General features: G+C 44.8%; 51 protein-coding genes (2 of these 51 running past the window's edge). 27 read left to right on the top strand and 24 right to left on the bottom strand.

All coding sequences use genetic code 11. The features are described from left to right. The 7 genes from CW735_RS19255 to CW735_RS19220 all read left to right on the top strand — a co-directional run. Positions 1 to 1,022, top strand: partial view of a DUF927 domain-containing protein gene (locus tag CW735_RS19255; protein WP_071981043.1) — the 3' portion only. It extends 718 nt beyond the left edge of the window; 1,022 of the gene's 1,740 nt are visible here — the last part of the coding sequence; its start codon lies beyond the left edge, outside the window; the stop codon is at positions 1,020 to 1,022. 316 nt (positions 1,023 to 1,338) lie between these two features. After that, positions 1,339 to 1,671 (top strand): HVO_A0114 family putative DNA-binding protein, encoded by a 333-nt coding sequence (locus CW735_RS19245; RefSeq protein WP_100973121.1) that lies wholly within the window; start codon positions 1,339 to 1,341, stop codon positions 1,669 to 1,671. A gap of 10 nt (positions 1,672 to 1,681) precedes the next feature. Next, the gene (locus CW735_RS19240; protein WP_100973120.1) at positions 1,682 to 4,822 is read left to right on the top strand and encodes a DUF3427 domain-containing protein; all 3,141 of its coding nucleotides are present in this window, start codon (positions 1,682 to 1,684) and stop codon (positions 4,820 to 4,822) included. A 5-nt stretch (positions 4,823 to 4,827) separates the two neighbouring features. After that, positions 4,828 to 6,819, top strand: coding sequence for a DUF2357 domain-containing protein (locus tag CW735_RS19235; protein ID WP_232368329.1), 1,992 nt, complete (start codon positions 4,828 to 4,830; stop codon positions 6,817 to 6,819). A 57-nt stretch (positions 6,820 to 6,876) separates the two neighbouring features. Then, positions 6,877 to 7,515: a type II toxin-antitoxin system toxin DNA ADP-ribosyl transferase DarT gene (gene darT / locus CW735_RS19230; RefSeq protein ID WP_100973119.1), complete on the top strand. Its 639-nt coding sequence runs from the start codon at positions 6,877 to 6,879 to the stop codon at positions 7,513 to 7,515. 13 nt (positions 7,516 to 7,528) lie between these two features. After that, positions 7,529 to 8,569: a type II toxin-antitoxin system antitoxin DNA ADP-ribosyl glycohydrolase DarG gene (gene darG, locus CW735_RS19225; protein ID WP_100973118.1), complete on the top strand. Its 1,041-nt coding sequence runs from the start codon at positions 7,529 to 7,531 to the stop codon at positions 8,567 to 8,569. Positions 8,570 to 8,790: 221 nt separating this feature from the next. After that, positions 8,791 to 9,003, top strand: a complete 213-nt coding sequence (locus CW735_RS19220) for a hypothetical protein (RefSeq protein WP_198520985.1) — start codon at positions 8,791 to 8,793, stop codon at positions 9,001 to 9,003. Between the two features lie 285 nt (positions 9,004 to 9,288). Here the strand turns inward: CW735_RS19220 and CW735_RS19215 are convergent, their stop codons facing one another. The 4 genes from CW735_RS19215 to CW735_RS19200 all read right to left on the bottom strand — a co-directional run bounded on the left by CW735_RS19215 (position 9,289) and on the right by CW735_RS19200 (position 13,587). Further along, complete coding sequence (locus CW735_RS19215; protein ID WP_100973117.1) at positions 9,289 to 9,978, bottom strand: hypothetical protein; 690 nt, start codon at positions 9,976 to 9,978, stop codon at positions 9,289 to 9,291. A gap of 469 nt (positions 9,979 to 10,447) precedes the next feature. Next, positions 10,448 to 12,856, bottom strand: coding sequence for a TOTE conflict system archaeo-eukaryotic primase domain-containing protein (locus tag CW735_RS19210; protein ID WP_100973116.1), 2,409 nt, complete (start codon positions 12,854 to 12,856; stop codon positions 10,448 to 10,450). Positions 12,857 to 12,881: 25 nt separating this feature from the next. Then, positions 12,882 to 13,253, bottom strand: coding sequence for a helix-turn-helix domain-containing protein (locus CW735_RS19205; RefSeq protein ID WP_000354815.1), 372 nt, complete (start codon positions 13,251 to 13,253; stop codon positions 12,882 to 12,884). A gap of 31 nt (positions 13,254 to 13,284) precedes the next feature. Further along, positions 13,285 to 13,587: a type II toxin-antitoxin system HigB family toxin gene (locus tag CW735_RS19200; RefSeq protein ID WP_001926661.1), complete on the bottom strand. Its 303-nt coding sequence runs from the start codon at positions 13,585 to 13,587 to the stop codon at positions 13,285 to 13,287. A 49-nt stretch (positions 13,588 to 13,636) separates the two neighbouring features. Here CW735_RS19200 and CW735_RS19195 point away from each other — a divergent pair, with 49 nt between their 5' ends. From CW735_RS19195 to CW735_RS19185, 3 genes are all read left to right on the top strand, one after another. Next, positions 13,637 to 13,825: a hypothetical protein gene (locus tag CW735_RS19195; protein ID WP_100973115.1), complete on the top strand. Its 189-nt coding sequence runs from the start codon at positions 13,637 to 13,639 to the stop codon at positions 13,823 to 13,825. An 86-nt stretch (positions 13,826 to 13,911) separates the two neighbouring features. Next, positions 13,912 to 14,232 carry a helix-turn-helix domain-containing protein gene (locus tag CW735_RS19190; protein WP_100973114.1) on the top strand — a complete coding sequence of 107 codons (321 nt, stop codon included), beginning with the start codon at positions 13,912 to 13,914 and terminating at the stop codon, positions 14,230 to 14,232. Then, on the top strand, positions 14,225 to 15,454 hold the full coding sequence (locus tag CW735_RS19185; RefSeq protein ID WP_100973113.1) for a type II toxin-antitoxin system HipA family toxin: 1,230 nt from the start codon (positions 14,225 to 14,227) through the stop codon (positions 15,452 to 15,454). The genes CW735_RS19190 and CW735_RS19185 overlap by 8 nt, the downstream gene beginning before the upstream one ends. A gap of 286 nt (positions 15,455 to 15,740) precedes the next feature. Here the strand turns inward: CW735_RS19185 and CW735_RS19180 are convergent, their stop codons facing one another. The 3 genes from CW735_RS19180 to CW735_RS19170 all read right to left on the bottom strand — a co-directional run bounded on the left by CW735_RS19180 (position 15,741) and on the right by CW735_RS19170 (position 18,461). Continuing rightward, positions 15,741 to 16,016 carry a hypothetical protein gene (locus CW735_RS19180; protein ID WP_232368328.1) on the bottom strand — a complete coding sequence of 92 codons (276 nt, stop codon included), beginning with the start codon at positions 16,014 to 16,016 and terminating at the stop codon, positions 15,741 to 15,743. Positions 16,017 to 16,073: 57 nt separating this feature from the next. Further along, positions 16,074 to 17,282 (bottom strand): tyrosine-type recombinase/integrase, encoded by a 1,209-nt coding sequence (locus CW735_RS19175; RefSeq protein WP_100973112.1) that lies wholly within the window; start codon positions 17,280 to 17,282, stop codon positions 16,074 to 16,076. 315 nt (positions 17,283 to 17,597) lie between these two features. After that, the gene (locus tag CW735_RS19170) at positions 17,598 to 18,461 is read right to left on the bottom strand and encodes a YicC/YloC family endoribonuclease (RefSeq protein ID WP_100973111.1); all 864 of its coding nucleotides are present in this window, start codon (positions 18,459 to 18,461) and stop codon (positions 17,598 to 17,600) included. 281 nt (positions 18,462 to 18,742) lie between these two features. On the opposite strand from CW735_RS19170, the gene rph reads away from it, so the two are divergent. From rph to tusA, 3 genes are read left to right on the top strand one after another with little or no spacing between them, the layout of a single operon-like run. After that, positions 18,743 to 19,456 carry a ribonuclease PH gene (gene rph / locus CW735_RS19165; protein ID WP_071981038.1) on the top strand — a complete coding sequence of 238 codons (714 nt, stop codon included), beginning with the start codon at positions 18,743 to 18,745 and terminating at the stop codon, positions 19,454 to 19,456. Positions 19,457 to 19,465: 9 nt separating this feature from the next. Continuing rightward, on the top strand, positions 19,466 to 20,107 hold the full coding sequence (gene pyrE, locus CW735_RS19160; protein WP_071981037.1) for an orotate phosphoribosyltransferase: 642 nt from the start codon (positions 19,466 to 19,468) through the stop codon (positions 20,105 to 20,107). Beyond that, positions 20,097 to 20,357 carry a sulfurtransferase TusA gene (gene tusA, locus CW735_RS19155; RefSeq protein ID WP_071981036.1) on the top strand — a complete coding sequence of 87 codons (261 nt, stop codon included), beginning with the start codon at positions 20,097 to 20,099 and terminating at the stop codon, positions 20,355 to 20,357. Before pyrE ends, tusA begins: the two co-directional genes overlap by 11 nt. Positions 20,358 to 20,395: 38 nt before the next feature. Here the strand turns inward: tusA and CW735_RS19150 are convergent, their stop codons facing one another. From CW735_RS19150 to CW735_RS19130, 5 genes are all read right to left on the bottom strand, one after another. Beyond that, positions 20,396 to 20,857 (bottom strand): hypothetical protein, encoded by a 462-nt coding sequence (locus CW735_RS19150; RefSeq protein ID WP_071981035.1) that lies wholly within the window; start codon positions 20,855 to 20,857, stop codon positions 20,396 to 20,398. 142 nt (positions 20,858 to 20,999) lie between these two features. Beyond that, complete coding sequence (locus tag CW735_RS19145) at positions 21,000 to 21,596, bottom strand: YqaA family protein (protein ID WP_100973110.1); 597 nt, start codon at positions 21,594 to 21,596, stop codon at positions 21,000 to 21,002. A 14-nt stretch (positions 21,597 to 21,610) separates the two neighbouring features. After that, the gene (locus tag CW735_RS19140) at positions 21,611 to 22,903 is read right to left on the bottom strand and encodes a metal-dependent hydrolase family protein (protein ID WP_071981033.1); all 1,293 of its coding nucleotides are present in this window, start codon (positions 22,901 to 22,903) and stop codon (positions 21,611 to 21,613) included. Positions 22,904 to 23,140: 237 nt separating this feature from the next. Continuing rightward, entirely contained in the window at positions 23,141 to 23,728 is a 588-nt protein-coding gene (locus CW735_RS19135) for a DUF1285 domain-containing protein (RefSeq protein ID WP_100973109.1), read from the bottom strand. Then, positions 23,715 to 24,575, bottom strand: a complete 861-nt coding sequence (locus CW735_RS19130; protein WP_071981031.1) for a DUF3014 domain-containing protein — start codon at positions 24,573 to 24,575, stop codon at positions 23,715 to 23,717. Before CW735_RS19130 ends, CW735_RS19135 begins: the two co-directional genes overlap by 14 nt. Positions 24,576 to 24,845: 270 nt before the next feature. On the opposite strand from CW735_RS19130, the gene CW735_RS19125 reads away from it, so the two are divergent. Then, entirely contained in the window at positions 24,846 to 26,090 is a 1,245-nt protein-coding gene (locus tag CW735_RS19125; RefSeq protein WP_100973108.1) for a sterol desaturase family protein, read from the top strand. A 181-nt stretch (positions 26,091 to 26,271) separates the two neighbouring features. Beyond that, positions 26,272 to 26,580: a DUF6482 family protein gene (locus tag CW735_RS19120; RefSeq protein WP_100973107.1), complete on the top strand. Its 309-nt coding sequence runs from the start codon at positions 26,272 to 26,274 to the stop codon at positions 26,578 to 26,580. 63 nt (positions 26,581 to 26,643) lie between these two features. Here the strand turns inward: CW735_RS19120 and CW735_RS19115 are convergent, their stop codons facing one another. From CW735_RS19115 to CW735_RS19100, 4 genes are all read right to left on the bottom strand, one after another. Continuing rightward, positions 26,644 to 27,969 carry an ABC1 kinase family protein gene (locus CW735_RS19115; RefSeq protein WP_100973106.1) on the bottom strand — a complete coding sequence of 442 codons (1,326 nt, stop codon included), beginning with the start codon at positions 27,967 to 27,969 and terminating at the stop codon, positions 26,644 to 26,646. 301 nt (positions 27,970 to 28,270) lie between these two features. Next, positions 28,271 to 28,651 (bottom strand): hypothetical protein, encoded by a 381-nt coding sequence (locus CW735_RS19110; RefSeq protein WP_100973105.1) that lies wholly within the window; start codon positions 28,649 to 28,651, stop codon positions 28,271 to 28,273. 204 nt (positions 28,652 to 28,855) lie between these two features. Beyond that, positions 28,856 to 29,401 (bottom strand): DUF6702 family protein, encoded by a 546-nt coding sequence (locus CW735_RS19105; protein ID WP_442857494.1) that lies wholly within the window; start codon positions 29,399 to 29,401, stop codon positions 28,856 to 28,858. After that, entirely contained in the window at positions 29,394 to 31,874 is a 2,481-nt protein-coding gene (locus CW735_RS19100; RefSeq protein ID WP_083595346.1) for a M1 family metallopeptidase, read from the bottom strand. The genes CW735_RS19105 and CW735_RS19100 overlap by 8 nt, the downstream gene beginning before the upstream one ends. Before the next feature lie 193 nt (positions 31,875 to 32,067). Here CW735_RS19100 and proB point away from each other — a divergent pair, with 193 nt between their 5' ends. Genes proB through CW735_RS19080 form a run of 4 tightly spaced genes read left to right on the top strand, consistent with a single transcriptional unit; the run spans position 32,068 to position 35,512 of the window. Then, positions 32,068 to 33,186, top strand: coding sequence for a glutamate 5-kinase (gene proB / locus CW735_RS19095; RefSeq protein WP_071981025.1), 1,119 nt, complete (start codon positions 32,068 to 32,070; stop codon positions 33,184 to 33,186). Between the two features lie 29 nt (positions 33,187 to 33,215). Next, complete coding sequence (locus tag CW735_RS19090; protein ID WP_071981024.1) at positions 33,216 to 33,653, top strand: acyl-CoA thioesterase; 438 nt, start codon at positions 33,216 to 33,218, stop codon at positions 33,651 to 33,653. Then, positions 33,650 to 34,588: a D-2-hydroxyacid dehydrogenase gene (locus tag CW735_RS19085; protein WP_071981023.1), complete on the top strand. Its 939-nt coding sequence runs from the start codon at positions 33,650 to 33,652 to the stop codon at positions 34,586 to 34,588. The genes CW735_RS19090 and CW735_RS19085 overlap by 4 nt, the downstream gene beginning before the upstream one ends. Before the next feature lie 21 nt (positions 34,589 to 34,609). Next, positions 34,610 to 35,512 carry a DMT family transporter gene (locus tag CW735_RS19080; RefSeq protein WP_071981022.1) on the top strand — a complete coding sequence of 301 codons (903 nt, stop codon included), beginning with the start codon at positions 34,610 to 34,612 and terminating at the stop codon, positions 35,510 to 35,512. Positions 35,513 to 35,566: 54 nt separating this feature from the next. Here the strand turns inward: CW735_RS19080 and CW735_RS19075 are convergent, their stop codons facing one another. After that, positions 35,567 to 35,839, bottom strand: coding sequence for a hypothetical protein (locus CW735_RS19075; protein ID WP_071981021.1), 273 nt, complete (start codon positions 35,837 to 35,839; stop codon positions 35,567 to 35,569). A 243-nt stretch (positions 35,840 to 36,082) separates the two neighbouring features. On the opposite strand from CW735_RS19075, the gene CW735_RS19070 reads away from it, so the two are divergent. Both CW735_RS19070 and CW735_RS19065 read left to right on the top strand, forming a co-directional pair. Beyond that, positions 36,083 to 36,589 carry an RNA polymerase sigma factor gene (locus CW735_RS19070; RefSeq protein WP_071981020.1) on the top strand — a complete coding sequence of 169 codons (507 nt, stop codon included), beginning with the start codon at positions 36,083 to 36,085 and terminating at the stop codon, positions 36,587 to 36,589. After that, on the top strand, positions 36,582 to 37,202 hold the full coding sequence (locus CW735_RS19065; protein WP_071981019.1) for a hypothetical protein: 621 nt from the start codon (positions 36,582 to 36,584) through the stop codon (positions 37,200 to 37,202). Before CW735_RS19070 ends, CW735_RS19065 begins: the two co-directional genes overlap by 8 nt. A gap of 17 nt (positions 37,203 to 37,219) precedes the next feature. Here the strand turns inward: CW735_RS19065 and CW735_RS19060 are convergent, their stop codons facing one another. Further along, entirely contained in the window at positions 37,220 to 41,014 is a 3,795-nt protein-coding gene (locus tag CW735_RS19060; RefSeq protein ID WP_232230527.1) for a translocation/assembly module TamB domain-containing protein, read from the bottom strand. Beyond that, positions 41,011 to 42,768, bottom strand: a complete 1,758-nt coding sequence (locus CW735_RS19055; protein WP_083595415.1) for an autotransporter assembly complex protein TamA — start codon at positions 42,766 to 42,768, stop codon at positions 41,011 to 41,013. Before CW735_RS19055 ends, CW735_RS19060 begins: the two co-directional genes overlap by 4 nt. Before the next feature lie 531 nt (positions 42,769 to 43,299). On the opposite strand from CW735_RS19055, the gene CW735_RS19050 reads away from it, so the two are divergent. Both CW735_RS19050 and CW735_RS19045 read left to right on the top strand, forming a co-directional pair. Next, on the top strand, positions 43,300 to 45,246 hold the full coding sequence (locus tag CW735_RS19050; protein WP_083595345.1) for an alpha/beta hydrolase family protein: 1,947 nt from the start codon (positions 43,300 to 43,302) through the stop codon (positions 45,244 to 45,246). Positions 45,247 to 45,544: 298 nt separating this feature from the next. Continuing rightward, complete coding sequence (locus CW735_RS19045) at positions 45,545 to 46,792, top strand: multidrug effflux MFS transporter (protein WP_071981018.1); 1,248 nt, start codon at positions 45,545 to 45,547, stop codon at positions 46,790 to 46,792. 351 nt (positions 46,793 to 47,143) lie between these two features. On the opposite strand, the gene CW735_RS19040 is transcribed toward CW735_RS19045, so the two are convergent. Then, complete coding sequence (locus CW735_RS19040; protein ID WP_015068459.1) at positions 47,144 to 47,350, bottom strand: hypothetical protein; 207 nt, start codon at positions 47,348 to 47,350, stop codon at positions 47,144 to 47,146. Between CW735_RS19040 and CW735_RS19685 the strand changes: the two genes are divergently transcribed. Next, positions 47,351 to 47,698, top strand: a complete 348-nt coding sequence (locus CW735_RS19685) for a hypothetical protein (protein WP_157812726.1) — start codon at positions 47,351 to 47,353, stop codon at positions 47,696 to 47,698. A gap of 26 nt (positions 47,699 to 47,724) precedes the next feature. On the opposite strand, the gene ilvC is transcribed toward CW735_RS19685, so the two are convergent. Further along, positions 47,725 to 49,203: a ketol-acid reductoisomerase gene (gene ilvC / locus CW735_RS19030; protein WP_100973324.1), complete on the bottom strand. Its 1,479-nt coding sequence runs from the start codon at positions 49,201 to 49,203 to the stop codon at positions 47,725 to 47,727. A gap of 155 nt (positions 49,204 to 49,358) precedes the next feature. Between ilvC and ilvY the strand changes: the two genes are divergently transcribed. Beyond that, a complete protein-coding gene (ilvY, locus tag CW735_RS19025; protein ID WP_071981017.1) occupies positions 49,359 to 50,222 on the top strand; it encodes an HTH-type transcriptional activator IlvY in 864 nt (287 codons plus the stop codon). Here ilvY and CW735_RS19020 read toward each other — a convergent pair whose 3' ends face one another. Together CW735_RS19020 and CW735_RS19015 are read right to left on the bottom strand one after the other, a co-directional pair. Continuing rightward, complete coding sequence (locus tag CW735_RS19020; protein WP_071981016.1) at positions 50,223 to 51,737, bottom strand: YifB family Mg chelatase-like AAA ATPase; 1,515 nt, start codon at positions 51,735 to 51,737, stop codon at positions 50,223 to 50,225. It lies immediately after the preceding gene. Between the two features lie 196 nt (positions 51,738 to 51,933). Further along, entirely contained in the window at positions 51,934 to 52,551 is a 618-nt protein-coding gene (locus tag CW735_RS19015) for a trimeric intracellular cation channel family protein (RefSeq protein ID WP_071981015.1), read from the bottom strand. Positions 52,552 to 53,126: 575 nt separating this feature from the next. On the opposite strand from CW735_RS19015, the gene ilvD reads away from it, so the two are divergent. Next, complete coding sequence (ilvD, locus tag CW735_RS19010; protein WP_071981014.1) at positions 53,127 to 54,977, top strand: dihydroxy-acid dehydratase; 1,851 nt, start codon at positions 53,127 to 53,129, stop codon at positions 54,975 to 54,977. Beyond that, on the top strand, positions 54,974 to 56,512 hold the full coding sequence (gene ilvA / locus CW735_RS19005) for a threonine ammonia-lyase, biosynthetic (RefSeq protein WP_071981013.1): 1,539 nt from the start codon (positions 54,974 to 54,976) through the stop codon (positions 56,510 to 56,512). Before ilvD ends, ilvA begins: the two co-directional genes overlap by 4 nt. A gap of 123 nt (positions 56,513 to 56,635) precedes the next feature. Here the strand turns inward: ilvA and plsB are convergent, their stop codons facing one another. After that, positions 56,636 to 57,671, bottom strand: partial view of a glycerol-3-phosphate 1-O-acyltransferase PlsB gene (gene plsB, locus CW735_RS19000; RefSeq protein ID WP_071981012.1) — the 3' end only. It continues 1,421 nt past the right edge of the window; the window shows 1,036 of its 2,457 coding nt (coding positions 1,422-2,457); the start codon falls outside the window, past its right edge; it ends in the stop codon at positions 56,636 to 56,638.

Here is a 57,671-nt window from a genome sequence, read left to right as displayed (position 1 = left end):
TGTGGGGCGAACCTAATCAACTGCGCCATAGTTGGCGTGCCACGGCCAACGGTTTAGAAGGCACAGCATTAGCGCATAACGATGCCTTGCTGGCGCTCGATGAAATGGGCGAAGTTGACCCAAAAGAGGCAGGTGATGTCGCTTACATGCTTGCCAATGGCCAAGGTAAAACCCGTGCAGGCAAATACGGTGAAATGCGCTTACCCGCCCGTTGGCGCTTGGTGTTTTTATCCACTGGCGAAGTGACGCTCGAAAGCCACCTCGCCAGTATCGGCAAGCGTGTAAAAGCAGGGCAGCAAGTGCGCGTGATTGATCTCAGTGCCGATGCTGGAGCGCAAATGGGCGTGTTTAACCAGAGTCATGGTATGAACGCTGCCGATTTAGCCGATCATCTAAAACAGCAAAGTCGCCAACATTACGGCTGCTTGGCCTTGGACTGGTTACGGTATTTAACGCAGCACGGCGCACAGGTGCGACCCGTTTTCCAAAACGTACGCCAACGCTTTTTAACCAGCTTACCACCCGAGGCTGACGGCCAAGTGCGCCGGGTCACCGAAAAGTTTGCCTTACTGGCCAGCGCTGGGTTGTTAGCCATTCAAGCCAAAGTACTCGATTGGCCAACCCAAAGTGTCGAGGCAGCCTGTTTAAGCCAGCTTAACCAATGGATACTTGCCCGCGGTGGCGTGGCCGCCAATGAAGACCAACAAGCCATTCGCCAAGTACGCAGTTTTATTGAGCAGCATGGCGAAAGCCGCTTTACGCCTAAGCAAACCGGTTACAGCAGCCAAGTACGCCAACGCGCGGGTTGGATAGACACCAGCGGCCCACAAACCCTCTACCTGTTTTACCCAACCGGCTGGCGTGAAGCCACCGAAGGCCTAAGCCCAGATCGCGCCGCTAAAGCACTAATGGCCGCAGGCTACTTAGTCCCCGATGGTAATCGGCCACAGCGCAAAGTCAGCCTGCCCGACAACACCCGCCCACGTATGTACTGCGTGAAAGGCAGTATTTTGGATGACTAAAAAGGTGATGAGCCCTATGTGAGCTTGTCGCCTTGCAGTGTACCGCCAGTCAACCTAAAGGCTTGGCTGGTTTTAAAGTCTAAAGCAGACAAGACCGCTAGTGTACTGGTTGTGTAATTCACGCGTATGGAGATTGCTATTGTCCTAAACGGAGAATATTCTTGCGATATTATCAGTAGTTGATAAGATGCTAGGCTTATGTATAGGCATACAGTCTTTTGATTGTTTAAATGTTGTTTTACGCATTCGCTGGCAGTGGCCTTTTGTGAGTGAAGAAGGCAAGTAGAGAGTGCAGGCAAACAATCCGAGTAAAGTAATGAAAAACGCAAAACAATCGCGCTGTGTAATCGGGATTAAAGGCCAAACACCCGACCCCGATTTCCCCGTTGATATCTGGTTCGACTCATTGAAGTCAGTGGCCAATGTGCTATCGAAAGAAAACCAGCAGTTGTTAAAAGTAATCGCCGAGCAACAGCCGCAATCGGTAACTGAGCTGGCCATGCTGTCAGGCCGAGCGGTCAGTAATGTGTCGAGAACATTAAAAACATTAGGTAAGTACAACTTGATTGAAATGACAAAATCACAAAATGGATTGGCGGTAAAACTGCGATATCAATCGATGTTGTTATTGATCCAGCCATTAGAATAAAAGGAATATCATGCAACAAGTCGGAATTTATGAGCAGCTTATAACGCAGCTTATCGAGAGTCGTATTGACCGAGAGCGATTCTATGTCGGCGAACGTGAGCTTAATAGCAGTGAAGCATCAACATGGTTATCTCGTTTCCTATCACACATACTTGAGTACGCGATTGAGTCCGTCCCCTCAAGTGATGATCGTCTGCAACAGCAAATTGCTTTATCCAATCAATTGTTACTCTGGCTAAAAACACAAATTCAAGATAACGATTTTATCGAAGACAATTTGCTTGCCAGTCAAGGTAAAATTCTGACCGCGCTCTATGAGCTCGAAAATCCTGTCTCAGCCGATTTAAAAAATTATATTAACGACATTTTTCCGTTAACAGGCTTAAGCCAAAGCGAGTTGTTTTGTGGCAGTAATGCGGGGTTGTCGCTTGAATCTGAATTGAAGCGAGAGATTCTGTCTGCGGATAAAATTTACTGGTTAGTGTCATTTATTAAGTGGGCAGGGATCCGCATTTTTCGCAAAGAGCTAGAAGAATTTACCTCAAGTGGTCGCGAGCTAAAAATCATCACCACCTCATACATGGGAGCAACGGATGCCAAAGCGGTTGAGTATCTGGCGAGTTTACCGAATACCGAGGTGAAGCTGAGTTACAACACTGAGCGTGAACGTTTACATGCCAAGAGCTACTTATTTTTACGCAACACGGGTTATCACACTGGTTATATCGGCTCTTCCAATCTTTCCCATTCAGCGCTAACCAATGGCTTAGAGTGGAATTTAAAAATCACTTCACAAGAAATCCCACACATTATCAATAAATCATTGAGCACCTTTGAAACCTATTGGGTTTCTAATGATTTTGAACACTTTAGTGGCGATGCAACAAGCAGTGAAAAACTCAAAAAAGCCTTGAGTCAGCAGCGCGGAGATTTTGAGGCCAGCCCGACGCACTTCTTTGATATCTCTCCGTTTCCTCATCAAAGTGACATTTTGGAACAGCTGGCCGTTGAGCGTAGTGTTCACCAGCGCTTTCGTAATTTAGTCGTTGCGGCTACCGGCACGGGGAAAACCCTGATTTCGGCCTTTGATTTTGCGCGCTTTATCAAAGCCAAGCCGCAGGCTAAGTTCCTGTTTGTCGCTCACCGAGAAGAAATCTTAAAACAAGCCAGAGCGGCGTATCGTGGGGTATTGCGTAATGGTACGTTTGGTGAACTTTGGGTGGGCGGACATACACCGGAGCACTATCGGCAACTGTTTGTTTCTATTCAAACTCTGAACAATCAGCTGGACCAGCTTAACCTAACTGCTGACTATTATGATTACATTGTCATTGATGAGGTGCATCATATTGCTGCGACTAGTTATCGCGCAGTGCTGGAGCATTTTTCCCCTGCGATATTACTCGGCCTTACCGCCACACCAGAGCGCCATGATGGTGGGGATATTTTAGCGGATTTTAGTGGTGTGATTGCCGCTGAAATTCGTTTACCGGAAGCCATTAACCGTCGCCATCTTTGCCCATTTCAGTATTTTGGAATTGATGATGATACCGACCTTCGAACCATTCCTTGGAGTCGTGGGCGATACGATATCGCTCAGCTGACTCATCTTTACACCCACAACCAAGTTCGTTTCAATAAGATTTTGCTGAGTATCCAGGAGATCATCACTGATATAGGCAAAATGAAAGCATTGGCCTTTTGTGTCAGCAAAGAACATGCACTGTACATGACAGAGCAACTCTTATTAAAAGGTGTTAAAGCGGATGTGTTGACCAGTGATAACAGCCACGAGCGGCAACAAAAGCAGCAAGCGATTCGTTCTGGCAGCATTAACGTGCTTTGCGTGGTCGATATCTTTAATGAAGGTGTCGATATTCCCGAAGTCGATACGTTATTGTTTTTACGACCGACAGAAAGCCTCACCATTTTCTTACAACAGCTTGGCCGAGGTTTGCGTTTATCGGACGGTAAAGAGTGCTGCACAGTACTCGATTTTGTTGGTAATTCCCGCCCAGAGTATGACTTTGCCAATAAATTTAGAGCCTTAGTCGGTAAAAGTCATCGAGCGATCAGCGAAGAAATAAAGCAAGGGTTCCCCCACGCACCGCTGGGTTGTCGCATTGAGTTGAGTAAGCGCACTCAAGAAATGGTGCTCAGCAATATTCGTCAAGCTTCATTAACGTTGAAGCGCTTAGTCGCAATGATCCGCCAATATCCTCAGCATTCCACACTGCCGTTAACATTGTCGAATTTCTTAACCTTAAATCCTCACATCGACTTGAATGAGCTTTATAAGCGAGGGAGTTGGTCGCAGCTGGTTCAGCAAGCTAAGGATGAGATCAACGAAAATTCAGTTGATGAAGATCTGCTGAAAATGCTTAGAAAGGCCATTCATAACCGAATTTTGACCTGTGATGATCATGCTTATTTGAGCTTCTTAAAACAGCTTTGCCATAACAGCTTTGCAATAGAAGATTCGAGCCATCGTTATGCTTTGATGTGTCATTACGATTTTTGGCAGAAAACGGGGCCTGAATGCGGATTCGATTCAATTGTTCAAAGCTTAGCGAAACTGAATGCTTGCGAGTTAAAAGCAGAGTTATTGGATGTTGTTAACTGGCAACTCGCACAAACCAAGCATGAGCAACCAACAATGCAGGCTTTGCCTGAGGTTTCACTGAGGCTGCATGCACGTTATGCGCGTGAACAAATATTGGTGGCATTTGGCGCGACTACGTTTGAGCGCCAACCACCGGCTCGGGAAGGTGTGTTTGTGCTGAAAGATCAAAATATTGAACTGATGTTTGTCACCTTGGACAAAAATGAAAAGCAGTTTTCGCCAACCACTATGTACCACGATTACGCGATCAACGAACACCTGTTCCACTGGCAGTCGCAAAACAGTGCAAGACCTGATAAAGGCCGTGGTTTGGAGTACATCCAACACCAAAAAATGGGTAAGCGTCTGTTTTTATTTGTGCGTGAGCAAAGCAAAGATGAATACGGCCGAACCATGGGTTTTGTGAATTATGGTGAAGTAGACTACGTATCGCATACAGGTTCACAACCGATGAGCATTACTTGGCAGTTAAAAGAGCCTATGCCCCACTTTATGTGGCAACAAGCGGCGAAGTTAGCTGTAGGTTAAATATCATGATGACTCCAGCCATCGACAAAGTCTACCCCCTTTGGCGCTTTAGTTTGGTCGAAAAAACCGAGCAAGATGCAGCGACTAGCCAGCAACGCGGGCATTTTCCTCTTATGTGGTTGGCTAATTTTGCCGCGTTACGGGAGCGTTTTGAGCAAGGCTTAAAAGTGATTTGTGCCGCACCGCATAGCCGCTTGCAACCGACGGTTGCCAATATCAAAGCGGCCAAGTTAAAAGGCCGCCTGCCACATAAGTTAGCCGAGAAAGTTAAGCAAGACTTTGCCAATGGCCAGTACGATAAGCGCTATGCAGTCGAAAAAAAGCAACTGAGTGTCGATACCCCAGAAAACCGTTTTATTAAAATGGCGGTGAGTAAAAGTAAGCGGCAATTAGCGGAGTTTGAACAAAAGCTTAGGCAGAGTAACCAAGCACCAGAACGGCAACGGTTGTCAGATTCATTTTTAAATGAGCTGCATAGTTGGCAACAACCGCTGCAAAAAGTGTTAGGTCAGAGTTTTTTAAAAGAGGTGGGGGCATACACAGGGTTAAGCCGTGAGTCGTTAGTTCTACAGCAAAAAACCGGTTACAGCGCGGTGTATCGCATTTGGCAGGAGCTGAAATTTTATTTAGATGTGTTTGGCAATCAGTCGAGCATTTCTATGAAATCAGTGGCTGAGATTTACGAAGTGTGGTGCTTTTTGTGTTTGAAACAGATTTTAGAGCAAGACCTTGGCTTTGAATTGGTGGAAAACAGTGCGACTAAGCTCGCCCAGAATGACTTTTTTGAGTACCAACTAAAAGATGGGTTTGCCGGTGCCTTTCGTTTTAAACGCAGCGATGGTGTGACCGCTCGGCTGGCACACGAGCCGAAATTTACCAAAAAGGGTCAATCAATCCGCTCGTACTTGGTTAACCAAGAGCCGGATATTGTGTTGGAAGTGACACTACCTAAAGGCGCTGATTTAACGAAAGCAGACTCATCAGAAGAAAAGCAGTTTATTTGGCTATTTGATGCCAAGTACCGTATTAAAACCGAGAAAAACCGCTTTGATGACAGCAATGAAGATATCGAAAGTAAGGATTACGTACCAGACGATGCCATCAACCAAATGCACCGTTATCGGGATGCTTTGATTCGTTTATCAGAACCTCACGATTCTAAATCGCCATCAAGTGGAAACGCTGGCCAATCTCCTAAAAAAAGCCGCCCAGTTTTTGGTGCGTTTGCTTTATACCCAGGTTTTTTTGATCAAGCCACAACCCCCAACCCCTACGCAGCCGCGATAGAAGAAGTGGGTATTGGCGCGTTTGCCCTCTTACCTAGCCAAGCTGAGCCTAGTCAAACTGATCCTACCCAGACTAAAAGCCGTTATTCCGGTCACCAGTGGTTGCTAGCGTTCTTGCAAGCGCAAATTGGCACAGCACCGAATACACCAACTGGGCAAGGCAATGAAGCCATGTATCCCGTGGCTGGCATGGCGGAAAGGCTCTACGTACAAGACGCTGCACGCATACCTTATTACGGCATGCGCCAAGTGCTATACCCTGATTTGACGATGACTGTGGCATTGGGCAAGTATAATGACAGATTCATAAATTGCTTTGAGAAGTTTAAAAATGAGGAATTACACTTTTATCACCTTCCAGTTTCGACATTTGAATTAAATTTTAAATCCCATGTTGTCAATGAGATTAGATACTTAGCCTTGATTCCAAATTATCAAGTGATCCACGATATTAGACTAGTCTGGCCAATTAGAGATGTTCAATATGTAAAGAGACGAGAAATCGAATTATCCATCACAGGATATGAAAGTGACTCTGATGAGCCTTATATATTGTTTGAACTGGGTAAACCTTTTTCATTAAAAGCTCCGGTTGTTTTCCAGCCTAATGGTACATTTAGGCATTCGATAAAAATCACTACAATGGAGCAATTAGAACGAGCAGAGTACTTAAATCAAGCCAAAGCAGTTTACCTAGAGGCTTTGGCATGAGTGGGTATGGTTTTTTAAATATGACTTTGTTCATTTAATAGTATTGATAAGGTAAATATGGTACCAGCTCAACCTAAAATTTATCATATTGTTCATGTAGACAGGCTCGCTTCTATTTTGGCATCTCAAGGATTGTTATGTGATGCCCAAATCATTGCACAAAATGCCATAGGCACAACGATAGGAATGAATACCATCAAGCAGCGCCGTTTAACAGAGTTAACCTTGAGCAGTTATCCGGATTTGTTTGTTGGACAATGTGTGCCATTTTATTTTTGTCCTCGTTCCATCATGTTGTATGTAATTCATAGAGCTGATAGTGAGGAGTTAGCATATAAAGGCGGGCAAGAGCCAATCATTCATTTACAAGCCGATTTAAATGCAAGTGTTCAATGGGCACGGCAGCAAAGTCACCGTTGGGCATTTACTTTATCGAATGCGGGCTCACGTTTTTTTGAAGATAGAAATGATTTAGCGCAGTTGAATGAGCTGGATTGGCAGGCAATTGCTGCAACGCAATGGCAAAATTGCAAAGAGGGAAAACAAGCTGAGTTTTTGATGGAACACAGTTTTCCTTGGCACTTGATAGAAGCTATTGTGGTAAAATCCCCCGCTATTTATCAGCAAGTTGCAAACATCTTGCGAACAGCAGCATTTAAGCCCACACTAACAATAAATTCTAACTGGTATTACTGAGGAGGCCGTAGATATGATTAGAATGACACATGGTGATATTTTACGCGCTGATGCAGAAGCGATAATTAATACTGTTAATTGTGTTGGCGTGATGGGGCGTGGCATAGCGCTACAATTTAAAAAGGCGTGGCCAAACAATTTCAATGCTTATGCTCTTGCTTGTAAAAACAAAGACGTACAGCCAGGTAGAATGTTTATTTTTGAAACGGGTCAATTAGCCAATCCTCGTTATATTATTAATTTCCCGACAAAACGCCACTGGCGTGCTGCAAGTCGTATTGAAGATATTGAATCTGGCCTTGTGGCGCTGGTTGATGATATTCAACGGCTTGGAATAAAATCTGTTGCTATTCCACCGCTAGGTGCTGGCTTAGGTGGCTTAGATTGGGCAATTGTGCGTGAAAAAATTGAAGAGGCAATGCAGCCTTTGCGTGATGTGGATGTTTTTCTCTACGAGCCTATTGGTGCGCCTCAAAACGATAAAATAGCAAAACACAAAGCAGTGCCTAACATGACGGCTGGTAGGGCTGTATTAATTGAGTTAGTGCAACGCTATCTAAGAGGTTTGCTTGACCCAACCGTTTCGTTACTTGAAGTTCATAAGCTTTTGTATTTTATGCAAGAAGCAGGTGAGCCATTAAGATTAAAATACGAAAAAGCGCATTATGGCCCTTATGCACAAAATTTGCGGCATGTGCTCAATGCGATTGAAGGGCACTTTATCTCAGGTTATGCCGATGGTGGAGATGCACCTGAAAAAGAGTTACAGCTAGTGCCAGGCGCTATAGAAGATGCGCAGGAGTTTCTTACTCAACACCCTGACACTCGAACGCGATTTGAGAAAGTGTCTCAGTTAGTCGAAGGTTTTGAGTCTCCACAAGGCTTAGAGCTCTTGGCAACGGTGCATTGGTTAAGTAAACATGAGCAAGTACAAAGCACCGAAGAACTTGTACAAAAGGTGCACTCATGGAATGCACGCAAACAAATGTTTACTGCAAGGCAAATTGCGATTGCAGAGCAGGTGTTAACAGATCAAAGCTGGATAACTGCATAGTTAATAAATAACGTAACTATTCGGAAATTCCGGATAGTTTATTTTTATTTTGTCTGGATCCTTTTCCCCGTCAATTCTAAAAACAGTACTCCGACAGTTCGAGTTTGTTTTTTGGCTGTGAGCCTTAGGGTGTTGCTACCGAAATGAATGTCGGTAGCAACACGGGATTCAGAGTGATTTTCGTTTTCTAGCTGTTAGCCAATGCAGTGGGAGGATATGTGATGAATACTCGAACCTGTTCAATTTGCGAGATGGGTCAACTCATGCTTCATACTGAAAAGATTACGGTTGAGCATTTGGGGCAACAAGGCCAAATTGAAAGCCAGTATTCAATGTGTGATTATTGTAACAGTGAACAGGTAGGTGCAGATGAAGCTCGTTTTAACAAGCTCGCCATGAATACCTTTAAAAAGCAGGTGTTTAAAACAGTCTGATACATACTGCCAATTAAAAAGCGACATCAAATGATATCGAGCTATTTGGCGCTTTTGATATTAAAATCGCGTCAACAACACCCCTCCCGCTACCCGTTAGATCAGCGCCCTGTGAGGGGTTACTCGTTTCTGGGGCTTGTGATTTCGAGTAGTTTGTAAGAGATAAGCCCCAGTCTTAACGGCGACTGAGGCGCAGCCACGAGCCAAAACACTAGGTAAAGGCTCAACCAGCTTTAAAGAGCTTGAGTGAAATTGTGGTTTTCTTCATAACAAATATCAAGCTATTTAGCCTTGTTGTTGAGTTTGGTTCTCGTTACCAAAGCATTTGTTCGTAATCCAAACATCATTCTCCGGTCCACAAAGATGGTGCAGTAGCGCTAGGTTGATCTGGTGGCTGATCACGTTGCTGTTTCGTTTTCGGTTGTCTTTTCTTAAACCACGCAGTAATAACCCTTTGCATGATTTTCCTATTTGCTCCGGCGAACTGGGCAGGCAAAAGGCGCGGTTTTGCTGTTTGGGGTGCAAGGTAGTGCGCTTTCCTGTTTTAGATAAAGGCGTAATGCACCAAAAGATACTGGCGTTGGCGGGTGCGTTTGCTTGCAATATTCTAGTTTGAATCGTGCCATCCCTATTTGTCGGTAACAAATGTGCCGGTAACAAAACTAACCCGCCTTGCGCGTGGCCTTCAACCTCAGGTAAAGGTAGCCAATACAGGTTTGGCCATTGCTCGGGGCTCTGCCATTTTTCTACGATCACTTGCGCGCCAATGCTATTCAGCCATTGGTGAATCGGGCAGCCTAGGCGTGCTTGTTTAACGCGTGGTAACTGAAAGGTCAGCCAGCGGGTTAAACGTTCGGCTGCATTCTCGTACTGGCTTAGTGCTGGGTAGAGGGTAAACGCGCCATCCCCAACCAGTAAAGCGACCACCTGCTGTATCCATTCTCTATCCCAATCGTTACCACTTGCCCATAACACGTCACTTATCACCTTGTTGGTTCGTCATGCCGTCTATTTTCAGTCGTCGGGTGCAGACGCGGTGGTGAATTAGATGAAAGAAATGGCCATCAAACTAACCAGTCAAATCGGCTTTTTATGATGGCCTGTGCGCGGCTAACTGTTTGATATACATAGTCCAATACGGTGCTGTTTGGCTGTGTTCGCCAAGTGCAAAAAAATCGAGACGCCAAACGATCGTTTGCATTCTGGGTTTAAAAAATCAAACGGTTTGTACTTTGATGCCGAGGTTGGTTTATGGTGCAAAAAGTGCCAAATCTTGCTTTTTGCCAGTAATGGCAAGGCTTAGTAGCGTTGGATTTCAATCGAGACGCCAAACAGTGAATGGGCTAATTTCTCTGTTTGGCGTTTCGATCCAAAAGCCAAACGGATAGTGGTTTTGGCGTAAGGGGGTAAAGTCATGGGGAAGTGTTGAACGAAGAGCGGCTTGCTAATTTGACTTGGAATTTGATGAAGAGGCGTCTTCCAGCTTCAGTGAAGGCTGATTGTCACTGTTACCATCAATGTACTCAAGGGCGTACCCCATGGCCTTGTAGCTTTTCTCGCGTTTTTTAAACATGCGTTGCAGCATAGGGAGGGCGCAGTCTACATAGTCGTGAATGGTGACTTGTGTTTTGCCTTCCGATTCACGATGAATACGACCGGCATATTGGGCCAACGTACCTTTCCATGCGATGGGCATGGCCAAAAACAACGTATCCAGTCTTGGTAGGTCAAATCCTTCGCCCACATATTTTCCTGTTGCGACGATGGCTTGAGCCGATTGTAGATGATTATCAGCATTCTTGCGTTCCGCAGCATTCATGGCGCCTTTGAGTACGACAGTGCTTATACCCATCTCGGTAAGTCGTAAATATATGTACTCTGCGTGCTCTCTACGCTCAGTAAGGACTAAGGGGTGTCCCCCATTTTGAACACACTGAGAGGCGTCTGAGACAATTTTTGAAGTGCGCTGTTGGTTATCGACGAGCCAGCGGTAGGCATCGCTTATTTTGGGGCGCTCATCTGTTTTTATTAGCTCAGCTGGCGGTATATCGTAGAGCTGATGAATCATCACGGTTTGAGTAAATTGCTCATCAGGGCTTTGTTTCACTTTGTAGCGAATGGGCCCTGCTGCCATAAAAATGATCTTTTGATGGCCATCTTGTCGCTCTGGCGTTGCTGTTAGGCCCAATACATATTTTGCTCTTACCTCGTTGAGTACCATTTCAAACCTTGGCGCAGACAGATGGTGGCATTCATCAATAATGATGTGGCCGTAGTCTTGGATGAGAGGCGTGATGGAGTTGTCTTTTTTATTAACCAAGCTTTGGTAGGTGGCAATGTCGATAATGCCACTCGGCTTTCTTTTACCCCCGCCTATACTGCCAATGTTTACGTCGGGTAGGAGCGTGCGTAATCGCTCTTGCCACTGTTCAAGCAGTTGTCGGCTATGAACCAGTATGAGGGTATTTACTTTGCGTTTTACGATCATGCCAATGGCAGTAACCGTTTTTCCAAATGCAGTCGGCGCATGCAAAATACCGAAGTCATGCTTGGTTATTGCGGCCACTGCGTCACGCTGGTTTTTTCGCAAAGTGAACTCAGGGGTAAGTTTTAATAATGGTTTGCCGGTTTCACGCTTATCGTCAAACAGTGGCGAAATATTGTGCTCTTGTAGCAAAGCAATCGCGTCATCGAGACAGCCTCGCGGTAGTGCTAGGTAATCGTTTTCAATACGAGCACAGGAAATAAACCTTGGAATGCCATGGGTTGAAAAGCGCAACGCTTGTGTTTTAAAAAACACAGGATTAGAAAAACTCGCTAATCGCTTTAGTCCTGCCAGTAGTGGCCCAGGTAACTCGCTCATCAAAAAGTAGATATGGTTGGCCAAGGTAATGGTCACGGTTTTCGGCAAAGACTCTAATTTTATTGGTGCGGCTTTGGCTGTGATTTCCCAAGGTGGGCGGTTGTCTGTTAGCCCCTGTTCGGATAGTAATAGGGTATTGGGTGAAATGGTTGTTATGAGTTGATCAATACTCGATTGCGTGAGCGTTTTAAGCCCAGCAAGGTACCGCCATTGATCGTCAATCGCATTCAGGTCACTGTCAACAAAGCAACTACGGCCTGAAAGGCGAGCCTCCTTTTGAAGTGGTAGCGCAATGAGATTACCAAAACCGCCTTCAGGAAGGACATCTTGGTTAGGAAATAGCCTGTCATAGGAGTCAAACGAAAGATTTGGAAATATTTCCATGGCTTTATCAAGCAAAGCGAAACCCAGTGCCCGAGCTTGGTTCGCTGGGATATTGGTTTCAAAAAAGATCCATAAGTGCGCCCCGTTGCCAGAACGCGAGATTTCTATCGCGTGGGGAATATCAAACGCTTGGCACGCTTTAGACATTGCTTTGACTTCTTCTTGCCAACAGCCTTTGTCAAAATCGGCTGCCAACAAATAGCACGAATTATCTTTAAGTAGTGGATACAGACCAACCACTTGATGACCGGCAAGGTGCCTGTAAATAATGTGCTCGTTTAGTTCGCTAAACTTTCGGTGTGAACAGTCTTGGCATTTAATGCGGGGTTTGTTGCATACCCCGTTTATCCATTCATTATCACAGGCTACGGAATAGCCACTGCGGCCCTGTTGGTTTTGCCAACGATTGGCGAAGATATCCTCTCGTCCACGAAATCGTTGTCTGAATAGGGCGACTTTCTGTTCTGGGGTGAATGTCTGTACTGAACGCTCGTTTTGAGCGCTACGCAAAGCTTCTCTCAATGCGAGAAGCTGCTGCTTTTCGTTTTCAAGCTCAGCTAGCCTGTTATCAATAGCCGAAATGTTTGGGTAGCGAGCGTCATTCATGACAACATAATTTTTATGTGCAGCACTATGACGCGCGAACTTGCGGCGGTTTGATCAGCGACTCTGCTGGAATACCTAGCCCTTCATGAAGTTTCCAAATCATTTTTAGCGTGAGTGATCGCTTATGGTTTAGGATTTCATAAACACGATTGCTTTTACCTATCATGGGTTCAAGATCTTTAACTGTTAATCCTTTGCGCTCCATCTCAAACTTTATTGCCTCAACAGGATCTGGCAAATCCATTGGAAAATGCTTTGCTTCGTAGGCTTCAACTAACGTAACCAAAATGTCCAGCTTTTCGCCTTCGACGGTATCAGGCTCCGCCATCATTAGGTTTTCGATGTCGTTTAATGCCGCGCGGTAGTCGGCATCTGTTTTAATAGGTCTGATGTCCATTATATTTACCTCTTGTTACTACCGTTTGGCTTCAAATCGTTTGCACATCAATTTTATCGTATTGCGCATGGCTGCCGATAAACCGTATGTAAACCACTTTGTAGGCATAATTGATCCAAACAACTAACCGGTACTTATTACCGGCAATGTTAAACACGACACGCCCATCTTTGAGGATGCTGGCATTTCTGAAGTCCTGTTTCACATCCGCCGGTGAGCCCCAATCAGCGTTTAATGCATGCCTATACCACGCTAAAGTTGGCTCTTTAGCGTCAATGTATTCTGGGCTGTCTTCCCAAAATGTTTTTAAGGTTGATAGTGCGATAATTCTCATAAACAGATATTAGTCCCATATTGGGACTTTTGCAAGTTTGGTATTTTTGATGCGGTTAGGAGTTTTTACCGCATCCCCAATTGCCCCATTCCTTGGGGCGGTTCAAATTCCTCTTATTCACCCTATAAAGCTTGGCATATCTGGTGTTGCCCCATTGTCCCAACTGCCCGCGGTAAGTGAGCGCGCGCGTTACAATTTATCTATAGTTGCATATCAAAAAGCGCTTGGTGATACATAATAGCTAATCATTCTTGTGCTCGTGGGATTGCGGTGATATGTTTTTGTATATAATTATTCCTAGTTGATTCATTAAGGCGTATCGAAATGAGCTATGTAACAGAGCAGATACTAGAAAGTCTTCGAGAAGCTCGGGTACGCAAGGGGTTTAGCCAAAGAGAGTTAAGCGCGCGTTCGGGTGTGCCGCAAAGTCATATTTCGAAAATCGAGTCTGGCGGTGTTGATTTAAGAATTTCCAGTTTGATTGCACTTGCCCGTGTACTCGACCTAGAGTTATTTGTCGCACCTAAAAAGTCAGTTCCTGCCATCAAGTCGATCATTCGAAGCAGTCAAGGTATTAACGGTATCAGCGATGAAGCTGAGCAGATGTCACCGGCATATCAGTTAGGGGAAGACGACGATGACTAATCATGTTTCTACGCTCAACGTTTTGCTCTACGGTGAGCCCATCGCAACGATCACTAACGTGGGCAATGACAGAACGCTTTTTGCCTTTATGGATTCGTACATTTATGACGACTCACGGCCTGTGTTAGGGCTGGGTTTTAAAGATGCACTGGGTGGCTTACTGACTAATTTTAAACCGACCCAAACCAAGTTAACTCCGTTTTTCTCTAACCTTTTGCCAGAAGAAACCATGCGTCATTACCTGGCAGAGCGTGCCGGAGTGAACCCCGCACGAGAATTTTTTCTATTGTGGGTGTTAGGACAAGATTTAGCAGGTGCGATCACGGTTGAACCTGCTGATGGCGAAGCGCTGCCGCCTAATGTGCATCAAGACATTGACGATGAAACGAAAATAGATGTTCCAATGCGTTTTTCATTAGCGGGTGTACAGTTGAAGTTTTCAGCCGTACAACAGACAAACGGTGGTTTGACTATTCCTGCAACCGGTCAAGGTGGTTCTTGGATTGTAAAATTGCCATCGTCTCGCTTTGACGCTGTGCCAGAAAATGAATATTCGATGATGGAACTGGCTCGTATGTTGGGGATGGATGTGCCAGAAACGCAGCTACTCCCGATTAACCAGATTGCTAATATCCCAGATGGTATTGGTAAATTTGGTGACTCATTTAAAAATGCTCAGGCCTTTGTGATCAAGCGCTTTGATCGTGCAGGTGAGCAAGCCGTACATATTGAAGATTTTGCGCAAGTGTTTGGCGTCTATCCTCAAGATAAATACAAAAAAGCCAGTATGCGCAATATTGCTCAGGTTATCGGCATCGAAGGTCAAGACGAAGACATTGCAGAATTTACGCGTCGATTGGTGTTCAATACCCTAATTGGCAATGCGGATATGCATCTGAAGAATTGGTCTGTGATTTACAAAGACAAGCGCGCAGCATCGATTGCACCTGCTTATGACTTTGTCTCGACCATTCCTTATATCCCCGATGATAGTGCATCGCTGAAGGTGAGTCGTAGCAAGAAATTCAGTGATTTCACGCTGGATGAGCTGTCACACTTGGCGGCTAAAGCCATGCTGCCAGAAAAATTGGTGTTAGATACTGCCAAGCAAACCGTGGCAGGCTTTCATGAAATCTGGGCGAAAGAAAAAGCGCATTTACCACTTACCAAGTCGATGATTGAAGCAATCGAAACACATTTGCGAAGCATACCGCTACGCTAAAATGAGAACCGACGCGTACAGAAATGCAGAGGCGTCGGTCATATTGGCTTGAAGATTATGTTTAGTGACTTGTTTTGTCAATCAAAGCCCTGATTGCCCCATCCCTTGGGGCGGCTCAAATTACTTTTATTCATCTTCTAAAGCTTGTATATCAAGTGTTGCCCCATTGTCCCAACTGCCCACGGTAAGTGAACAAATGGGGGCTTGTTAGTTTCGCCTGATGGGCCTTTTCGGCATGCGACTGCGTTTGCCATCGAAAAAGGCCAATACTCTGAACCCCTCTTGTTTAAAAAGAAAGGGGTGATTCTTCATAACCTAGGCTATGCGTTGGGCGTGCAGGCGGGATGAGCCCCAGTTTGCGTCCTAGGCCGACAATCACGTAGAACGTGAGTTTTAGCGTCAGCCATGGAGCGAGTACCACGAATACCATCAGGCAATACCGAGTAAGCGCGTGGCCTACGCCATGAGGTTGTTCGAGTAAGGCAATGCCAATACACCAACCAAGGCCTGCCAGCATGGCTATTGGAAAGGTAATGGGGGCAAGTCGCATCATAAACTGCATGTTAGCGCCCTCCGATTTTGTATTGTGAAGCGGGCTCAAAGTTCACCAGCGGTTCGATCACATCAGCCACGGTTTGATGGGCAATTCGGCGCTCTTCAAAGTACTGTTTTCAAAAAGCTCGGGCCGGTCGTAGATACCCTCAACGCCTTTTAGCTTATGGTTAAGACAGCGTTCGGCCACGTTGCCTGCAATGCCTAAAGAGGCGGCAAGGCTGCGAAAGGTACGGCGTAAATCGTGTACGGTGAAGTGTTCAAGTTTACCCATTTTATTGGGTGGCTGTTTTTTGCGCCCTGGCTCGCGACCAAAGAGTTTAGAAATGGCTCGGTTCAGTGTATCTGGCCCCATATGTGGACGATGGCTTGCTCGTCTGGCCGGGAAAACATAAGGCGAGCCACAAGCGCGGATTTGCAACTCGTTGAACCAAGCAATGGCTTGGCGCGGTAAAGGAATGCTGATTGGAACGCCGGTTTTGCTGCGTTCTTTGGGTAGATCCCACACGCCTGTGGTTAAATCCATTTCACGCCACATGGCTTCGCACAGTTCGCTTTTGCGCACGCCCAACACCAAAAACAGGCAGCAAGCGAGGTAATTGTCGCGGCCAAAGCTATTGATATGGGTATGAAACACACTAAAGGCGTAGTGAATTTCCTCTTTGCTAAGCATCCTGTCTTTACTAGACTCCACGCCACCGGCATCGTCCACGGTAAAGGCTGCGGCGGGGTTGTTCAGCGTTAAGTCGAGCTTTATCGCATGTCGAAACAGCTGCTTCATGTACATCAAGGTATCGTTGGCAATGGTAGGGCGGTTGCTATCTCGAATGCGCTCTAATACTTCACGTACTTCACGTGCGGTCACCTCAGCAATACACTTTATGCCAATGACTGGGCTTATGTCTTTGGTGTAAACCCGATACGGAATCTTGGGATGCTTAAGTCGTCTACTCAGATCGGTTCGATACCAGTCATGAAACAGTTGATCCACGGTTTCAATGTCAGGTAACTCGATTTTCTGTTTCTCTAGCAGAGGATCTATGCCGTCACGTACTTCCTTTCGAAAGTATGCGGCGGCAATTCTGGCGTCTGCCAACGACATTAAAGGAAATTGCCCCAAGGTTGCTTCTCGTCTTCCTTTGGCTGTGGTGTAGCGGATCATCCAGTAAGGCGAGCCTTGTTTGCGGACGCAAAAGTATAACCCTTCACCATCTGAATATTTTTTTGGGTCGGCTTTGCTGTATGCAATAACCTGTTTTGCTGTGAGTTTTCCCATGTTTACTCCATAGTTGCTGAAATAATGGAGGGGGCAATAATGGCTGCCCACCACCGATTTGCTTATTGAATCAGCAGCTAACCTGTTGTGGTGGCGAGTTAAATGCGAAAATTGGGTAACTTACTGCCCACCAATTTGCTCACCGCAAAATGCTTATTGAGCAAAAATGAGGGGACTGCCCACCATTCTGCCCACCACTAAACAGGTAGTTGGTAACGGACATCTGCAAACCGATTTGGACGGGAAAAATAAAAAAGCCCTGTATTTACAAGCAAATAACAGGGCTTCTAAGACATTCTTGGACGGGTAAAAAAACTATTCGATATTTTGAATCTGCTCGCGCATTTGCTCAATCAGCACTTTAAGCTCTACTGCCGACTGCGTAATGTCGGTGCTTATAGATTTAGAGCCTAAGGTGTTTGATTCACGATTAAACTCTTGCATCATAAAGTCGAGTCTGCGACCAATTGCCCCACCTTTTTTCAGAATATTGCGGGTCTCGTTAACATGAGTGTTTAAGCGGTCTAATTCTTCAGCAACATCTACCTTTTGTGCAAGCATGATCATTTCTTGTTCGAAGCGTCCTGCGTCTAGTTCTACTTTCGCTTCTTCAAAGCGCGCCTGCACTTTCTCTCTTTGCCAAACCATAATTTCTGGCATGCGAGAGGCAACTTTTTCTACTTCGGTTTCAATAGCGTCTAAACGCTGTGTAATCATATCTTTTAGCGCCTCGCCTTCTGAAGCACGAGCATCAATGAAATCTTTTAAACCCTGGTCAAATGCAGCCATAACATCTGCATGAATGGTATCCATGTCGGCCTCTTCTGCTGCTATTACGCCAGGCCAGCGCAATACGTCTAATGGGTTTACGCCCGATGACTGACCATGAGATTGAACCCAATCAGCAGCCTGCATAACTTGCTTTGCTAAATCTTCATTTAAACTAAGCGTTGTAATAGCTGCATCATTTGCCGTAAAGCGTAAAGCGCACTCTACTTTGCCGCGGGCTAGCTTTTTGCGAAAGCGCTCTCGTAGCATAGGTTCCAGAGAACGAAATTGTTCAGGCAAGCGAAAATAGGTCTCTAAAAAACGCTGGTTAACCGAGCGTATTTCCCATACCGCAGAGCCCCATTCCTTTTTCGTCTCTACACGAGCGAATGCTGTCATACTATAAATCATAGTTATCCTTCGAGTTGTACTGAAAGCCTGCAAAAACAACGCGAACGCCGTGTTGTATCTGTGAATATGAAGGCAGTCTTTCTTGTTCTTACTATATTAGCGTACATTTGCTTGTTTCTGTAAGGAATACGAGCAAAGTTCGTTTTCATCAGACAGGCTCATTGCGCTATACTTATGCTTATTCTTATTTTCGGTAAATTTAGTTTGTGCACTCTAGGTGTACTCACTTTTTATTATCTACCGAAGATTCTATTTTTAGCATTTACGTTGTGGAGAACCCTATGCGTCCAAGCGGCAGAACCGCCAGTCAAATTCGCCCTGTTACAATTACTCGTCAATACACTTGCCATGCAGAGGGCTCTGTATTGGTAGAGTTCGGAAACACTAAGGTGTTATGTAACGCGACGGTAGAAGAAGGCGTGCCTCGCTTTATGAAGGGGCAAGGAAAAGGGTGGATAACCGCTGAATACAGTATGTTACCTCGTGCAACGCATACACGCAGTGGCCGAGAAGCGGCGCGTGGTAAACAAGGTGGCCGTACGTTAGAAATTCAGCGCCTTATTGCTCGCTCGTTGCGCGCTGCGGTAGATTTAAAACTACTTGGTGAAAATACTATCACGCTAGATTGCGATGTAATTCAAGCAGATGGTGGTACTCGTACCGCATCAATTACAGGTGCATGTGTGGCATTGGTAGACGCACTCACTTATATGCGCGCAAAAGGTATTTTAAAAGCTAATCCACTTAAGCATATGATTGCCGCGCTGTCGGTAGGTATCTTTGAAGGTACACCTATTGCCGACCTTGAATACACAGAAGATTCTGAGGCCGAGACTGACATGAACATTGTGATGACAGAAACGGGCAAGCTAATTGAGGTTCAGGGTACTGCAGAAGGTGAACCTTTCTCGTTTGAAGAGTTAGAGGAAATGCTGAAGATAGCCAAGCACGGTCTTCGCGAATTGTTTGATATTCAGAAAGCAGCACTAGCGTAAGAGGTTTATATGAAAGGGTTCCAACGTGATTTTATTGAGTTCGCCATCAACCGTGGTGTACTAAAGTTTGGTGAATTTACGTTAAAGTCAGGCCGTATAAGTCCTTACTTTTTTAATGCAGGCTTGTTCAATCGCGGTGGCGACCTAGCCAAGTTAGGCCGTTTTTATGCCGATGCGTTGGTTGATGCAGGTGTAGAGTTCGATGTGTTATTCGGGCCTGCCTATAAAGGGATCCCTATTGCCACTACTACAGCGGTAGCGTTAGCAGACAGTCATCAACGTGATGTGCCTTATTGCTTTAATCGCAAAGAAGCAAAAGCACACGGCGAAGGTGGCAATTTAGTGGGTAGTCCCTTGCAAGGTCGCGTAATGCTGGTTGATGATGTGATCACTGCGGGAACCGCTATCCGGGAATCTATGACGCTGATTGAGCAACAGCAGGCAAGTTTGTCTGGTGTGCTTATTGCCCTTGATAGGCAGGAGCGCGGTAAAGGTGAGCTATCCGCTATTCAAGAGGTAGAGCGAGATTTCAATACTACTGTGATTTCTATTGTCACTCTTGCTGATGTAGTTGCATACCTGCAGGAAAAAGGTGGTCACAGCGCTGAAATAGACGCAATTAACACCTACCGTGAAAACTATGGCATCTGATTTTGACAGTGAGTTTAATAGCGCCAGCCAGCACTTAGACGCTTTAGGTCTTCGTTGCCCAGAGCCCGTAATGATGGTGCGCTTGAACATTCGAAAACTGCCGGATGGCGAAACATTGTCTGTTTCGGCAGACGACCCATCAACGGCCAGAGACATTCCCAGTTTTTGTCGATTTATGGGGCACACGCTGGTGGCATCTCAAACAGAAACCATGCCGTATCAGTTCGTAATTAGGAAAGGGGGCGAATAAGCCCTCTGCTAACAGTGACTTGCTCATTTACTTAAGCCTTAGTGAATATAACGAGAAACTTCGCGAGTGAGAGGCGGTATAACACTCCCCTGCTCTAATGTGCTAAGAACGGTTTTCAACACGCCTAGAATATGGGTATTGGTGGCATGTAACGGTAAAATAGCGAGTAATTGCTGCTGACAATCTTGCAGAACTTGCTGTGCATCCTTTTGGCGATGCTGATGATGCAAAATTGCGGACAAGTACATAGCCATTGTTGCATAAGCAATAATATCGTCTTGCACCGCGCTATCACGATGAGATGTGACATTTTGTAATGATGTAATGACAACCTTCGCTGTTTCTAAGCTTTGGTATCCCAATACACAGGCCTTTTCGTGCTGCCCTAAAAGGTGTGCCTGTTGAACCCTGTCTTGCAGCATAAGGCGATGTTTTCGTGCATCTGTTGGATTCAACTGCAGCCATTTTCTGTAAACCGGACATAGATGTTGTGAGTTCATATTTGCACCTCCTGCTAATCACAATAATGCAAATGGGAATCATTATCAATAATGCTCCGGTATTTTTAACTCCTCTTAAAATGAAAGACTAAAACCGAACGTTGGAAACGCCTATTAAAAACAAGCCTACTAGTTTTTGCGTTTACAGTGCATTTGTAGCCCACCAAAGCAAAAGAACAACAAGTGTTGCCGCTATTACGGCTTTCATCTTGTAACGCCTTATAAGCTGCTCTGCTTTGTCGCCAGCATAATATACCACTGCGGCTAAACCGAAATAACGAAGAGAGCGTGCAATTACTGTGGCAAGTAAAAACAGAGGAAAAGAGAATTTTGTTGCTCCTGCAGCAAGCATAGCGACTTGAAAGGGAATTGGAGCAATACCTAAGGTCATTACAAACCAAAACCCTTGTTGTTCCATCTTATTTTTTACGTTGTCGAATTGGTCTTGACTGAAAAAGGTTTCAATCACCCACTCTCCAATTATATCGAAAAGATAGTACCCCAAGGCATAACCAAACACGGCACCAATAACACAACCTAGCGTTGCCATTGCCGCTATTTGCCACAGTGACTCACGCCGCGCCTGCATTAAGGGCAACATTACCGCTTCCAGAGGAATAGGCACTATGGTCGACTCTAAAAAGGATGAAATAGTAATCCCTTTCAGCATATGCTTGGAATCGACCAGCTGTTTGGTTTTCCGTGTAACCTTTTTACTTACCTTTTGAACCGGGGTCATGTAATCCTTTCATATTAATTTTTGTATACCACGCCGTCCTTCATAACAAATGAAACGCGTTCCATAAGGGTAATATCTTCGAGAGGATTACCTTTTACAGCCACGATATCTGCGAGTTTACCCGCTTCCAAGGTACCCAAAATATCGCTGACACCAAGTAAATCCGCGCCATTTACTGTTGCGCTAGTCAATGCATCTGCAGGCGTCATTCCCGCTTCAACCATAAGAGCAAACTCTTGAGCGTTATCACCATGAGCCGATACGCCACTGTCTGTTCCAAATGCAATTTTTACACCTGCTTTGTGTGCTGTAGCAAAGGTCTGTTGAATTAACGGCCCAATGGCTGCAGCTTTAGGGCGTACAAGCTCAGGAAAGAAACCGTCGATTTTGGCTTTTTCAGCAACAAATTTACCAGCAAGGATGGTGGGCACATAGTAAGTTCCATTTTCCTTCATAAGACTATGGATCTCTTCATCCATGTAAGTGCCGTGTTCAATCGAATCGACCCCCGCTTTGATGGCGCGCTTCATACCCTCTTTACCATGTGCGTGAACGGCTACAGTCATTTCGTAGTCTTTTGCAGTATCGACAATGGCTTCTAGTTCGTCCGTCATAAATTGAGGGTTTTGACCGTTCTTTGCCACGCTCAATACACCGCCCGTTGCCGTTATTTTAATTAAGTTTGCGCCGTCTTGGTAACGTGTTCTTACGGCTTCCCTAGCTTCAGCTTCGCCATTAACTACGCCTTGTTCTGGACCTACATCGGGACGCAGCAAATGCGACATGCCGTTAGATGGGTCTGCATGTCCGCCTGTGGTGGCAATAGATTTGCCCACAGTATAAATGCGAGGACCAACGGCATAGCCTTTATCTATTGCAGTTCTTAAGGCTATCGTTTCATTATGTGAGTCACCTAAGTTTCTTACTGTTGTGAACCCAGCGTCTAACGTTGTTTTTGCATAGCTGGCTGCGCGCAGTGCATAGTCGGCCTCGTTAAGAGTAAATCGCTCTAAGTAGCTCTTAGGTCCACCTTGCTGTGAAGATAGGTGAACGTGCATGTCCATTAGACCTGGCATAACAGTGCTGTCTTTTAAGTCAATAACGCTATCGCCCTTGCCACCTTTTACAAAACCATTTTTAACGCTCTCAATTTTATTGCCTTCAATAACAATAGTGACTTTGTTTTTTAACTCGTCAGAAGTACCAGTAAAGGCTTTTCCTGCGTGGATGAGGGTAGCTGCTTGAGCAGCGATAGTTAAAGGCAAGAGAGTGCAAGATACAGCTAAAGCGGTGAGTGTCTTTTTCATAATATAGTTCTTCTTTTGATGGATAATTACACAGTAATTTAATGTAAAGCACTCACCTAACTAACGCAAAGTATTACGCCATTATTGGGTTGTTTTATAAGTTTAAATCAAAAGAAAGATGTAACGATATTCGGAAGATATATTCAAATGCACTACCGCTTTTGTTGAAAACACTAAACTTGTTGATAAAGCTGGCTTTAGCGATAGGGCTGACACTACTGATAGAACTGGTCAAGCCTATTTTGATTGATTAACTTCACCAATCACAAAGTTGCGGTTTGCAGAGTGTATTATAAAGCGTGTTGTATCACCGTTGCTTTTTTCTTCGGCCTTTTCAAGTAACTGATAATACACATTTTGATGGAGGCGGGCCCATAGATTTCGGCGTACACACACGTAGGGAATTGCAGTGGCATCTTTATCTCTGATCTCTTCGGGAGGAACGCGTAATTCAATTTGCTCCTCATTATCCAAACGGACTTCGTCGCCAGTTTGAGTAACAAGTACCAGTGTCTCACTGTTGTCTTTTTCTTCTAGCACTTTCCATTGAGTGATTAAAAACGGGGTGTCCTCAACAGTGATACCCACTTTTTCCACTGGAGTAACAAGAAAGTAATTGTCCTCTTCTTTTTTAAGCACCGATGAAAACAATTTCACTAGGCTAGCACGGCCTACCGGCGTTCCCTCATAGAACCAGCGGCCGTCCATCGCTATGACCATGTTAATGTCGCCACAGAAGTCTGGGTTCCAATTTTCTACGGGAGGCAGAGAGCGCGCCTTGTCAGACGAACCCTCTATCTGTTTTTGAAATTTAGTTAAGTCCATTTTGCTCAATCAAGACTTTAATTTCACGTAGCTTCGCTTTTATACGACGCATATTGTCAGGCCCTGTTCTTAAAAGCTGTTTTTGAGGCCCGTCAAGGTTTTCAAGCCGTTCATCTTTGTACTTGTACATAACCGAGTCTGAGTAAACTTCTACCGGTACAGGCACTTCCGGTGTATCTAGCAGTTCATCAATGGCGTTTAACAAAACGACGTTAAAGTCTTTGTCTGGATCGCCAATCTCTGCGTATTTAGCCTGAATGTCGTCTTTGTAAGTCTGAAAAACATTGACCAGTGCCTCGTTATCAAATGATTCCAGCACGTTGACGTATGGTGTATAGCGCTTATAGCTTGCGGCATCTATCCATTGTTTTCCGGCCTGTGAGTAAACTCTAAAATTCTGCTCAGGTGGCGTTAAAAGCTGATGGTTAGGCGCCATTTTATTATTGGCTAAGTTTGTTACCGACACGACAAAGCGTTGTAGTAACCCCTCATTGACGAGCAGCCTATTCACGGTGCTTTCATCGGCAGAAGCACTATTAATCAACGACTCTTTGATCGCAGGGTCGCTCACATCGAGAGGTTCAGGCTCGGGTTCTTCAAGCTCTGGTAGTGGTTCTACTTCATCTTTTTCTTCAAGTTCAACAGTAGGTGGCGCAGGCTTGGTTTCAAAAACCTCTGGCTCGTCAGATTCTGTAATAACAGGCTCATCTATTTGTGGCTTTGGTGTTTCTACCGGATCAGGCTTTTCATCACTGGGCCAAAAAACAATGGCCAGAATAACGACAAGGATAATTCCCGCTATCAGAAAGTGTGGGCCTAACGACTTTTTCTCTGTTGTTTCGCTCATAATGACTCCGCTGCTGAGATTTCCTTTTTGGTAATACTACCAGACATAACACTCAATGTTAGAAAATCAAACAAGAGAATTGTTCCTTTCAGCTTAATATATTAACTGTACTACTCTTTAACGTTTCAAACGGGGTTTTCGATTGCTTATATCAAAAATGAACCGTTTTCTTGCCAAAGCTCAAAAACGAGCCATGCGGCAAATGTAAATAGCTTGGGTTTTTTTAAACATTTGTTTAACATGAGGGCTGTGTTTATTAGGTTGCAGTTTATGACCGTTATTTTATTTGCGATTCCGCTATTTTTTCTGCTTATTGGCTTAGAGCTTTACGTTGATAGCAAGCGTAAAACAGGGCACTACCGTACCAATGATGCCATTACCAGCTTAAGTGCTGGTGTACTTTCTCGCATGATGGCAATAGGCCATCAACTTATTCCGTTCACCATTTATGTGCTTGTGTTCGACGCCGTTGCGATGTTTGAACTTCCGCAAGCGTGGTGGGTGTGGTTAGTTGCCTTTGTTGCCTATGATTTCTTTTATTACTGGAATCACCGAATGGGACACGAAATAAGTATTTTGTGGGCCGCCCATGTCGTGCATCACTCTAGTGAAGATTACAATCTTACCACTGCGTTGCGGCAAACGAGCGGTGCAATTTTTAGTTGGGTATTTTATTTACCGTTAGCATTTGTTGGGTTTACCCCTGAAATGATCATCACCGTAGGGGCACTTAATCTGGTCTATCAATTTTGGGTGCATACCCAGCATATTAATACTCTAGGGTGGATGGAGCGCATTTTCGTTACCCCGTCTAATCACAGGGTGCATCATGCACAGAACCCTGTCTATATTGATAAAAACTATGGCGGTGTGTTCATTCTGTGGGACCGATTGTTCGGTACTTACATACCTGAATTAAAAGAGGAACCAGTTGTTTTTGGTATCCGCGGAGCACTCAACAGTTTCAATCCGATAATGGCTAATTTGCAAGTCTATAGTCAGCTAGCCAAAGACAGTTATTACACACGCCGATGGAGTGACAAATTTCGCGTCTGGTTTGGTCGTACTGGATGGCGACCAGCAGATGTTTCAAAGCGGTTTCCAAAGGAAAAATTGCCCTTGCAACAATTTAAAAAGTACCACCCACATATTCATAAATCGGTTACGCGCTATAGCTTACTGCAACATGTCATTATGCTTGTCGTTTCGCTGTATTTTCTTTTGAATTTAAGCGCTCTCTCGGGTATTCAACAAGTCACTATTGTGACAACGGTTGTGATTATGAGTATTCAAAACGGTTTTATATTGTCTCAGTCAACGTTGGCGTTAGCTATAGAGGGGCCTCGGCTGCTAATGCTTCCTTTACTGTGGATTGCCGCAGGGGTTGGCGTAGCAGCGTTGTGGTTTGCTTTATCGTGTGTTGTTAGCTTAATTGCCCTACTTTATGCTGTGCGCCACAGCAATTATCGACGTCCACTTGAAGATGTCACCTTGTCTGCTGAAACGGCAGATTGAACCTGAGAGCTCGCCATTACGTAATAAGGTCGTTTTGCGCAAAAGCGTTAACCTATTCCGCATATAGTTACAGCGAAGGCTTACTTTGCAGTTCCCTCTTTTGTTTGGGCTCGGCAATCAGATATGCACATAAGTGAGAATAGAGCACTCCGATACCAATGGCTTGTTTTTAGAGGGTAGCATGCATAAGTTTCTATTTAGTGAGTTAGAAGATACGCCAACAGTAATAGACTACTTAGAAGTTCAGTCTTACGAGATGAACGTATATTTAGTGTATCTAACTGTGAAGGACAGAAGTGGCATGGTTTACGACAAAAAAGGTAAGCCCATGCGATTCTTTAGTACAGGCCATATTCGTGAGGCTTTTGCACACTGTAGTGTTGCGAAATCTGTGATGAAGCACGATACGCCTTACGATGAAATGATAGGTAACCCACCAAAAAGCGCTGAGCAGATGGCACTGCCTTTTAGTATGGATTTACCCTACTAAGCGCTTCCCCATCATCTAGATTGATAATCTAGATCAAAAAGCAAAAACAAAGGAAAAGCTGCGTTATTCTAGCCAAGGCGCAGCCAGTTCTCTCATGTTTACTTGGGCGCCCAAGCGTCTTGCGAGAAGAAATAAACCACCAAGCTTTCGATGGATAAACAGTGCGTCAGCCGGTGGCGTGTGCCAAAAGTCGTGCTCGGCAGTGAGTGTCATGCCCTTATCGTGAAGGCGCTGTACCAAGGTACTTGTACCGAAGTCGTAAGGTTCGTCATGTATCAGCGATTCACAGGCTTCCATACCAATACCTATGACTGCATCGACCTGTGCTGCCTCGTGAGTGCTGTCAATTAAGCCAATATCTAACGCTGCTGCTTTCATACGTTGCGTGTCTTGCAAAGCGGCGCTATTGAGAAGTTCTTTATACCCCACAGAAATGTCGTCAGGAATGTCTCTGGTGGCACCAAAATCAAGCAATACTATCTGCTTGGTCTCAACATTAAATTTATAATTGGCAAGGTTTGGATCGCTTTGTAATAACTTAAAGTTAAACACTTCGTTGAAAAAAAGTGACATTAAGTCACTCATAACAGCGTTACGTACATTTTGGGGCTCATCGAGTAAAGCGTCTAAGTTCGAGGCTTCAATAAAGTCCATAGCCAGAACGGTTTCACTGGTAAGAGGCTGGTAAGTAGATGGAATTAAAAAGCGCTCCATATCCGCTAAATGACTACCATAGCGGGTAAGCATGGTTGCTTCTCTGTTGTAATCCGCTTCCTGGTGCAGTTGGGTTTTAGCTTCATTAAGCAGTGGCTTAATATTCAGTGATTTTGGAATGAGCCCGGTTAAATTTATAAGTGTGGCAACATTGTCTACATCGCTATCAATGCTCTTTCTAACCCCGGGGTACTGCACTTTAATGGCAAGCATTTTTCCTTCCATTGTAATAGCTTTGTGTACCTGACCAATAGACGCTGCTGCCACAGGTGCAAAGGAAAAGTACAACAGATCATCTTGCCAATTCTCGCCCCAAGCTTGGTTTAATGTATCGATTAACTGCGATTTTGGCATCGGGTCGGCGTCTTCCCTCAATCGCGACATTATGGTGGCAAGTTCAGGAGGTAAGAAGTCACCGGCGTCCATGGATATAAGCTGACCTAGCTTCATGGCTGCACCGCGCATACTGGCGAGTTGATTCGCAACGTTAGTCATGTTTTTTGGGGTAAGCAGCAACGACGATAAGGCGGGTTTTTCACCCCTTAAAAGCTGCCCGGCTCCTTGTGTCACGACATTGCCTGCAATTTTACCGGCCAGAGCACCTAGCCTACTTACTCTAGAAAACCGAGAAGTGGGGATCGCTTTTGACTTTCGTGAAGGGGTATCGTTGGACATGTAAGCTCTCTTTTTATGGGGTTAAGCTTGCCGTGCTAAATAGTGATGTGCGTGATTTTTATACGCTTAAGCCTTATGCGCTTGAAGCACACCACAGCATAAGCACACCACAGCATAAGCAGAACTTGGTGCGCAAAGCGCTGATTATTAATTTTGTTAATTTAGTAGCGAAAGGCACTTAAATAGCACCGAAAAGTATTTTCGCGCTTGGTTTAGATAACATTATGAATAGTTACGTGGAAGAGGTGGGAAGCGATTACAAATAAGCGTAATCGCTTGTTGTCAATAATTAGGGCACGCCTTAGATTATTTGGGATATCACTTGCAAAATAAATCCAACGACGCTGCCAATGGCAAAGCCCGTCCAGCCATTGGCGCTGTAGTAACGCCAAAGAGCAGCGCCAAAAAAGCCACACCAAAGCATTGAAGAATACGTCGCCATCATGCCATCGCCCATACCAGTATTGGGCAAAAACAGCATAACAATAAAAGTGAGGGCCATTGCCCCACTGAGCAATACCCACATGATATTTTTCTTGTCAGCAAAAGCGTTATTGCTTTTGTTGGCATCAGCTGGTTCAACAATTGCGCTAGTGTCTACACTATCACTGTTGTTAGTTGCCTTTTTCTTTCTGTCTTTTCGAGCGTTGTGCGAAAGTGCACTAGAAGCACTATGACTCATAATGATACCTATAATGAATATCTAACCCGTGAATACTCCGAGACGTTAATATATTGTTAATTGGAATGCCATAAGACTTCGGTGGTAGACAAACGACAAGATTCGAGAGAAACGGATACAAAAAAGCCCGCAATATTTAGCCGTAAATACTGCGGGCCTTGTAATTATAAATTGAAACGTATTTATATATTGAAAAGTAAAACCTTAGTGATGGCTGGCGTTAAAGCCTACTTCTAAGAGAGTAACATTATCTGTAAAGGTAAGCGTTTTAAGCGGCCCATTGCCTTCAACATTAATGGTATTTACTTGACTAGGCCACAGGTCTCTTAGCGCATCATGACGAATTTTAAGGCCCTCTAACGCAGGTGGTTGATCTGTTTCTTGGTAAACCCAAAAGTGCTTACCTTCAACTTCAAAACCCACTTGGGTGAGCGGAAGTGATTCATCTTCAATGTTTAACAACGCAAAGTGTTTACCTACATAGTCGGCAAATGCTTGCTGCGTTCCTTTATCGTCGATGATATCTGCGTTCTTTTCAAACAATACCTTCACCGCGTGCTCAGCATCATGCATGTTAAAACGATGCATTACTTCAATATTTTCCGTTCTTGGATTAAACAACACTGTCGTAATTGCAGCTTTAATTTGATGTGCCTGTGCCGCGTTGCTGTAAATCATGCTACCTGCAACCAAAAGCATAGCAAACAGGGCGAAACCGCCCTGCTTAACAATGGACAACTTATTAGTCATCTTTTTCCTCTTCGCCTTCCTCTTCGTCGTCATCTGTCTTTAACTCAGTTTTCGAGTCTTGCATAAGGTCGCGATATTCGTAGCTGTTACGAGATTTGCCTTTATATGCTTCGATGCGCGAAGGAATAATACGACGAGGATAGTGATTGTTTTCAACATTCACGTCTGCCGTTTCCCAATGCGGGTCTACGGTAACGCTCACTAGCTCTTTGTCTTTTTCAGTTACGATAAGTTTGCTAACCGCTTTTGGCGTTCTGCGCCAAATTTCAGCAGGTATACGCATCTCTTCTTTAGTACCGTCTTCATAAGACAACTCTAGAATGATAGGCATTACCAAGCCACCTAGGTTACTAAAATTAAGCACGTAATAGTTTTTATCTTCTCTTACTGCACGTTCGAACGCGGTGCGCTCCCACGGCTCTAAACCTTTCAAGAATTTTTGATAGCTATTGCGCTCTTTATTTGTCACGGTGTAACGATCGTTTTCGTCGTAGAAATCGCTAATGTCATCAAAGCGGTCAACCCAAAGTTCTTTACCTTCTTCTTTGTTGCGAATGACGGTAAGTGACTGAGGTTTTTCCATTTCTGCTTGGCGCTCGCGGCCAAAGTCGATATCTGGGTCTTCTGTGTTCAAACGAAGCTTGTAAACACTGTCAAGGCTGATATCTACGTGATCTGTTGAGTAGAACCAACCGCGCCAGAACCAATCTAAATCAACACCTGATGCTTCTTCCATAGTGCGGAAAAAGTCTGAAGGTGTAGGGCGTTTAAACATCCAGCGTTGAGCATATTCTTTAAATGCAAAGTCGAAAAGTTCTCTACCAAGAATAGTTTCACGCAGAATATTCAGCGCTGCAGCAGGCTTGGTGTAAGCGTTAGGACCTAAGCGAAGTACCGAGTCTGACTGAGTCATAATAGGCACTTGAGTTTGAGACTTCATGTAGCCTGTAATATCACGTGGTTCAACGCCCCATGGAATAGTAGGGTCCCATTCGCGACCTGCAACACCGTCTAAGAAGCTGTTAAGACCTTCGTCCATCCATGTCCACTGACGCTCGTCAGAGTTAACTGTCATAGGGAAATAGATATGCCCTACTTCGTGAATAACTACGCCGATAAGAAAGCGCTTTTCTGCCAACGAATAAGTACGTGTACCGTCGTCTTGTAATTCAGTACGAGGGCCGTTAAACGTGATCATTGGATATTCCATGCCACCCACAGGACCGTTAACCGACTGAGCTACCGGGTAAGGATAGTCGAAACTAAAGCGGCTATACACATCCATGGTATGAATGATGGATTCAGTAGAATACTTCTGCCATAGCTCGCCACCTTCTTTAGGATAGAACGACATCGCCATTACAAGAGGCTGTGTGTCGCCACCTTGTTGGTAACCGCGTGCATCCCAGGCAAACTTACGTGATGAAGCCCACGCAAAATCACGTACATTTTCTGCTTTAAACGTCCACGTTTTTAGCTTTGACGTACCTTCCTTTTCGTTCTCAATAGCTTCTTCAGGCGTTACGATAAAAACAATGCGATCTGCTTTCTCTGCTTCTTTTAAACGTTCGCGCTGAGTTTTTGTAAGCACGTCTTTAGGATTTTGAAGCTCACCTGTCGATGACACAATGTGGTCGGCAGGAACGGTAATGTCTACTTCGTAATTACCGAATTCTAATGTGAACTCGCCGCGGCCAATAAACTCTTTATTAGTCCATGCTTCATAATCGGTGTACGCCGCTAAACGCGGGAACCACTGAGCCAGCAAGAAAATGTCATTGCCACCTTCGCGCTCATCATCAGGGAAGTGCTCGTAACCTGCACGAGCAGATACTGCATCTTCTTCTACAATGTTAAATGCGAAGTCGATGTCGAAAGTCACTTTTTTACCTGGCTTTAAAGGCTTAGCCAAATCCACACGCATTAGTGTACCAACAGTGGTATGACGAAGGTCATTTCCTGATTTATCTTCAACGCGAGAGATGGTGTAGCCTAGCTCATTGTCTTCAACGAACTGCTGACGACGAAGTGCACCCATGCTCAACTTAGCCGGTTTATCGCCGTTGGCGGCTTGAGTAGCTGGCCCACGATTTCCAATGCCACCAAATGTGGTAGTAAGCGCTGACATAGAATCATCGCGGAATTTGTTTTGGTCTAATTGAATCCACAGATATTTAAGCGTATCTGGTGAATTGTTGTGATAAGTAATCGTTTCTTTTGCTTCAATACGACGCTCACCTTCAAGCAGTTTTACGTCGATATCGTAATCTACTTGTTGCTGCCAATATTGATGGCCCGGTTCGCCAGCGGCATTTCGGTATACGTTTGGAGTAGGTAGAACTTCATCTAGCTGACGGAATTTATCTTCAAAGTCGCCTTTTGTTTGTTTTATGGCGGCGTTTGCACTTGGAAGAGAAATCAGCATAGACAGTACTGGCGCTAACCAGAAAAAATGTCGTTTTGCGGTACTCATTGTGTTTCCTTGCAACGTGATTAGTTGGAATTGTTATAAATTATCACAGTTAGTATATAAGCCTCAGTAGTTGAATCCTAGTTTTTGACCGTAATCTACCCCCGGTTTAACGCAAAGTTTGTGTAACAGAACATTTTGTTCTGCGCCATTACTGTCGTATTCTTATTGTCCGTTTTTTCTTGTTTTCTCCCATATGAATAGTTTCTCTTGGCAGCGCGCTGTCGTAAAAGTAGGTAGTGCATTGATTGCGCCAGAAGGTAATGAATGTAGCGGTCGTTATTTATTAGCATTAGCTCGTTTTATCACGGCAAGTCGCGAGCAGGGAAAAGAAGTCATTCTCGTTTCCTCAGGTAGTGTTGCTGCGGGGCGCGGAAAAGTCTCTTCTGGTCAATATAAAGTGAAGGTAAGACAAAACCCGTCTATTGCTGAAAAGCAAGCCATGGCCGCAATCGGCCAAAACATCATGATGGCCAACTGGCAGCGATTTTTTGATTTTCCTTGTGCCCAGGTACTGCTTACTGCCGACGATCTTCGTGACCGTACGCGTTACGTGAATATAAAAAATACACTTCGAGAGATTATCAATCACCATGCACTTCCTATCGTGAATGAAAATGACACGGTAGCAGTGAATGAACTTAAAGTGGGCGACAATGACAACCTTGGTGCTTACACTGCATTAGTCGCACAAGCCGACACCTTGATTATTTGCTCAGATATTGACGGGCTCTACACAAGCGATCCTCGTAAAAACAAAGATGCTACGTTAATTCCTGTGGTTGAAAGCATTGATAGCACCATTTATGGGTTAGCCGGAGGGGCCGGAACGTCTGTTGGAACTGGCGGTATGCGCACAAAGATAGAGGCAGCAGATAAATGTATAAACAGCGGCATTCAAACGCTTATCGTCAATGGTCGACACGGTGAAACTTTTGACGCCCTGCTGGCTGGAAAGGTGCCCGGTACGCTTTTTAAAGCTATGCGAACCCCTTCTAATGCCAGGCGCTTATGGTTAACGCACACATTAAAAACTGCTGGTCGTATTATTATCGACAAAGGCGCCAAGGTTGCTTTGATTGAGCAGGGAGCCTCGCTACTCCCCTCGGGTATTGCGGGAATAGAAGGAAACTTTGCGCAAGGCGAAGCAGTTGAAATAGTGTGTGAAAACCAAGCAGTGGCAAAGGGATTAAGCTTATATAACGCAAAAGACTTAATACTTATAAAAGGGAAAAAGTCGAAAGATATTGCCAGTGTGCTAGGTTATGAAACGACAAATGTAGCTGTGCACAGAGACGATATGGTGCTTTTGTAGCAGAGAAAGCCCTTTTATACAGGATGCCCATGACAGAAATAACGCCAACACTCGCCGACTATCCGTTTTCAATTACTATTGCTACTCGCTGGCAGGACAATGATGCCTACGGTCACATCAATAATGTGATGTATTACAGCTTTTTTGATACGGCGGTAAATCGCTTTTTAATTGAGCAGGGTGGATTAGATATTCACAACGGTAAGACCGTGGCGTACGTGGTTAGTAGTCAATGTCAGTACGTTGCTCCGGCAGCCTACCCTGAAAATATTTATGTTGGTATGAGTGTAAAAAAGGTAGGGAGGAGCTCAGTTACTTATGGACTGTCAGTTTACGCCGGAGAAAGCCAGCGAAGAGTTGCTCATGGGCAGTTTGTGCATGTGTTTGTCGATAGGGCTTCAGATAAATCTATTCCTATTCCTGTAAAAATAAAAGCGGCCCTTGAGTCGATAAGCGATGCCGTATGAGTTTACCTAATGTGGTGTTTCTTGATGCAGAGACATTAGATTTAGAGTCGCTGGATACTCAACAACTCAGTGATGTAGATGCATGCCTTACGTTGCATCAAAATACCCTTCCAAACGATGTTGTTACGCGAATTGAAAGTGCCACTGCTGTATTGGTGAACAAAGTTGTACTAAGCGCAGAAGCGCTGCGCCAAGCGCCCAGGTTAAAATACATTGGTGTTACAGCTACCGGCATGAATAATATCGACCTAGAGTATTGCAAAGCAAATGATATTAAAGTGCAAAATGTTCAGGCATACGGGACCAGCAGTGTGGCGCAGCATGCGTTAACGCTACTGCTTAATTTGGCCACCCAGTTTGTGCACTATCAGCATGATGTAAAAGCGGGGGCGTGGTCTGAATCTTCCCATTTTTGTTTACTGTCTCACCCTGTTGTTGAATTAGAGGGAATGCACGCTGTCATTGTAGGTCATGGCGAGCTTGGCAAGCGAGTAGAAGGTTTATTTAAAGCTATGGGCATGCAGGTGACTATTGCTGGGCGTCCAGGAAGAGCCGACGATCCGCGCCCGTCGCTTTCATCGCTATTACCTAGTGCTGATGTGGTGAGCCTTCATTGTCCGTTGACGCAAGAGACAGACAAGTTGATAAACGCAGAAACCCTATCGTTAATGAAGCCAAATTGTTTTTTAATCAATACCGCGCGAGGTGGACTGGTTGATGAACCCGCCTTGCTTGGAGCACTTAAAAATAAACAAATTGGTGGCGCTGGGCTCGATGTATTGTCTGTTGAACCTCCACCCTCTGATCATATTTTAATGCAGGCCAATTTACCCAACTTGTTAATAACACCACACAATGCATGGGTGGGGAAACGCGCGCGACAAACCTTGCTCGATTCAGCGGTTAACCACTTAACGCAATTTTTAGCGCAATGATAATTGAGGATTAATGGGCGAATGAACAACCCAACCTTATTCTCATTGTGCTGTCTAATTTGGGGCTCAACTTGGATTGCGATTACCTATCAAATTGGCCATACATCTGAGACATTTGCTATAGCGCTGCGCTACTTACTCGCCGCCGTATGCTTGGGAATTTATTGTTTAGTAAAAAGGCTGCCGTTTGCCCTTCCCTTGCAAATACACGTGAAGATGGCTGCGGTGGGCTTATTTCTCTATAGCTTAAATTACACTCTGCTTTACATGGCACAGGCACATATTATCAGCGCGCTTTTAGCGTTGATGAGCTCCTGTATTATTTATATTAACGTGGTGCTACGTCGCTGGTGGTTAAAAGAGCCTATTCGCAAAGAGGTAGTGATTGGGGCGACGTTTGGATTAAGCGGTATTGTGTGTTTGTTCGTACCCGAGTTCTCGAAAGTTTCCATGGACGCAGCGCTGGCTTTAGGATTAAGCATTGCCTTTGTCAGCTTTTTTTGTGCTTCAGTGGGCAATGTTATTTCTGAGCGGATTTTAACTTCTGGCACTCCGGTTATTCAGATGAACTTTTATGCCATGTCTTACGCCATGATTTTGCTATTTATAACGTCGTTATTGTTGCCGGGTAAGCTCATTATTCCCACCAGTACAGAGTTTTATTTATCGCTGCTTTATCTAGCTTTGTTTGGCTCTGTTTTTGCCTTTGGTGCTTATATGAAATTACTTCAACAAATGGGGGCAGATAAAGCGGCTTACGTGGTATTGGTATATCCCATGGTTGCGCTGGTAATTTCAACCTTCTTTGAGGGCTATCAGTGGACAGCGCTCTCTTTCGTCGGTGTTGCTGTAGTGCTAATGGGCAACGCAATTGCCATGGGAAAAATACCGCGCTTTATGCGTCGCCCTTTTTTATCTCACTAAACCAAATTTAACAAACTAAAGCCTACTAAAATAAGGCCTAACTAAGTAAGCGGCTTAAAGCGCATTTATTTTCTTGTTTAGTTCATAAGCTGGCTCAGTCACTATAGCTTCTAGTGTTTCTATTCGCGCCATAAGCGCTTCTATTTGAGCGTCTTTTTCTTTTATTTGCTGCTGCTGTAGCGCTGCTTTGCTCGCTATAAACGGGTTACTGCACTTTCCGTTCATCCAGTCGTTCAAGCGCCACTGAAATTTTGCGTCTAAATAACTCGCTAATAGCGCAATAGAGGTGATACTTCCAAGTAACAATACAAGGCTTAATGTAGACATAGAACTCTCCTTCACTAGGATAATTTATGTGTTGGTTCAAGGCATTCGTTGTTACTAGTCACGGCTTTTCAGAATAAATTACAAAAAAGATTTATAAACGTGTAATAAAAATAAATGGGTGCAGACTGTAACTGGGTGTGTTGAGCTTTTTGCTGCATTTTTGTAGTGGTCAACTCGCTACAGTAATGATTAGGGTACTTACGTACCTGCTAAACATAAAAACTTTTAGAAAGGGCAACCCGCTTGGGCCAAGGATTTGAAGACGTTTTTACACAATACGGAGCATTGTTAAGCCGCGTTGCAAATAGCTACGAAGCTAACGAGGCTATGCAGCAAGAGCTTTTGCAAGAGATTGCTATTGCTGTGTGGCAGGGGCTGTCTCGGTTCAAGGGCGATAGTAGTGTAAAAACCTATATTCTGAAAATTGCGCACAATCGCGCGGTAACCCATGTAGCAAGCCAAGTAAAACGTGTTGATACTCACCGATATGAAAGTGATACGTTGGGCTCTGATGGTTACCAAAGTCCACAGTATTCTCCAGAAGTCGTTTCTAGCCAGCAGCAATCGCTAGCACGTTTGCTGAAAGTCGTTCGGGCACTTCCCCTGCAGCCAAGACAAGTGCTTACCCTGTCGTTAGAAGGATTAAGCTATGACGAAATTGCCGAGGTATGCGGTATATCAAAAAATCATGTGGGTGTTATTTTGAAACGGGCAAAGCAAAAAGTGCTGCAGGAGGAACCCAATGCATAACGATGATAATAAAGATCGAGTAAAAGCTAATCGAGTTAAAGGAAGTGACACTGATTTGACTATGTTATGGCAGAATCAGCCAGTTAACGATATCGACCTATCTGAAGTAAAAAAAAGCTTTAACAGCGAGCGAATAAAACAGCGTATTTATATGGTTATAGATTCTTTAGCGCTTCTGCCTTCTCTCTATTTTTTATCTATTTACTGGGGAGAGCTATCTTTTACTGCAAAAGGGTTATGTATTTTTATGGTGGCAACGGCCATTCCGTTTTTAATTTATCAATTGTGGCTGCGACGAGTGGCGGCTTTTGCCAAAGACTCACAAACTCTTGATCATTTACATCAATACACGCGCCAGATAAAAAATAATATACGCATTGCGTTCATCACCAAGCACTCTGCATGGCCCGCGCTTTTTGTGCTGCCTGCGTTTGCATTAGAGCGATACTTTTTTGGAGAATTAAGCCCCGAAAAATGGGAAAAAATCGCCTTCAGTTTTCCCATCGCAACGCTCATTCTTATTGTATGGGGTATTTGGGCACACAAGCGTCAACAGCGCTTTGAAAAACAACTCAAAGCGCTAGAAGAGATGGCAGAGCAGCGCACAGTTTAGGGCGCACTCTTGTTTCTTTAGTCGTTATTTTCTTTATCGCTTTGTTCGTCATCGCTCTCAGAGCGCCTGCGGTTTTCGCCTAAGAAAAACTCATAGTAGAGGTCGAGCGCAAATTCAGACTGGTCTTCTAACGTGGTTTGAATTGCTTCCAAATAAAGGTTAGGTAACAGTTGGTACTTTAACGCTAGGTCTGGCGGCAGCTGTCGGCGGCGTAATGTGCTATTCACGTCATTATTCCCTAGACCCACATCCACGTTGTATTCCACAGACAAGCGGTCGTTTATTTGGCCTGTGAGTGACAGCATATCTTCATTAGTACTTAGACTGAAGTCGTCGATGCCCAGAGCACTCCCCACTTGGCCGGTAAGGGTTTTAGTATTAGAAAGGCCAAAACCTAGTAGTAGCGCGGCATAATTCGGATCGGATGCCCCTGAGTTTGGCCCAGACCCGGTCAATAAATAGGAAAGCACGCCTTGCTGATCCATCGCGGGCTCTGAAAAGAGATTAATACTTGGTGAGTCTGCTGAACCGTCTATACGTATACCGGCTATTACATCATCATCAGTCTTCGCAGGATTACGTATTGCCTCTACCAATAATGAAGGTTGACCAATAGGGCCGTTAAACTGTATTTCACCCGTTTGAATAATCAAGTTTTGCCCGTAAGCTACATAACGACCGTTTAAAATCTGCAAATCACCATAGCCCACGAGTGCGGGTTGCGTATTAATACGGATCCCACCATACAGACTAGCCGTTAGCCCAAAGGCCTCAACTTTCACCTCTTCGGTTTTGGCTTGGTCTATATGCACCATTACTGATGCATGGACGATGTCCAGGGGCTCTTCTTTGCGAGGCTCGCCGCGTAGGTGCACATCTTTTGATGGCGATACGGCGCTGTCTGGCAGCGACGCTATTTCAATTCTTGCCCATGGAATATTTACGTCGCCGGAAATATCTATTTTTTCTTTTGTAGCAACAACGTCTAAATTCGGTGACACTTTTAAACGCGTATTCGGCTGGCGAATCTCAAAGCCATCTCCCTTGAGACTAAACTTTGCACTAGGATTGGCAGACCAATCCAGTTCGCCGGTTAATGCTCCGTCACCTCCGCCTAGTGTGAAAGTACCGTCTAATTTGGCAACCTGACCGTTTAACACAATAGATTGGCTCCAGTCTGAAAGAGAAACCGGAGTGTCTTGAATGTCAATGGCTCCGTTTTTAATATTTAACTCACCGTTAAGCTGTGGGTCGTCAAGATAACCTTTTAGCGCTATCTCTCCGTTTAATAACCCCGTTAAGGTGCGAATGGCTGGCGATATTGGTTTAAATGGCGATACGTCTATCCCTTCCATGCTCAACGTGCCTTCTAGAGGCTTTCTATCGTCGAAAGGGCGAGTATCAAGTTTCAGCGTAGCGTCTCCGATATCTTCGCTCACTATTAAAGAGGTAGACGTTAATTTGCCTTGCTTAATATCCCCAGAGGTTTCAACAGAATTAATCGTTAGCGCTATTGGACGTGTTTCGCCTAATTGCCACTGTGCAGAGCTTAGTGAAGCAGTAAATGTAGCGTCTATAGGGTCAGCCTTTGAGTAACTTCCTTTCGACTTAACAGTGAGCGACGCGCTTGATGCTTTTGACACTACACTAGGGGCAAGCTCGTTTGCCCATAAGCCAACAGGCAGTGACGAGGCTTTAATATCCCAGGTTGCTTTATTTTCCTGATAATTCACGTTGTCTATACATAGTTCACCCTCGCCTCTTGATGACCAACAGTGACTGCTTATCTTAGCCGTGAGCGGCGCAGTGCCCACTTCAAGGTTGAATGGCGATGAAAGTAGCCAACGCATATTCGCAATACTTAGCTGTGTCTCAGAGATACTGCCTTTCCATAAATTGTTTTTCCATGCTCCCGACAGGGCAACTTTAACGGCATGCTCTGGAAGAGTGAGGTCTATATCAGCGTTATGGCTTTCATAGGTGCCGGTTATCGACACGTCGCCGTTTAACGGGCCTTGTTCTGCGGCCTGCTTGTTTAAGTTTGGAGATACGCTTACATTTGAGAGGTTAAGTGTGCTGGTTGTAGATGGATTTTGCCAAGGACCACTGGCTTGAATATTGCCCTTTATGGCGCCAGATGCCTCAGTATACAAAGCGTTAATCGACGCTATGTCTATATCGATATTTGCATTTAAATGCCGTTTATTAAGCACTTGAGCAAACGCTTTTATTCGGTTTTCGCTTTGTTCGATATTCACATTGGTAACGAGCAAGTCACTTGGTCCCGCATATACTGCTTCACCAACTAAGCGCAACGGCTCATCTTGAAGCTTTCCGGCAATGTCAATATCGCGCAAACTAACGTGTAAGCCCCCGCGCTCAGAATATTGTAAGATACTTTCGATACTCCCTCGCAGCTCGGTTGGCGCATATTCGTTAAACTGCTGGGCAGAAACGTTTGTTAAGGTGGTTTTACCCTGCCAGGCAACGGTGTCGTTCAAATACAGCGTACCTGTATTTTTTATGTTTCCCTCTAACGCAGAAATATCCGCCTCGTTGACGTAGATGTTGTTCTTTTTTAACACTACATCTAAAGCGACCGGAATCTCACCAATGTCGGGTAAGTTCGCAGAACCGCTGCCCAGCACTTTGTAATCGCCCATGGTTCCATTTACGGAAATTTGGCCTGCGTCTAGTGTTGCGCCCTCTAGGGTGGGAATTGACTGTTTTTGCCAATTGGCGTCAAAATTAATAGGTAGAGACTCAGACAGTAAGTTTGTCGATAAGCGTGTGCTGGCGGTGATTATTCCACTGGCATTAATAGAGAGATCAATATTATCCAAAGCCCCTGTAGCGTTCAGCTCTATATTTTGGCGCTGGCTGTCTATCAATGCGTAGCCGGTTAAATCGATATCGAGTGGGTAATTGCCTTTTAAATCTGCATCAATAAAGCCCGAGACCTGCCCTTTTTCATGCTTAACATTTAAAGACTCAATGCGCAGCGCTGAATGCTGAAACGTGGTATCAGTAAGGGATAGCGCAAGTAAACGTTGCTCAATATCGCCTTGGCTAAAGCGCAGCGCATTAATACGCACTGCGCCAAATTCTACAGGTATGGGGGTTACGATTATCGGTAGTTCAGGCACTGTATAATTGAGTGAATATGAGGTGGGAATTTGAGCATCTAATGTCGAGCTATTTTGCTCTACGGTTTTTGAATCACTATCACTTCTATTTTTAGCGGTTGTACCCGTAGCTTCGCTAGTGTCTTTAGCTTCATTGAGCGCTATAGCAACGCCATTTACCTCTAAAGTGTCAAATTTTATGCGAGTGGCGCCAGAAAAATCCTCTAACAGCAAGGTGTCTACCGATACTTGGACGCTAAGTGTTTCAACTTCAATGTTTTGTAACGAAAGCTGAGCAACATCCACGGGGATGGGAAGTGCAAAGGTCTCGCTTTGTTCTTCTGTACCTTCATCAGCGGCTGCTTTGAGTTGCGTTACCGTCGCATTTTCTACCTCTAAGTTGTTTATGCACACTCTAGGCTCGAAGGCACATCGCCATGTTACGTCGGCATAGACTCTGCCTACTTCAACACGCCACTGCGGGTTTTGCCAGTTTACTTGAGTAATGGTTAGCGGCCCAGCGAACCCGCCTTCAATTTGTTTTATCGATAAATTTGCTACAAAGGTGTTTGCTATTAACTTAACTACAGGCCCGCCTAAAGGACTAATTAGCAGTGCATAAACTATGACCACAAAGAAAACGGGAGAAAGCAGAATTGCTGATAGCGTGCGCTTTTTCATCTTCATATTTCAGGCCCTATTAAAAGATGGAAGCCCCACTGGTTTTCATCTGGTGCAAAACCGCGGGCAATATACACTCTTACTGGGCCAATGGGCGAAAGCCAATGCACACCCGGACCTACACTATAAGTAAGCTGAGCATCAGTAGTGTTTGAGGCGGTTCCAGCGTCGACAAATGCCGCTATACGCCATTTATCAGCAATACGGTAAGCATATTCAACACTCGAGGTGAATAAATATTTACCGCCAATAGATTCAGTTTTAAGTTCGCCCGTTTCTGGGTTGATTACCTCGGCCTTCGGTGAAATGTCCCTAAAGTCAAAGCCTCTTACGCTTTGATCGCCACCAGCATAAAATCTAAGTGACGTGGGCACATCTGCAAATCTATTGGCTCTGATGGCGCCCAATTCTCCGCGAAAAGTAAATCGGTGAACATTGTTGAATGTAGTAATCAACATGCCCTCAACTACGGCTTTGGCAAAGTTTATGTCTGATCCTGCATTTTCTCTACCTACTTGCCCAAGTACTTGAAAATAGACGCCATTGTTAAAGTCGAGTTCACCGTCTTTGTTGCGATAGGTTACAGAGTATCCTGGCAGAACAAGGGATGTAGTATTGGTATTCAGCGAGCCCTGGTCGTACGTTTCTCGCAAATAAGTAATAGATCCATCTTGCTGCCAAGGAGAACCATCGTCTTGCCAATAGCGATGTGCAGATAAAGAAAGGGTTTCACTTTCGAACGACGTATTGCTGAATTCTATAAATTGATAGCCGGTCTCAAAGCTCACATAGTCGCGAGTGATATTCTTCATCGGTATGCGGTAATCTGCAGATACTGATTGTTCGGGCTTTGAGACAAAAATATCAGCGTTCATTGAGTGGCCAAGGCTATTAACCCAAGGGCGCTCCCAGCCAAGACTAATTCTTGGTCCTGTATCTGTAGCGGCGCCTAGTGCCACATTGAATGAGTCTGACGGACGATGCAGAAGAGACACTTCAATTGGAACTCGTAGGCCATCTGCATCGCTTACAACAGGCCGCGCAATAACACGGCTAAAATACCCTGACTGATTCAAACTGCGATTGAAATCACTAAGAGTTGATGATGAGTATGGTTCGCCAGGTTTAAATGGCATCAGGCGTTTTATAATGGCTTTCGCTTTGTCGTCCCCCACTATTTTTACATCGCCAAAGTGGTACTGTGGGCCGCTTTGTGCAATTAGCAGAATGTTCGCCTGTTTTTCTTCTCTTACTAAATCGAGGCGCGTGGCCTGCCAGAAAAAGTCAAAATAGCCATGAGATAGCGCATAGTTAAACATTGATGATTTAAATGCCTCATAAACGGGCTGATTTAGAACATCTCCCTGTTTAAGCTTAAAGGCGTTAAAGCGTGAACGAAAGTTATTGTCTGTGCGACCTTCGCCGATAATCTCTCGGGTAACTTTGTTGACGATGAGCGGTTTATTAAGAGATACCGTTACCTTGACACTATTTTCACCGTTAAGTGCAATTGCCGTTTCACTATTGTAGTAACCGAAGGGCTGTACCGCCTTGGCTACGGTCTCAGCTACTTCTTCTTGCCAGTAAGGGTCGCTTAGCAAAGACTTTTCTACATCTAAATTATTCAGGTGAACTCGAATATTTTCTTTCACCTTGCTGTCTTCAACGCCAGATATTGAATATGAAATTTCGCTCTGGGCATTTACTGAAGCATGCCCTAGCGCCAGTGCGAGAGAGAGAGCGGCAGCAAATTTAGGCATAGCGTTAAAAAAAGCACGCACGAGGGCAAAACTGTTTCGTATGTGCACGCGGCAGCATGTTGACCAGATAAAAAAACATCGCAGTAGAAGGTTAATTTCTACAGTAATAGAGGGCATTTAAGTGCAAGATCCTTAAAGCATTGGTTCGGTATACGGGCTCGCTCGATAAAAGTATTCAAGCCAACTTACCGTTAAATGGAAGTTTACGAATACTTGCCGAAGTATTATAACGGCTGACGCTCCTGATTTCCCTTCGTTTGTGTTACGAATACGCTGCAAATCATATCCAGTGACAGCATACCATATTTATATTTCTCATCTGAATTGCGCGATGAGCCATTAAAAATTTGCGTTACTTAAACTAAAAAGACGGGGGCGCTTTGTCACCTTTTGCCTTTCTAGCACTGTGTAACACATTTAATACGTATAGTGAGTGTGAATAGAGCGATAAGTATTTACTCTGACGCTGTTGAAGTTAACATTAGGTTGTAAAGACCTATACATATCGCATATTAATAACAAAGGAATGTAATGCAATTTAACCTATCTTTTATCCTCTATCGCTTCATTATTTTCTGCGTTTTAGTAGTAATCTCTATTCGTGTAGTCGCTCAATCGGAGCAGCCATTTAACTATCGAGACTTCAGTGCGCTTCCAGCCTATGGAACTCCCGCATTATCGCCTGACGGTACTAAAGTGGCCTTTGTACAAAATGTTACAAGCCCTGAAGAACTTAGCATGCTGGCGACGTACGACTTTAAAGAGGGAGAGAAACACTTTCTGTTAAAGACAGACAACGAGAAAGTGCATATTAACTGGTATAAGTGGGTGAACAATGAACGTTTGATTGTTAGCGCTGTGTATCAGTCTCGACGAGGCAGAACCAAAGTTAAAGACACCCGATTATTGAGCGTACGTTTTGATGCAGGGGGAAAAGGGGTATTTAACCTTATTCATTGGAAACGGTTAAATAGCAGAGCGGGTAACCCTACTCACACCCCGCAGTTTCAAGATGAAGTAATCGATTGGATGCCAAATGATCCGGAACATATTCTCATATCAATTGATGCCGAAGTACTTGGTCTCCCTTCTGTTTATAAGGTCAACGTAAATACGGGAGGTTTAAGCCGAATCGTTCGTGGAAAAAAAGGTATAAGAGACTGGATTACAGACCGTCAGCATAACGTTCGCATAGGTGTTTCTCTGGATTATGATACTGGAGAGCGGGAAGTACTTCTCAAGGACGGCGATAACTGGAAAACACTGTTTTCATATAATGCAATGACGGAAAAAGGTGAGTACCCAATGGGGTTTGCACTTGATCCAAATATTCTTTATTACCGAGGTTATAAAGGAGACTTCAAAGCAGTTTATAAGCTGAATTTAAAGACAAATGAAAGCACAGAAGTGTATTCGGATGATGGTTACGACGTCAACGGAAGCCTCATCTACTCGCCTCTTACCAATGATGCGATTGGTGTTAGGCACGACGGACGTCATTACTGGGATAAGCGCTATGTTGCGTTGCAAAAAGGTTTAGACCAGAGCTTGCCAGATTATACTAATACTTTGGTGAGCTTCAGTGATGATGAGAAAACGTACCTTGTCTATTCAGAATCGGATACGTTGCCTGGCGTATTTCTACTTGGAAACAGGGACGAGGGGCAATTAGATGTTCTCTTCCATCAGTATTCACAAATCGACACCTCGAAACTTTCTCCGCACAAGCTTATTTCCTATAAAGCGAGAGACGGTGTGTCGGTAGAGGCGTATCTCACTTTGCCAAAGGGAGAAGGGCCTTTCCCAACTATTATTCATCCTCATGGAGGCCCTGGTGCTCGCGATTTTAGTGGTTTCGATTACTGGACTGCGTACTTCACAAGTAAAGGCTATGCAGTGCTTAGACCCAACTTTAGAGGCTCGCAGGGCTACGGCTATAGTTTTGCCCAAAGTCAAATGAAAGGCTGGGGTTTAACGATGCAAGACGATATCACTGACGCTGCACATTGGATGGTAGAGCAAGGGCATGCTGAAAAAGACAATATGTGCATTGTGGGCGCTAGCTACGGTGGCTACGCCGCACTTATGGCGACCGTAAAAACGCCAAATTTATTCAAATGCGCGGTGAGCTTTGCAGGGGTGAGTTCTTTGAAGCATTTGGTGTTAAGCGCTCGTAGGTTTTTAAACAATGAGTTTGTGAAAAATCAGATAGGTGATGACTTTGATGATTTAGAAGCTCGCTCTCCTTATTACAATGCAGAAGGTATTAAAACCCCTATTTTATTAGTGCATGGTGAAGAAGACCGTGTTGTGAGAGTGCGACAAAGCCGGTATATGAGGGATGAACTAGACGATTTGGATAAAACGTACAAGTATGTCGAATTAGAAAACGGCAATCACTTTCTTTCCATTCAGCGCAACAGGCATCGACTCTTTCAGGAAATGGATGAATTCTTGAACACTTACCTCACGAAGTAAAAGTATTTAGTAGCAGCTCAATTTATATTAATGTTTGAGCATAACTAACCGACTAAGTTGCCAGTAACTGCGATAGGTGTAAGCAATGCTGGCGGCTTTTTAATCAATATTGCGGTATACTATCTCACGTAGATTCAGGCTTTCAGGCGCGAACCAGTCGTGCTTTTTCATTCCCCTTAGTGTCTGTCTATTTTAACTGTTAGACGAGCTTTCGCTGTTTCAATGTTAAGCGCGAGAGCAAAGCTAAGAAGTAATAGCAGTAAAGACTGTCAGATACTGTATTCATATTAGAGAGATTATGCCCCAAGAAAATAATGGCGTATCGCAAGATACGGCAGTTGTTCAAAAGCCGGTTTTAGGTATTGTTGAATTTGTTGCACTGATGGCCACCATGACATCGCTGGTGGCTCTCAGTATCGACGCTATGCTGCCAGCGCTTTTGCAAATTGGTGAATCCTTAAATGTAGAGCAACCCCACCATACCCACCTTATTGTCACAGTCTTCTTTGTTGGTATGGCCTTTGGGCAATTATTTTTCGGCCCTTTCTCAGATAGTCGCGGCCGCAGGCTAACTATTCTTGTAGGGCTATGTATTTTTGCAATTGGCACTTTTGTCTGTATGTCGGCGAATTCATTGGAAACCATGCTGGTGGGAAGAGTCATTCAAGCATTTGGAGTATCTGGGCCACGCATTGCTTCAATGGCAATTATTCGCGACCTGTATGTGGGAGACTCGATGGCGCGGGTCATGTCGTTCATCATGATGGTATTTATTTTAGTGCCAATGCTCGCCCCTATTATCGGGCAAACGGTTATGGACTTGTTTTCTTGGTTTCATATTTTTACACTCTTTCTTATTGTTGCCACCATGGCGGGTATTTGGTTCTTTTCTCGTCAAGGAGAAACGCTACCTAGAAATAAGCGCAAAGTATTCTCTTGGGCACAGCTTTTTATCTCTTCTAAGTATGTTCTTACTCATCCTGCAGTGATGGGCTACACATTCGCGATGGGATGCATTTTTGGTTCGTTTTTGGCATATTTGAGTGCCTCTCAAACCATATTTCAGGTGTACTACAATGTAGGCGATATGTTCCCTTATATCTTTGCAACGCTTGCTTTCTCCATAGGTTTAGCGTCGTATTTTAATGGTAAAATGGTAATGCGATTTGGCATGAGAAAGCTTTGCCGATTTGCACTCAAAGGGGTAAACGGGTTTGCTATTGTTTATTTAGCTATATTATTAGCGTTTGATGGCTTACCGCCGTTAGTACTCACCGTATCTGTAATGTTTGTCGGCTTTTTCTTCGTCGGTATTCTGTTTGGCAACTTAAACGCCATGGCTATGCAGCCACTTGGCGAAATGGCGGGTTTAGGTGCCGCAATTATTGGGTCGTTCTCCAGTCTTTTCTCAGTACCTGTTGCACTGTTTATTGATAGCTTTTTAGTAGGAAACCTCATGCCTATTGGTATCGGTTTTTCTGTATTTTTTGCTTTGGCGTATGTTGCGGTTCGGTTTGCTGAAAAAGTGAGAAAATACGGCGTGTAAAAATATCGAGTAGGGTGAGGCTTGCGCCTCATCCCTCTCACAGAACCGTACGTACGGGCCTCGTATACGGCTCCTGCATACTTCATATCACTTGCTAAGTGACACAATGCTAATTTGCAATCTAGTATCGTGCGCCCTATGGACATCGTTCATTTTCTAACATTGTGGTAACTTTCATTGCAGGGTTTGGCGTTCTAGCACTGAGGCAATCTACCAAATTTGACTACAATTACTTCCCATATACGGCCTGTCTCACCAGACATCACTATTCCTAGCGCACCGATTCGACTTGTCCCGCTGATCTGGCGGCTTGTGTATCAATGATAAAAAAACTCACAACTCATCAGAGTCTTAAAGTCTGCTTCCCCCCTTCGCAATCCATTTAAGCTTTTGGCTAAAATAGATCCTATCAAACACAATGCTGATAGTCGGCTTGGTTTTACCCTCCACACCATTACTGGCTTTCATCGGCCTAGCCTTACTCACTACTACGGGTTCATCTGCCACCTCACACTCGCAACATTCTTGGATCACTCCTTGAACGATACGTCCAACCATTTGATTGGATCTAATGCCAGGCTTCCCCAGTTACTGCACTGGCTCCCTGTTAGAAATTCCACCCTCAAACACAAAACAGGACTGACTGAGTATCGGGCTTCGCGCTATTTTGCACGCTTACCCTCCTGTCTTGCCGAATCAGGTTCACTTGCGTTGTGTACCTCTAACTTCCTATGGCTTCCTTCAGACCCTGCCGTTGGCCAACAACGCCCTTGCCATTCGGATTATCTTCCCCTCAGTCAGGGTGATTCAGGTTTCTTTCAACCTGACGGGTTTGCCAGCTTCGCTGGGCAAACAAAAAAGCCCGACCAAAATGGTCGGGCAAAAGGGCTTAGTTTAAGCACCTAACGACAGAAACTGTCCTAACTACTGTCTTACACTACTATAGCTTTCATGTCAGTCATGTAGCCACGCAAGATTTTTCCTACTGATTCCACGCCGTGTGAGCGGATAGCATCGTTTACTTCAACTAGGCGTTTATTCTCTACCTGGTTAGAGATAGCTGGCAAACCTTTACCTATCACTGAAGTATCGATAGTAGGCATAAAGCTTTCACGCAAAATTGGAATTGCTGCATTCGCAAACAAGTAGTTTCCATATTCTGCAGTATCTGAGATAACCACGTTCATTTCATATAAACGCTTACGTGCGATGGTATTTGAAATAAGGGGTGTTTCGTGTAGCGACTCGTAATAAGCTGATTCAGGAAGAATGCCTGCCTCAACCATAACGTCGAAGGCAACCTCTACGCCGCATTTGATCATGGCAACTAAAAGAATGCCGTGGTCAAAGAATTCTTGTTCGCTAATTTCACCCTCGTAAGTTGGCGCATTTTCAAAAGCGGCCTCGCCAGTTTCTTCACGCCATTTCAGAAGGTTAGCGTCGCCGTTTGCCCAGTCTTCCATCATAGTGCGAGAGAATTCACCGCTAATGATGTCATCCTGATGCTTTTCAAATAGCGGACGAAGTAAATCTGTAAGCTGGTCGGAAAGCTCAGCGGCTTTCAGTTTTGCTGGATTAGATAAACGGTCCATCATATTAGTAACGCCGCCAATCTTAAGTGCTTCAGTAATAGCTTCTAGGCCGTACTGAATAAGTGCACCGGCGTAACCTGCATCAATACCGTCTTCCACCATTTTTTCAAAGGCCAGCACAGCTGCAACTTGTTGCATACCGCACAAAATTGTCTGCTCACCCATAAGGTCAGACTTAACTTCGGCAACGAATGAAGACTCGAGTACGCCCGCTCTGTCACCGCCAGTTGCACTCGCAAGTGCTTTAGCCGTGTCCCAACCTTTACCTTCAGGGTCGTTTTCTGGGTGAACCGCGATTAGTGTCGGTACACCAAAACCACGCTTATATTCTTCACGTACTTCAGAGCCAGGGCTCTTTGGAGCACACATAACTACAGTAATATCGCTGCGGATCTGCTGACCCTCTTCAACAATATTGAAACCGTGAGAGTAGCTAAGTGTTGCACCTTTTTTCATAAGTGGCATAACCGCTTCGACAACGCTAGCATGCTGTTTGTCTGGTGTAAGGTTATACACTAGGTCAGCATCAGGAATTAACTCTTGGTATGTACCAACGGTAAAACCATTGCCCGATGCGCGCTTGTAAGAATCGCGTTGTTCATCGATAGCTGCTTGACGCAGAGCATAAGCAACGTTTAACCCAGAATCACGCATGTTCAGGCCTTGGTTAAGACCTTGTGCGCCGCACCCTACGATGACGACCTTCTTATCTTTTAAAAACTGACAACCGTCAGCAAATTCATCGCGTGCCATGAAGCGACAGCGGCCAAGCTGGTCTAACTGCTGGCGTAGTGATAGGGTATTGAAATAATTAGCCATAAAAATTTCCGAACAACATTCATTTTTGTCAATATCAAACACCGTCATGGTGTCGATAGACCTCGTCTATGACGACTTGCTGAGAAGATTAAAAGATTTCTTTTGTTTTGGAAAATGATATATTTGCAAGATAATATTGCAAATAGTGAAACGTTATGGATTTTCGTAGTCTTCAACTCTTCAATCATTTGGCCACTAGCTTACATTTTGGTGATACTGCTGAAGCCATGTATGTTTCTCCGTCTACGCTAAGTCGCGTTATTCAAAGGCTTGAAGACGATTTGAGCTGCACTTTGTTTAAGCGCGATAACAGAAAGGTGGCACTTACTCACAGTGGACACAAGCTGTTGGCTTTTTCTAAACAAGCTTTAAAAGATTGGCAGCAGCTCAAAATAGATTTACGAGAGGACAGTGAAGCGTTACAAGGCGAGATAAGTGTTTTTTGCTCGGTAACGGCCAGTCAAAGCCATTTGCCCAATATGCTTCGTCAATTTAGGGAGCAACATCCCGGCGTAGATATACGCCTAATTACGGGTGACCCCGCGCTAGCGATAGAAAAAGTAAAAAGCAAACAATGCGACCTTTCTATCGCTATTTACACTCCGGATATGCCTACTGATCTGCATTTTTCCGCGCTTGACGATGTTCCGTTGGTGTTAATAGCTCCCCGAGAATGGCGTTTGACTCAGTTGAATCAGCTCGATTGGATACGCCATAAAGTCATTATGCCGGAAACAGGGCCGACTCGGCGCACTGCTTATCATTGGTTTGCAGAGCACGGTATTCGCCCTAACGTCTATGCTTATGTCGGTGGTAACGAGGCAATTGTGAGTATGGTGGCCTTAGAGTGCGGCGTGGGGTTTGTGCCTAAAGTAGTGTTAGATCACTCAAGCATGGCCAGTGCTGTTACGCAAATTCAGGTAGATGACATAGAGCCTTATGCGCTCGGTTTATGCTGTCTGCAAAGTAAGCAGCACGAGCCATTAATTGATGCTTTTCTAAAACTCGATGTGCGTTAGCTAACAGCTACTCAATTGTTTTATAAGGTTGTCTAAGGCTCTGTATCCTAACGCTTCACTAATGTGAGCACGGGTTACATTATCTTCGCGGTTGAGATCGGCAATGGTTCTGGCTACTTTCAAGGTACGATGAAAAACGCGCATAGATAAGTTTAGCTGTTTGGCTGCAGCCTTTAAAAAATTAAGGTCGCTATCGCTTACCTTACACGCAGAAGCAAGCTCTGCAGCATTGAGCGCAGCATTAGGTTTGCCCTGCCTCATAAGCTGTATATGACGGGTTTCTGCAACGTCCTTTTTTACAGCGTGAATAGAGTCATCGGTACTTTTTTTGGCCGAAGGTAGGTCGTATTCTGGTAATCGAGGCACTTCCACTTGAATATCTATTCTGTCTAACAGCGGCCCCGAGAGTCTATTGAGGTAGTTAAGCTGTTGCTGGGGAGATAGGCGGTTATCGTCTATATCGCCGGTTGGACTTGGGTTCATTGCCGCCACAAGCTGAAAGTTTGCAGGGTAAGTCGCGCTGCCAGATGCTCGAGAGATATGTACATCACCGGTCTCTAGAGGTTCGCGCAACACGTCTAATGCTTTACGGCCAAATTCAGGCAATTCATCTAGAAAAAGTATCCCGTTGTGGGCTAAGGATATTTCGCCTGGAACGGGCTGAGAGCCACCTCCAGTCAATGCAACAGCAGAGCTAGTATGATGCGGGGAACGCAAATGCCTATGCATAAACTTTTCGGGGTTAAGTTTTTCGCCTTTTACCGAGTATACAGAAGCAACTTCAAGAGCCTCTTCTTCGGTGAGAGGCGGCAATAAAGCCAGCATACGGCTTGCCAGTAAGCTTTTTCCTGTACCAGGTGGGCCTACCATTAACAAATTATGTGCTCCGCAAGCTGCAATGATAAGTGCTCGCTTAGCTTGTTCTTGGCCAATGATATCGTCCCACCCAAGGTTATTGATTGTCGAGGAGGAAGGCGTAAATGGTTGTCCAACTGGCAGTTTTTTATTGCCACTTAAATGCTCGTAAACAGAGAGCAAATCAAAAGCGGGCAGTCGAGCTGCGTGCGATACTAACGCAGCTTCTACATCGTTATCTCCCGGGTAAATAAGGGGGATATCTTCATTTGCCGCTGCGATAACAACGGGGATAAGACCCCCTACGGGCTTTATTTCGCCGTTTAGTGCAAGTTCTCCAACAAAAGCGATATTTAGCAAACTGGTGTCTGAGAGGTAACCAGAAGCCACTAAAATACCCACCGCAATGGGTAAATCAAATCGGCCTCCGAACTTAGGAATATCTGCAGGAGCTAAATTAACTGTTATCCGTTTGGCGGGAAAGTCGAAGCCGCTGTTAATTAATGCGCTTCGCACGCGTTCGCGGGCTTCTTTAACACTCGTTTCTGCCATACCCACTAGCTGAAATGCAGGCAAACCGTTAGCTAGGTGAATTTCCACCGAAATTTCTGGCGCAGATAACCCCTGCCCCGCAAATGTTTTCACCACTGCCATACTCATCCACACGCTCCAACAATGTTTACAAGGTTGAGAGCACACAGCTATTCGCTCCTTGCGATTAAACTTATCATTAGTGTAAGCGGGGTTGGTTATCTTGAAAACTGTACTTAAGGGGAGAATATGTAATTGATAAGTTAAGATATTATTATTGCTGCTAGAGCACTAACTAGTTTGTAGTGCTCGTGTGGTAAAAGCGTTAATGGTGCTCTTTATAAAATACAGGGAGCTGCCAATGCCAGCGCATGCTGCCCAAGCGCAATAATACGGTAATAATAAGCGCGCTAATGCCACACCACTGTGTAGCAAGGCCGAAGAAGTGTGCTATTCCGTAAGCAACACCACCAGCAATACAGGTCATCGCGTAAAGTTCTCCATTCAAAACAAGCGGCACTTCTCGGCAAATGACATCTCGTAATAAGCCACCAAAAACACCCGTAATGGTACCCATAGCCACGGCAACGGCCATCCCCGTCTCATTTGCCAGCGCCTTTTCAATGCCTACCACATTAAATAGTGCGAGCCCAAAAGCATCGGCGATGAGCAGGTAATGAAAGGGAAACCGTGGGCTAATACGAAGCCACAGAATAGGAATAAATGCTGCAACTAGTGTGGTGTATAAGTAGTCTGTATCGGCAATCCAAAACACGGGAACGTCTAACATAACATCGCGAAGCGTGCCGCCACCAATAGCAGTAGCACTAGCCAGCACAATGACCCCAAAACCGTCCATACGCTTTTGGTAAGCCATCAAAGTGCCAGAGATTGCGCATACAGCTACCCCGGCGAGGTTGAGCCAATGAAACCAATCAAACATGTATGCCAGCCTTTTCTCTGCGAATTAAAAATCTAAAAATATAAAAAAGTAGCGTTAAATCGCTCGCTAACCCGCAAAATACTTGATTCAGTGTCGGGTTTTATGATATTTCTTTGCCCGTGATTGTCGCAGCGGCCACTGCGATAAAAAACACTATACATGCGTAAAGCGCGTTAAGAGGGCCGCCATAACCCTCGCTGAATAACATCTCATTCATTGCTACTGTCTGTAAAGGGCCAGTAGCACGTCAAGTTTATCACTAAAAAGAGCGCCGTAACGGTAACTTTTTTGCGACCTTTTCTATCGATATTAGCAACGCCTATTTTGTGAGTCGTCTATTATAAAAGCCAGTGCAGCAGTTTTTTAAGAAACTCAACTCGTCTGCCAGCTTTCGGCATCACATTACAAAGGCTTGCCAGATACATTTTTAGAGTTGCCAGTAAGAATATTTTAATTATGCAGGCCCTAGCAAAACGCAAGCCGCCTCTTACTGCAATAAAATACAGCATAGTAAATCGGTAAGTTAATCTTGCTGACACTTATTTTTCGTTTGACCATATCAACGGGAGGGATTTATGCCCAAGTTACGTTCTGCAACCACCACGCAAGGTAGAAATATGGCTGGTGCTCGCGCTCTATGGCGCGCCACAGGCATGAAGGATTCTGATTTCGGAAAGCCTATTATTGCTATTGCCAATTCATTCACGCAGTTTGTGCCTGGGCATGTGCATCTGAAAGATATGGGGCAATTAGTCGCTCGTAGCGTTGAAGCCGCGGGTGGCGTAGCCAAGGAATTTAATACTATCGCGGTGGACGACGGTATTGCCATGGGCCACAGCGGAATGCTTTATAGCTTGCCGTCTCGTGAAATTATTGCCGATGCAGTTGAGTACATGGTTAATGCCCATTGCGCAGACGCCATTGTATGTATTTCTAACTGCGACAAAATAACTCCAGGAATGTTAATGGCCTCTATGCGCCTGAACGTTCCAGTAGTGTTTGTGTCCGGTGGCCCGATGGAGGCAGGTAAAACGAAACTGTCCGACCAACTGATCAAACTAGATTTGGTTGATGCCATGGTTGCCGCCGCCGACGATAAGGTAAGTGACGCCGACTCCGATGAGATAGAACGCTCAGCATGCCCAACATGTGGCTCGTGCTCGGGAATGTTCACAGCCAATTCAATGAACTGCTTAACTGAGGCGCTTGGTTTATCGCTACCGGGTAATGGCTCAATGTTGGCAACCCACGCAGACCGAGAAGGTTTGTTTAAGAAAGCCGGCGAGCAAATTGTTGAGTTGTGCAAACGTTACTATGGCGATGATGATGAAAGCGTGCTACCACGCAATATTGCCAATTTCAGCGCTTTTGAAAATGCTATGAGCTTAGATATTGCCATGGGCGGGTCGACCAATACCATATTGCATCTTCTCGCAGCGGCCATGGAAGGTGAAGTACCTTTTACCATGGACGATATCGATCGCCTGTCGAGAAAAGTGCCTCACCTATGTAAGGTCGCGCCTGCTACACCTCAGTATCATATGGAAGATGTACATCGCGCAGGTGGTGTTATTGGCATACTCAACGAGCTGAATAAAGCGGGTTTGTTAAACACCGATGTTAACCACGTGCTGGGCAAGCCACTTACTGAAGTCATCAGCGATTGGGATATTACTAATCCGGAAAATGACAAAGCCATTGAGTTTTTCCGCGCAGGCCCTGCTGGTATTCGCACGACCAAGGCGTTCAGTCAAAGTTGCCGCTGGGACGATGCAGATACCGACCGAGAGCAAGGCTGTATTCGCTCAATAGAAAATGCATTTAGCCAAGAAGGTGGGCTAGCAGTCCTTTACGGCAATGTGGCTGAAGATGGCTGTATTGTTAAAACCGCAGGCGTTGACGAGTCGATACTGACTTTCGAAGGTACGGCGCGAATTTATGAAAGCCAAGATGATGCTGTAGCCGGTATTTTAGGCGATGAAGTAAAAGCAGGTGATGTTGTGTTCATTCGCTATGAAGGCCCACGCGGTGGCCCAGGTATGCAGGAGATGCTTTACCCAACGTCTTACTTAAAGTCTAAGGGATTAGGTAAGCACTGTGCTTTGGTAACAGACGGACGCTTTAGTGGTGGCACCAGCGGGCTATCTATTGGACACTGCTCGCCAGAGGCGGCAAGTGGCGGCGGTATTGGCTTGGTTGAACATGGCGATAAGATCAAAATCGATATCCCCAATCGCTCCATTAATATTGTCATCAGCGACGAAGAACTCGCTGAGCGCCGTGCAAAAATGGAAGCTAGCGATACCCCATGGCGTCCAAAAGATCGCGTTCGCGAAGTGTCTACATCTTTGAAGACGTTCGCTGCTCTTGCAACTAGTGCCGATAAAGGTGCAGTGCGCGATGTGAAAAAATTGGAAGGGTTATGAGTGTAAGCGACCACGAGTATTTAAAGAAGATATTACTGGCCCCTGTTTATGATGTTGCAGTGGCCAGCGAACTCTCTTATATGTCTTTGCTATCTGCTGAACTTGGTAACGACATATTTTTAAAGCGCGAAGATCAGCAGCCAGTAAAGAGTTTTAAGCTTCGCGGTGCCTATAATCGAATTAACTCTCTGTCGGATGCGCAGCTTAATGCGGGTGTTATTGGGGCTAGTGCTGGTAACCACGCACAAGGTCTGGCCTACAGCGCCAAGATGAAGGGAATTAAGGCAACGATAGTGATGCCTGAAACAACGCCGGACATCAAGATTGACGCAGTACGCCGCTTTGGCGGAGACAGTGTGGATGTGGTACTGCATGGCACAAGTTTCGACCAGGCAAATGGCCATGCTAAGGCATTGTGTGAAGAGTTTGGATACACCTTCGTTCCACCCTTTGACGATCCTGATGTTATTGCCGGGCAAGGTACAGTAGCGCGAGAGCTGTTAGAGCAAAACCCCAATATCGACATCTTATTCGTTGCTGTTGGCGGCGGTGGTTTGGCGGCCGGTATCGCAGTGTATTTGAAGCAGCTAAAGCCCAGCATAAAAATTGTGACGGTTGAGTCAGAAGAATCTGCCTGCTTTATTAAAGCGCGGGAAGCTGGTACGCCAACGGAATTAGACAGCGTCGGTATTTTTGCCGATGGCGTGGCGGTAAAAGTGATGGGCCAAGAAACCTTCAGACTGTGTAACCGCCTTGTAGATGAAACTATTACGGTTACCAATGATGAAATTTGTGGCGCTATTAAAGATATCTTTGATGACACCCGCGTTATTGCTGAACCTGCTGGCGCTTTATCGGTTGCGGCCATTAGAAAATATGCCAAAGAACACGATTTAAAAGGCAAGGTTTTAGGCGGTATTTTATGCGGAGCCAATATCAATTTTCATACTTTGCGTTATGTTTCAGAGCGCTGTGAGTTAGGTGAGCAAAAAGAAGCGGTATTTGCCGTTAAAATTCCAGAGAGCAAAGGCGCCTTCAAGCAGTTCTGTGAATGTGTTGGCGCAAAAGCGATCACCGAGTTCAATTATCGTTACGCTAGCGACAGTGAAGCCCATATATTTGTAGGTGTAAAGCTAAAGGGTGGGCAGAAGGAGTTTGCCGAACTTCAGGGCGACCTAGAGAACAAAGGTTACGATTGCTTTAATCTGTCAAACAATGAATTAGCAAAGCTACATGTTCGCCATATGGTTGGCGGAAGACCGCCAAGCATTTTGAACGAACAGGTGTTTAGCTTCGAATTTCCTGAGCGTCCAGGGGCATTGTTGAATTTCTTAAACACCTTGGGCGAGCAATGGAATATTACTTTGTTCCACTATCGCAATCATGGTGCTGCTGAAGGTTTGGTGCTGGTGGGTTTTGATATTGCACCCGATAGCCGAGAGGCCTTCAACCAGCACGTAGTGGAATTAGGCTACAAAGTTGAGGAAGTGACAGATAACCCAGCTTATCGTTTCTTCTTATCACAACCTGAATGATATTTAGCAAAACTGATAGTAAGAAAACTCGCTTTTAGCGCAACGGTTACTTCTTATACTGCTTCAGGCAAAGCATTTGCTTACTCTGGAGCAGTATAAGAGCCTCCTCTTTTCGACAAAAACTTAGTCTTTATCTGAATGTAATGCAACGTTCTCTAAATGCTGCATCATTTCAGGCCAAATCAATGCCATAACGTCTTCGCGAAGCGCTTCGCATTCTTCAGAATACTTCAGGCTACCGTCATCTTCTGAGTCCAACCAGTGATTATCTTTAAGAGCACTAATGAAACTAGACAATACATTTTTGTCATAGAACTCAGGCGAACTCAAACCGTAGAGCGCAGAGAGGCGCTCTGCCACTTTTTTACTAGCTCGCTCAAGAGCACCGCGGCTAATCGACTTCTCTTTGTCTAAAATAGTCAATACGACAGCATAACGCTGTAATGTTTCCTGCATGCAGCGGCTAAGAAGCCAGGCAGAATGAAACTGCTTACAGTGAGCATCAGGAGGAAGCAATTCTCCATCAACTTCTCGCAGTAAGCCATTGTCTAACAGCGTTGTTATTAACGCGTCTGTGTGTGCAAGGGCTTCATCTTGAGTAAGGTGGAGAAACAACTCTTTCTGCAACAGAGGATACAGCGATGCGATAAGTTCAAATACCTTGTTTTTGCTGATGCCTTTTTTGGCAAAAACAGAAGCCATGATCAGCCCCGGAATAGCAAATAAATGCAAAATGTTATTGCGGTAATAAGTGAGATAGACCGCAGATTTTGGCTGTGGACTGATGAGTTTGCCATAGTCGTCTTCGGTAATATCGAATCGGCCAAGCTGTAGAGTATCGCTTAACAAGGTTTCAGCAGAGGCATCTGGGATGGTTGCATCTGCGCTGAACGGCGCACGTTTAAATAGGTCTATAAAATCGCTCATTGCTTGCTTAAGTTCAGACTCACTCATAGTCTGGGTTTTTGAAGACAGTAAGCATAGTGACACCAGGGCCATTCCGTTCAAGGCCGCTGCGCGGTTGATGCGGGTCATTACATTATTAGCAAGCTCGTTAACCGCTGGAGTTAACCAAGCTGGTTTCTTTTCAGGCTCTGCATCTCGGCATTCTCGCCAATTAGGCACGTGAGACTCTAAAAACTGATTTAGCTGAATGGGC

The sequence above is a fragment of the Alteromonas sp. MB-3u-76 genome (assembly GCF_002831605.1).
Taxonomy (GTDB): Bacteria; Pseudomonadota; Gammaproteobacteria; order Enterobacterales; family Alteromonadaceae; genus Alteromonas; species Alteromonas hispanica.
Note: the sequence above shows the minus strand (reverse complement) of the source record. Positions and strands in the feature narration are given on the sequence as shown.

Excerpts from the sequence above, each read along its gene's own strand:
- CW735_RS19245 (WP_100973121.1), top strand. The coding sequence starts at position 1,339 with ATGAAAAACGCAAAACAATCGCGCTGTGTAATCGGGATTAAAGGCCAA.
- CW735_RS19240 (WP_100973120.1), top strand. The coding sequence starts at position 1,682 with ATGCAACAAGTCGGAATTTATGAGCAGCTTATAACGCAGCTTATCGAG.
- CW735_RS19235 (WP_232368329.1), top strand. The coding sequence starts at position 4,828 with ATGATGACTCCAGCCATCGACAAAGTCTACCCCCTTTGGCGCTTTAGT.
- darT (WP_100973119.1), top strand. The coding sequence starts at position 6,877 with ATGGTACCAGCTCAACCTAAAATTTATCATATTGTTCATGTAGACAGG.
- darG (WP_100973118.1), top strand. The coding sequence starts at position 7,529 with ATGATTAGAATGACACATGGTGATATTTTACGCGCTGATGCAGAAGCG.
- CW735_RS19220 (WP_198520985.1), top strand. The coding sequence starts at position 8,791 with ATGAATACTCGAACCTGTTCAATTTGCGAGATGGGTCAACTCATGCTT.
- CW735_RS19210 (WP_100973116.1), bottom strand. The coding sequence starts at position 12,856 with ATGAATGACGCTCGCTACCCAAACATTTCGGCTATTGATAACAGGCTA.
- CW735_RS19205 (WP_000354815.1), bottom strand. The coding sequence starts at position 13,253 with ATGGACATCAGACCTATTAAAACAGATGCCGACTACCGCGCGGCATTA.
- CW735_RS19200 (WP_001926661.1), bottom strand. The coding sequence starts at position 13,587 with ATGAGAATTATCGCACTATCAACCTTAAAAACATTTTGGGAAGACAGC.
- CW735_RS19195 (WP_100973115.1), top strand. The coding sequence starts at position 13,637 with ATGCGGTTAGGAGTTTTTACCGCATCCCCAATTGCCCCATTCCTTGGG.
- CW735_RS19190 (WP_100973114.1), top strand. The coding sequence starts at position 13,912 with ATGAGCTATGTAACAGAGCAGATACTAGAAAGTCTTCGAGAAGCTCGG.
- CW735_RS19185 (WP_100973113.1), top strand. The coding sequence starts at position 14,225 with ATGACTAATCATGTTTCTACGCTCAACGTTTTGCTCTACGGTGAGCCC.
- CW735_RS19180 (WP_232368328.1), bottom strand. The coding sequence starts at position 16,016 with ATGCAGTTTATGATGCGACTTGCCCCCATTACCTTTCCAATAGCCATG.
- CW735_RS19175 (WP_100973112.1), bottom strand. The coding sequence starts at position 17,282 with ATGGGAAAACTCACAGCAAAACAGGTTATTGCATACAGCAAAGCCGAC.
- CW735_RS19170 (WP_100973111.1), bottom strand. The coding sequence starts at position 18,461 with ATGATTTATAGTATGACAGCATTCGCTCGTGTAGAGACGAAAAAGGAA.
- rph (WP_071981038.1), top strand. The coding sequence starts at position 18,743 with ATGCGTCCAAGCGGCAGAACCGCCAGTCAAATTCGCCCTGTTACAATT.
- pyrE (WP_071981037.1), top strand. The coding sequence starts at position 19,466 with ATGAAAGGGTTCCAACGTGATTTTATTGAGTTCGCCATCAACCGTGGT.
- tusA (WP_071981036.1), top strand. The coding sequence starts at position 20,097 with ATGGCATCTGATTTTGACAGTGAGTTTAATAGCGCCAGCCAGCACTTA.
- CW735_RS19150 (WP_071981035.1), bottom strand. The coding sequence starts at position 20,857 with ATGAACTCACAACATCTATGTCCGGTTTACAGAAAATGGCTGCAGTTG.
- CW735_RS19145 (WP_100973110.1), bottom strand. The coding sequence starts at position 21,596 with ATGACCCCGGTTCAAAAGGTAAGTAAAAAGGTTACACGGAAAACCAAA.
- CW735_RS19140 (WP_071981033.1), bottom strand. The coding sequence starts at position 22,903 with ATGAAAAAGACACTCACCGCTTTAGCTGTATCTTGCACTCTCTTGCCT.
- CW735_RS19135 (WP_100973109.1), bottom strand. The coding sequence starts at position 23,728 with ATGGACTTAACTAAATTTCAAAAACAGATAGAGGGTTCGTCTGACAAG.
- CW735_RS19130 (WP_071981031.1), bottom strand. The coding sequence starts at position 24,575 with ATGAGCGAAACAACAGAGAAAAAGTCGTTAGGCCCACACTTTCTGATA.
- CW735_RS19125 (WP_100973108.1), top strand. The coding sequence starts at position 24,846 with ATGACCGTTATTTTATTTGCGATTCCGCTATTTTTTCTGCTTATTGGC.
- CW735_RS19120 (WP_100973107.1), top strand. The coding sequence starts at position 26,272 with ATGCATAAGTTTCTATTTAGTGAGTTAGAAGATACGCCAACAGTAATA.
- CW735_RS19115 (WP_100973106.1), bottom strand. The coding sequence starts at position 27,969 with ATGTCCAACGATACCCCTTCACGAAAGTCAAAAGCGATCCCCACTTCT.
- CW735_RS19110 (WP_100973105.1), bottom strand. The coding sequence starts at position 28,651 with ATGAGTCATAGTGCTTCTAGTGCACTTTCGCACAACGCTCGAAAAGAC.
- CW735_RS19105 (WP_442857494.1), bottom strand. The coding sequence starts at position 29,401 with ATGACTAATAAGTTGTCCATTGTTAAGCAGGGCGGTTTCGCCCTGTTT.
- CW735_RS19100 (WP_083595346.1), bottom strand. The coding sequence starts at position 31,874 with ATGAGTACCGCAAAACGACATTTTTTCTGGTTAGCGCCAGTACTGTCT.
- proB (WP_071981025.1), top strand. The coding sequence starts at position 32,068 with ATGAATAGTTTCTCTTGGCAGCGCGCTGTCGTAAAAGTAGGTAGTGCA.
- CW735_RS19090 (WP_071981024.1), top strand. The coding sequence starts at position 33,216 with ATGACAGAAATAACGCCAACACTCGCCGACTATCCGTTTTCAATTACT.
- CW735_RS19085 (WP_071981023.1), top strand. The coding sequence starts at position 33,650 with ATGAGTTTACCTAATGTGGTGTTTCTTGATGCAGAGACATTAGATTTA.
- CW735_RS19080 (WP_071981022.1), top strand. The coding sequence starts at position 34,610 with ATGAACAACCCAACCTTATTCTCATTGTGCTGTCTAATTTGGGGCTCA.
- CW735_RS19075 (WP_071981021.1), bottom strand. The coding sequence starts at position 35,839 with ATGTCTACATTAAGCCTTGTATTGTTACTTGGAAGTATCACCTCTATT.
- CW735_RS19065 (WP_071981019.1), top strand. The coding sequence starts at position 36,582 with ATGCATAACGATGATAATAAAGATCGAGTAAAAGCTAATCGAGTTAAA.
- CW735_RS19060 (WP_232230527.1), bottom strand. The coding sequence starts at position 41,014 with ATGAAGATGAAAAAGCGCACGCTATCAGCAATTCTGCTTTCTCCCGTT.
- CW735_RS19055 (WP_083595415.1), bottom strand. The coding sequence starts at position 42,768 with ATGCCTAAATTTGCTGCCGCTCTCTCTCTCGCACTGGCGCTAGGGCAT.
- CW735_RS19050 (WP_083595345.1), top strand. The coding sequence starts at position 43,300 with ATGCAATTTAACCTATCTTTTATCCTCTATCGCTTCATTATTTTCTGC.
- CW735_RS19045 (WP_071981018.1), top strand. The coding sequence starts at position 45,545 with ATGCCCCAAGAAAATAATGGCGTATCGCAAGATACGGCAGTTGTTCAA.
- CW735_RS19040 (WP_015068459.1), bottom strand. The coding sequence starts at position 47,350 with ATGGTTGGACGTATCGTTCAAGGAGTGATCCAAGAATGTTGCGAGTGT.
- ilvC (WP_100973324.1), bottom strand. The coding sequence starts at position 49,203 with ATGGCTAATTATTTCAATACCCTATCACTACGCCAGCAGTTAGACCAG.
- ilvY (WP_071981017.1), top strand. The coding sequence starts at position 49,359 with ATGGATTTTCGTAGTCTTCAACTCTTCAATCATTTGGCCACTAGCTTA.
- CW735_RS19020 (WP_071981016.1), bottom strand. The coding sequence starts at position 51,737 with ATGAGTATGGCAGTGGTGAAAACATTTGCGGGGCAGGGGTTATCTGCG.
- CW735_RS19015 (WP_071981015.1), bottom strand. The coding sequence starts at position 52,551 with ATGTTTGATTGGTTTCATTGGCTCAACCTCGCCGGGGTAGCTGTATGC.
- ilvD (WP_071981014.1), top strand. The coding sequence starts at position 53,127 with ATGCCCAAGTTACGTTCTGCAACCACCACGCAAGGTAGAAATATGGCT.
- ilvA (WP_071981013.1), top strand. The coding sequence starts at position 54,974 with ATGAGTGTAAGCGACCACGAGTATTTAAAGAAGATATTACTGGCCCCT.